Origin of the sequence: Paenibacillus sp. y28 (assembly GCF_037137075.1) — a bacterium.
In the GTDB taxonomy this organism is placed as follows: Bacteria; Bacillota; Bacilli; order Paenibacillales; family NBRC-103111; genus JBBBNV01.
The window spans coordinates 1-57,671 of the sequence record NZ_JBBBNV010000012.1; the positions used below are offsets into that span (position 1 = coordinate 1).

General features: G+C 55.8%; 45 protein-coding genes (1 of these 45 running past the window's edge). 30 read left to right on the plus strand and 15 right to left on the minus strand.

Annotated features, from left to right (window positions below; genetic code table 11):
* The first annotated feature begins 215 nt into the window (after positions 1 to 215).
* Positions 216 to 677 (plus strand): hypothetical protein, encoded by a 462-nt coding sequence (locus tag WBG83_RS11510; RefSeq protein ID WP_336745168.1) that lies wholly within the window; start codon positions 216 to 218, stop codon positions 675 to 677.
* Positions 678 to 1,373: 696 nt separating this feature from the next.
* Here the strand turns inward: WBG83_RS11510 and nagA are convergent.
* From nagA to WBG83_RS11525, 3 genes are read right to left on the minus strand one after another with little or no spacing between them, the layout of a single operon-like run.
* On the minus strand, positions 1,374 to 2,585 hold the full coding sequence (gene nagA / locus WBG83_RS11515; RefSeq protein WP_336745169.1) for an N-acetylglucosamine-6-phosphate deacetylase: 1,212 nt from the start codon (positions 2,583 to 2,585) through the stop codon (positions 1,374 to 1,376).
* Positions 2,582 to 3,310: a glucosamine-6-phosphate deaminase gene (gene nagB / locus WBG83_RS11520; protein WP_336745170.1), complete on the minus strand. Its 729-nt coding sequence runs from the start codon at positions 3,308 to 3,310 to the stop codon at positions 2,582 to 2,584. Before nagB ends, nagA begins: the two co-directional genes overlap by 4 nt.
* Positions 3,307 to 4,167, minus strand: coding sequence for a MurR/RpiR family transcriptional regulator (locus WBG83_RS11525; protein WP_336745171.1), 861 nt, complete (start codon positions 4,165 to 4,167; stop codon positions 3,307 to 3,309). Before WBG83_RS11525 ends, nagB begins: the two co-directional genes overlap by 4 nt.
* Positions 4,168 to 4,846: 679 nt before the next feature.
* Here WBG83_RS11525 and WBG83_RS11530 point away from each other — a divergent pair.
* Positions 4,847 to 6,076 carry an MFS transporter gene (locus WBG83_RS11530; protein ID WP_336745172.1) on the plus strand — a complete coding sequence of 410 codons (1,230 nt, stop codon included), beginning with the start codon at positions 4,847 to 4,849 and terminating at the stop codon, positions 6,074 to 6,076.
* 235 nt (positions 6,077 to 6,311) lie between these two features.
* On the opposite strand, the gene WBG83_RS11535 is transcribed toward WBG83_RS11530, so the two are convergent.
* On the minus strand, positions 6,312 to 6,914 hold the full coding sequence (locus WBG83_RS11535; protein ID WP_336745309.1) for a PepSY-associated TM helix domain-containing protein: 603 nt from the start codon (positions 6,912 to 6,914) through the stop codon (positions 6,312 to 6,314).
* Positions 6,915 to 7,010: 96 nt separating this feature from the next.
* On the opposite strand from WBG83_RS11535, the gene WBG83_RS11540 reads away from it, so the two are divergent.
* Together WBG83_RS11540 and WBG83_RS11545 are read left to right on the plus strand one after the other, a co-directional pair.
* Positions 7,011 to 7,685, plus strand: coding sequence for a response regulator transcription factor (locus WBG83_RS11540; RefSeq protein WP_442955828.1), 675 nt, complete (start codon positions 7,011 to 7,013; stop codon positions 7,683 to 7,685).
* A 16-nt stretch (positions 7,686 to 7,701) separates the two neighbouring features.
* Positions 7,702 to 9,339 carry a sensor histidine kinase gene (locus WBG83_RS11545; RefSeq protein ID WP_336745174.1) on the plus strand — a complete coding sequence of 546 codons (1,638 nt, stop codon included), beginning with the start codon at positions 7,702 to 7,704 and terminating at the stop codon, positions 9,337 to 9,339.
* A 154-nt stretch (positions 9,340 to 9,493) separates the two neighbouring features.
* Here WBG83_RS11545 and WBG83_RS11550 read toward each other — a convergent pair whose 3' ends face one another.
* Entirely contained in the window at positions 9,494 to 11,317 is a 1,824-nt protein-coding gene (locus tag WBG83_RS11550; RefSeq protein WP_442955829.1) for an ABC transporter ATP-binding protein, read from the minus strand.
* A 58-nt stretch (positions 11,318 to 11,375) separates the two neighbouring features.
* Positions 11,376 to 13,118: an ABC transporter ATP-binding protein gene (locus WBG83_RS11555; RefSeq protein ID WP_336745175.1), complete on the minus strand. Its 1,743-nt coding sequence runs from the start codon at positions 13,116 to 13,118 to the stop codon at positions 11,376 to 11,378.
* 186 nt (positions 13,119 to 13,304) lie between these two features.
* Here WBG83_RS11555 and WBG83_RS11560 point away from each other — a divergent pair, with 186 nt between their 5' ends.
* The 13 genes from WBG83_RS11560 (at position 13,305) to WBG83_RS11620 (ending at position 32,549) form a co-directional block, all read left to right on the plus strand.
* Complete coding sequence (locus WBG83_RS11560; protein ID WP_336745176.1) at positions 13,305 to 14,969, plus strand: response regulator; 1,665 nt, start codon at positions 13,305 to 13,307, stop codon at positions 14,967 to 14,969.
* Position 14,970: 1 nt separating this feature from the next.
* The gene (locus tag WBG83_RS11565; protein ID WP_336745177.1) at positions 14,971 to 16,767 is read left to right on the plus strand and encodes a sensor histidine kinase; all 1,797 of its coding nucleotides are present in this window, start codon (positions 14,971 to 14,973) and stop codon (positions 16,765 to 16,767) included.
* A complete protein-coding gene (locus tag WBG83_RS11570; RefSeq protein ID WP_336745178.1) occupies positions 16,751 to 17,788 on the plus strand; it encodes a substrate-binding domain-containing protein in 1,038 nt (345 codons plus the stop codon). Before WBG83_RS11565 ends, WBG83_RS11570 begins: the two co-directional genes overlap by 17 nt.
* A 63-nt stretch (positions 17,789 to 17,851) precedes the next feature.
* Entirely contained in the window at positions 17,852 to 18,940 is a 1,089-nt protein-coding gene (locus tag WBG83_RS11575) for a low temperature requirement protein A (RefSeq protein WP_336745179.1), read from the plus strand.
* 186 nt (positions 18,941 to 19,126) lie between these two features.
* Positions 19,127 to 20,869 (plus strand): methyl-accepting chemotaxis protein, encoded by a 1,743-nt coding sequence (locus WBG83_RS11580; protein WP_336745180.1) that lies wholly within the window; start codon positions 19,127 to 19,129, stop codon positions 20,867 to 20,869.
* Between the two features lie 344 nt (positions 20,870 to 21,213).
* Positions 21,214 to 22,299: a galactose ABC transporter substrate-binding protein gene (locus WBG83_RS11585; RefSeq protein WP_336745181.1), complete on the plus strand. Its 1,086-nt coding sequence runs from the start codon at positions 21,214 to 21,216 to the stop codon at positions 22,297 to 22,299.
* A gap of 96 nt (positions 22,300 to 22,395) precedes the next feature.
* Positions 22,396 to 23,913 (plus strand): sugar ABC transporter ATP-binding protein, encoded by a 1,518-nt coding sequence (locus WBG83_RS11590; protein ID WP_336745182.1) that lies wholly within the window; start codon positions 22,396 to 22,398, stop codon positions 23,911 to 23,913.
* 18 nt (positions 23,914 to 23,931) lie between these two features.
* A complete protein-coding gene (gene mglC / locus WBG83_RS11595; protein WP_336745183.1) occupies positions 23,932 to 24,978 on the plus strand; it encodes a galactose/methyl galactoside ABC transporter permease MglC in 1,047 nt (348 codons plus the stop codon).
* A 340-nt stretch (positions 24,979 to 25,318) separates the two neighbouring features.
* The gene (locus WBG83_RS11600) at positions 25,319 to 26,890 is read left to right on the plus strand and encodes a methyl-accepting chemotaxis protein (RefSeq protein ID WP_336745184.1); all 1,572 of its coding nucleotides are present in this window, start codon (positions 25,319 to 25,321) and stop codon (positions 26,888 to 26,890) included.
* 5 nt (positions 26,891 to 26,895) lie between these two features.
* On the plus strand, positions 26,896 to 27,348 hold the full coding sequence (locus WBG83_RS11605) for a chemotaxis protein CheW (RefSeq protein ID WP_336745185.1): 453 nt from the start codon (positions 26,896 to 26,898) through the stop codon (positions 27,346 to 27,348).
* Positions 27,338 to 29,923 carry a chemotaxis protein CheW gene (locus WBG83_RS11610; RefSeq protein WP_336745186.1) on the plus strand — a complete coding sequence of 862 codons (2,586 nt, stop codon included), beginning with the start codon at positions 27,338 to 27,340 and terminating at the stop codon, positions 29,921 to 29,923. Before WBG83_RS11605 ends, WBG83_RS11610 begins: the two co-directional genes overlap by 11 nt.
* 373 nt (positions 29,924 to 30,296) lie before the next feature.
* A complete protein-coding gene (locus WBG83_RS11615; RefSeq protein ID WP_336745187.1) occupies positions 30,297 to 31,637 on the plus strand; it encodes an ABC transporter substrate-binding protein in 1,341 nt (446 codons plus the stop codon).
* Positions 31,638 to 32,015: 378 nt separating this feature from the next.
* Positions 32,016 to 32,549 (plus strand): glycosyltransferase, encoded by a 534-nt coding sequence (locus WBG83_RS11620; RefSeq protein ID WP_336745188.1) that lies wholly within the window; start codon positions 32,016 to 32,018, stop codon positions 32,547 to 32,549.
* Between the two features lie 416 nt (positions 32,550 to 32,965).
* Here the strand turns inward: WBG83_RS11620 and hmpA are convergent, their stop codons facing one another.
* A complete protein-coding gene (hmpA, locus tag WBG83_RS11625; protein ID WP_336745190.1) occupies positions 32,966 to 34,195 on the minus strand; it encodes an NO-inducible flavohemoprotein in 1,230 nt (409 codons plus the stop codon).
* A 240-nt stretch (positions 34,196 to 34,435) separates the two neighbouring features.
* Between hmpA and WBG83_RS11630 the strand changes: the two genes are divergently transcribed.
* From WBG83_RS11630 to WBG83_RS11650, 5 genes are all read left to right on the plus strand, one after another.
* Positions 34,436 to 34,879 (plus strand): RrF2 family transcriptional regulator, encoded by a 444-nt coding sequence (locus WBG83_RS11630; RefSeq protein WP_336745192.1) that lies wholly within the window; start codon positions 34,436 to 34,438, stop codon positions 34,877 to 34,879.
* Between the two features lie 85 nt (positions 34,880 to 34,964).
* Positions 34,965 to 35,273, plus strand: coding sequence for a hypothetical protein (locus tag WBG83_RS11635; protein ID WP_336745194.1), 309 nt, complete (start codon positions 34,965 to 34,967; stop codon positions 35,271 to 35,273).
* A gap of 244 nt (positions 35,274 to 35,517) precedes the next feature.
* Positions 35,518 to 36,966: a circularly permuted type 2 ATP-grasp protein gene (locus tag WBG83_RS11640; RefSeq protein ID WP_336745195.1), complete on the plus strand. Its 1,449-nt coding sequence runs from the start codon at positions 35,518 to 35,520 to the stop codon at positions 36,964 to 36,966.
* Between the two features lie 84 nt (positions 36,967 to 37,050).
* On the plus strand, positions 37,051 to 38,004 hold the full coding sequence (locus WBG83_RS11645) for an alpha-E domain-containing protein (protein WP_336745196.1): 954 nt from the start codon (positions 37,051 to 37,053) through the stop codon (positions 38,002 to 38,004).
* Positions 38,001 to 38,861: a transglutaminase family protein gene (locus WBG83_RS11650; RefSeq protein WP_336745197.1), complete on the plus strand. Its 861-nt coding sequence runs from the start codon at positions 38,001 to 38,003 to the stop codon at positions 38,859 to 38,861. Before WBG83_RS11645 ends, WBG83_RS11650 begins: the two co-directional genes overlap by 4 nt.
* A 305-nt stretch (positions 38,862 to 39,166) precedes the next feature.
* Here the strand turns inward: WBG83_RS11650 and WBG83_RS11655 are convergent, their stop codons facing one another.
* Genes WBG83_RS11655 through WBG83_RS11665 form a run of 3 tightly spaced genes read right to left on the minus strand, consistent with a single transcriptional unit; the run spans position 39,167 to position 40,708 of the window.
* The gene (locus WBG83_RS11655) at positions 39,167 to 39,598 is read right to left on the minus strand and encodes a hypothetical protein (RefSeq protein ID WP_336745198.1); all 432 of its coding nucleotides are present in this window, start codon (positions 39,596 to 39,598) and stop codon (positions 39,167 to 39,169) included.
* 25 nt (positions 39,599 to 39,623) lie between these two features.
* Entirely contained in the window at positions 39,624 to 40,412 is a 789-nt protein-coding gene (locus tag WBG83_RS11660) for a putative bifunctional diguanylate cyclase/phosphodiesterase (protein WP_336745199.1), read from the minus strand.
* A 29-nt stretch (positions 40,413 to 40,441) separates the two neighbouring features.
* Positions 40,442 to 40,708 carry an aspartyl-phosphate phosphatase Spo0E family protein gene (locus WBG83_RS11665; protein WP_336745200.1) on the minus strand — a complete coding sequence of 89 codons (267 nt, stop codon included), beginning with the start codon at positions 40,706 to 40,708 and terminating at the stop codon, positions 40,442 to 40,444.
* A gap of 111 nt (positions 40,709 to 40,819) precedes the next feature.
* Here WBG83_RS11665 and WBG83_RS11670 point away from each other — a divergent pair, with 111 nt between their 5' ends.
* Positions 40,820 to 41,782 carry a tyrosine-type recombinase/integrase gene (locus tag WBG83_RS11670; protein WP_336745201.1) on the plus strand — a complete coding sequence of 321 codons (963 nt, stop codon included), beginning with the start codon at positions 40,820 to 40,822 and terminating at the stop codon, positions 41,780 to 41,782.
* A 280-nt stretch (positions 41,783 to 42,062) separates the two neighbouring features.
* Here the strand turns inward: WBG83_RS11670 and WBG83_RS11675 are convergent, their stop codons facing one another.
* Together WBG83_RS11675 and WBG83_RS11680 are read right to left on the minus strand one after the other, a co-directional pair.
* Positions 42,063 to 42,842 (minus strand): hypothetical protein, encoded by a 780-nt coding sequence (locus WBG83_RS11675; RefSeq protein WP_336745202.1) that lies wholly within the window; start codon positions 42,840 to 42,842, stop codon positions 42,063 to 42,065.
* A 131-nt stretch (positions 42,843 to 42,973) separates the two neighbouring features.
* Positions 42,974 to 43,867, minus strand: coding sequence for a hypothetical protein (locus WBG83_RS11680; protein ID WP_336745204.1), 894 nt, complete (start codon positions 43,865 to 43,867; stop codon positions 42,974 to 42,976).
* Between the two features lie 189 nt (positions 43,868 to 44,056).
* Here WBG83_RS11680 and WBG83_RS11685 point away from each other — a divergent pair, with 189 nt between their 5' ends.
* Genes WBG83_RS11685 through WBG83_RS11700 form a run of 4 tightly spaced genes read left to right on the plus strand, consistent with a single transcriptional unit; the run spans position 44,057 to position 49,315 of the window.
* Complete coding sequence (locus WBG83_RS11685; protein WP_336745205.1) at positions 44,057 to 46,111, plus strand: alkaline phosphatase; 2,055 nt, start codon at positions 44,057 to 44,059, stop codon at positions 46,109 to 46,111.
* A 56-nt stretch (positions 46,112 to 46,167) separates the two neighbouring features.
* Positions 46,168 to 47,178, plus strand: coding sequence for a hypothetical protein (locus WBG83_RS11690; RefSeq protein ID WP_336745206.1), 1,011 nt, complete (start codon positions 46,168 to 46,170; stop codon positions 47,176 to 47,178).
* Complete coding sequence (locus WBG83_RS11695) at positions 47,178 to 47,996, plus strand: ABC transporter ATP-binding protein (RefSeq protein ID WP_336745207.1); 819 nt, start codon at positions 47,178 to 47,180, stop codon at positions 47,994 to 47,996. The genes WBG83_RS11690 and WBG83_RS11695 overlap by 1 nt, the downstream gene beginning before the upstream one ends.
* Positions 47,997 to 47,998: 2 nt before the next feature.
* Positions 47,999 to 49,315: an ABC transporter permease gene (locus WBG83_RS11700; protein WP_336745208.1), complete on the plus strand. Its 1,317-nt coding sequence runs from the start codon at positions 47,999 to 48,001 to the stop codon at positions 49,313 to 49,315.
* Positions 49,316 to 49,601: 286 nt separating this feature from the next.
* Here WBG83_RS11700 and WBG83_RS11705 read toward each other — a convergent pair whose 3' ends face one another.
* Positions 49,602 to 50,117 carry a TlpA family protein disulfide reductase gene (locus WBG83_RS11705; RefSeq protein ID WP_336745209.1) on the minus strand — a complete coding sequence of 172 codons (516 nt, stop codon included), beginning with the start codon at positions 50,115 to 50,117 and terminating at the stop codon, positions 49,602 to 49,604.
* A gap of 151 nt (positions 50,118 to 50,268) precedes the next feature.
* On the opposite strand from WBG83_RS11705, the gene WBG83_RS11710 reads away from it, so the two are divergent.
* Positions 50,269 to 50,556, plus strand: a complete 288-nt coding sequence (locus WBG83_RS11710; protein ID WP_336745210.1) for a hypothetical protein — start codon at positions 50,269 to 50,271, stop codon at positions 50,554 to 50,556.
* A gap of 607 nt (positions 50,557 to 51,163) precedes the next feature.
* Positions 51,164 to 52,147, plus strand: coding sequence for a 2-hydroxyacid dehydrogenase (locus WBG83_RS11715; protein ID WP_336745211.1), 984 nt, complete (start codon positions 51,164 to 51,166; stop codon positions 52,145 to 52,147).
* A gap of 141 nt (positions 52,148 to 52,288) precedes the next feature.
* On the opposite strand, the gene WBG83_RS11720 is transcribed toward WBG83_RS11715, so the two are convergent.
* On the minus strand, positions 52,289 to 54,817 hold the full coding sequence (locus WBG83_RS11720) for a beta-propeller domain-containing protein (protein WP_336745212.1): 2,529 nt from the start codon (positions 54,815 to 54,817) through the stop codon (positions 52,289 to 52,291).
* 370 nt (positions 54,818 to 55,187) lie between these two features.
* Here WBG83_RS11720 and WBG83_RS11725 point away from each other — a divergent pair, with 370 nt between their 5' ends.
* Positions 55,188 to 56,378 (plus strand): EAL domain-containing protein, encoded by a 1,191-nt coding sequence (locus WBG83_RS11725; RefSeq protein WP_336745213.1) that lies wholly within the window; start codon positions 55,188 to 55,190, stop codon positions 56,376 to 56,378.
* Between the two features lie 427 nt (positions 56,379 to 56,805).
* On the opposite strand, the gene WBG83_RS11730 is transcribed toward WBG83_RS11725, so the two are convergent.
* Positions 56,806 to 57,671 carry the final stretch of a DEAD/DEAH box helicase gene (locus tag WBG83_RS11730; RefSeq protein WP_336745214.1) on the minus strand. 1,987 nt of this gene lie beyond the right edge of the window, so only the last 866 of its 2,853 coding nucleotides appear in the window; its start codon lies beyond the right edge, outside the window — the gene reads right to left on this strand; the stop codon is at positions 56,806 to 56,808.

The window sequence follows — 57,671 nt, forward strand, 5'->3', positions numbered from 1 at the left end:
CCGTTCCAAACAGGATAACGCTGATTTTGACGCTACGTCTGTAGCTTCTTAAGCTTGAGAACTTTTAACTGTCCAGTAAATTAAAGAAATGATTGGATGAGAAAAAGGTTGTATGTGCATTTTTGAGCGGTATCCTTTTTACTTGCAGCACGGCTGTCTTGGGGGCCTCTGTCTGGAATTTTGAGTTGTTTCCTGTAAAGCTGCAATTCAACGGAATGGAGAGTGTTAAGGAAGGGACTGAGATATTTCGTTACAAAGAATCTGCGTATGCGCCGCTGCGTTTTATCGCGGAGGAAATGGGGGGACGGGTAGACTTTGACGATAATACCCAAACCATACACATTCGTCATGCAGAGCAGGTCGCGACCAAGAAGGACTGGGAATTTACTTCTTCGCTATATTCACTGCAGGAAACGTATAGAGCCGATGAGCCGATTACCATGTGGGTCGACCTACTTTATACCGGAGACGAAGCGCGTGTAAAGTTGGTTCATTTCGACAGCAACTTAGTCAGCTTCAAGGTGACGAATCAGGATGGGATTGCGACCAGCTTTGGGCACTTGGATATCTCTGAAACAACAATGCTGGAGCGGTATTCCAAATATAGGGCACCCTTCAGCCGTCTGTTTATGAGCCGGACAAAGCGGCAGATCTGTTTGTCAGGGAACCGGAGATAGGCTCCGCGGAGCAAGCCTATTACTTGCTTCCTGGAAAGTATAAGGTCGAAGCTTTGGTGGAGCTTCCGGGGCCCCGTCCACTCCAACTGTTGCTGGAAATGGATATCCAGGTGGAATCAACGGAAAAAACATCGGCCCCGAAGTGAAACGGGAATGAGCCGGACATTAACACGCGCGGCGGGAAGATGCATGCTGGCAGCAAGCCTCATTTAAGAAAATAGCCTGTAGAGAAACCTCAACAGGCTATTTTCTTGGTACGTCAAGCATGGGCTTCATCTATACGGTGAAAGTCCGAAATAGGGGCTGGAAAGAGTCTATCATTAGCCAAGAGCAAGGGTGTTGGCCGCGAGGTGGAAACTGGAGGCAAAGGCAAGACTTGAGGTACATGATTCCAATTTTGAGGCGCTTGCAGTCGGATGATTCACTAATCACGATAGAGCCCAAAGCTGCCAAAGGCTACAGTTTTAAACTTGGGAAGATTCGGGCGGAAGATGACAGGCCTGCGGACAAAGGGACCCTAGGGCTCCTATTGCAGTTTATTCGGTACCGCCGATATTCTTGGGCAGCTGCCGATAGACGCCTTGCTGCTGCATGCTGCAGGCAGATGGGGCTCCCACGGCATGGCTAACCCGGCCGCGGGACGGGCCACAGCAGTCTTTCCCTACTGCATCTACGGCACGGATAGTTGGATTGCATTTACTTTTTTGTTAGCTCCCGGCCCCCAATCCAAACGCGGGACACATTCAGCTGTGCGTCCATCAGCAGCACATCGGCGCGCTTCCCGGATTCCAGCGTTCCTGTCATAGCGCTGATGCCCAGACGCCGGGCCGGGTTGAGGCTTGCCATGCGGCTCGCTTGCTCAACGGGGACACCCACTTCCCGTACCATAAACCGGAAAGCCTGCGCCATCGTCAAGGTGCTGCCCGCCAGGCTGTCGGTTCCGCGCAGCCTGGCGATACCGTCTTGAACCACAACAGGCAGGCCGCCGAGCTCATAATCCCCGGGTCCGAGCCCGGCTGCGGCCATCGCGTCTGTAATGAGCAGCACCCGGTCCGGTCCTTTGCTGCGGACGAGCAGCTTGATGGCGGCAGGGTGAGCATGATGCCCGTCGGCAATCACCTCCGCGGTGATGCGGTCATCGGTAAGCACGGCCCCGGCTGCCCCCGGCTCGCGGTGGTGAAACGGGCGCATGGCATTGAAGGTGTGCACCGCATGGCACAGCCCCTGATCCGCCGCATGGGACACCTCGGCAAAGGAAGCATCGGAATGTCCAAGCGCCGGGATAATTCCGTGAGCAGCCAGCCGGGCAATATATGGCGGGGCTCCTGCTACCTCGGGAGCAAGCGTGTGAATCTTAATCAATCCGGGATAAGCCTCGGCCCATTCATCGAGCCATTCCGTCTGAGGCGTGATGATGTGCTCCGGGTTTTGGGCGCCTTTATGCCGGATATTGATAAAAGGCCCTTCGAGGTGGACGCCGAGCAGCCGTGCATAGGGCATGGGCCGCTGCATGTACCGGCTCACCTGCTTCAGCACGCCCGTTAATTCGGCGCGCGAGGCCGTCAGCGTCGTAGCCAGCATGGCGGTGGTGCCGTGTCCGGCATGAAAGCCGGTGATGGCATCGAGTCCCGCCTCATCGGCTTCCATAAAATCACGGCCGGCTCCCCCGTGGACATGGATGTCGATGAAGCCGGGCAGCACGAGGCCGCCTTGGCCCTCGATGCAGTGCCCGGCTTCAGGCAATGCATCCTCCGCCGTGCCGAGGGCCGCGATGCATCCGTCCTGCAGCAGCAGCCAGCCGCCGGGGATGATGCCCTGCGGACTCACGATATGCACATTGCAGAGCAGCGTGCCGGAGTCCGGCTGCGCCTGTGTCTGGTTGTTGTTGGGATAGGCGGCCCTGCTCATGCGAGCCGGCTCCCGGCTGCTTTGTCCAGCAGCACGACCAGATGCGGATGGGTTTGCAGCAGAGAGGCCGGGCATTCTGTCGCAATGGGCCCGGTCAGAGCGCGGTGAACGATGTCGGCTTTATCGGCGCCCCGCACGACCAGCACGATCATTTTGGCCTGAAGAATGGTCCCTACTCCCATCGTAATCGCCTGCTGAGGCACATCCTGAAGCGTAGGGAAGAAGCGGGCGTTGGCTTTGCGGGTTTCCTCGGCCAGCGTGACGACATGGGTCCCGCGCAGGAGGGCGTGTGAAGGCTCGTTAAACCCGATATGCCCGTTATGGCCGAGACCGAGCAGCTGCAAATCAAGCTGGCCCGCAGTATCGATCAGCTGCTCGTAACGGCGGCACTCCGCCTCCAAATCCGGGGCGTTGCCATCCGGAATATAGGTCCGATCGGCGGGAATATCCAGGTGTCCGAACAGGTGACGCTGCATATACGAGGAATAGCTTTCCGGATGGCTGGCGGGGAGCCCGACATATTCATCCAGATTAAAAGTCGTTACCTGCCGGAAGCTGACGAGTCCCCGTCTGTAGTCGCCGACAAGGTGGCTGTAAATACCGACCGGGGTTCCCCCGGTGGCCAGCCCGAGGACGGCCCGGGGATTGGTCTGTACCAGGCCGGAGATAATATTGGCTCCGGCCTCATTTAATTGTTCGCTGGAGTCAAACGTCAAGATGTTCATTTCCCTCGCTCCTCTTTTCCCGTATAGTGTCGAACCGCCTGGAACGATTGCTCCAGCAGCGGCACATAGCTGTCGAACCGTTCACTGACCAGGCCCGTGAATAAAATATCGATGACATGCAGCTGCGCGATACGTGAGGCCATGTCCCCGCGCCGCATCCCCGCCTCCGCCGAAGAAGCGAAGAGAGGAAGATCGGCCAGACCCGCCAAAGTATTGGCGCCGAACCTCGTGATAGAAATGGTCGTGGCCCCGTTTGCCGCCGCGCATTGCAGGGAACGTATGGTTTCAGGTGTTTCTCCCGAGTACGAAATACCGATGGCGGCATCTTCTTTGCCTAGAGAAGAAGCGGACGTCAGCTGAAGGTGCGGATCGGAGAAGGCGGTCGCGAACTTGCCGATGCGGACCAGCTTCTGGCCAAAGTCCTCTGCGACGATGCCGGAGGTAGCCACGCCGTACAAATCAATGCGCCTGGCCCCGTCCAGAACGCGGATCGCCTGCAGAAGCTGGCCGATATCCAGCAGACGGGTCGTGTCTGTAATGGAACGGATATGATTGGCTTCGATAGCGGCGACGATCTCCTGAAGCGGCCTGCCCGCCACGATATCCTGATACTGCGCGGGAGACGCGGGAGCGCCCAGCTCGGCGGCCAGCCTGATTTTGAAATCGGCAAAGCTTTGGAAATGAAGCATCCGGCAAAACCGTGACACGGTGGCCGTACTGCCTCCAGCCTCCCGGGCCAGCTCGGTAATACTCATCCCCACCGCCTGCTGTGGCTGGCGGAGGATGTAGGCGGCCAGCTCCCGTTCTTTGGGGTGCAGGCTGTCCAGTTGCTCTTCAATCGCATGCAAAATGCTCATAGCAGGCGTTCCCCTTTAATAAGTAAGGTGAAGGTGGTATACGTCAGACAGCGGGGTGCTTATTTCCGCACCGCGCGCAGCTCCCAGCGCGCGGTGTTTCGCTGCATGACGGCGGTCGGTCGACCACATTTTTTGCAGTTCACCGGCTTCTTAATCGGTGTGCTGACAGGGCCCTGGTGGTCCGCCAAGCTAAGCCGCCGCGGCGCGTTTACCTTGAGTCTGGTCTGCTTGGATGCTGGAGCATTACGAGCTTGGCTATGACCAGGGCGAGGCGGACCCGGAGGAGCGTCCTCCGGGCGCGGGTTGGTTCGGTTTTATCGTAGCCGTTCGGAATCCCTTGCGGAATGGATGAGCTGCTGCCTGAGTTGTCATGAAAACAATTTACGTATTTTTAATATAAAAAAAGAAAATTATTTTTATAATGTAACCATAGCTGAATTTTGCGAAAAATTCAATGGGAAAATGGGGGAAGGACTTGAAGCAGAACGGCGCGCCGTTAGCGAGCTCCTGCAGCGGTACTTTGAAGAAAAAAGGAAATGGAGTACAATGGGCAGAAGGAAGCGCCGGATTTCAGGCTTTGCCCTGGGAGCAGCCGGCGGGGGCTATCCCTGTACAGCCTTGCTGGGGTCGGGTTCGAAGAAATGTGGCCCTGCTGTGTGTAAAAGGAGTATGAGTGAGCATGAAACGAATGATGTGGCTGGGCTGCTTGTCTTATTTTTTAATCGGGTGTGCGCATGTCGCTTCCGGGGCTGTGCTGCGGGTGATGCTGGAGCATTACGAGCTTGGCTATGACCAGGGCGGGGTGCTTATTTTTTTGCAGTTCACCGGCTTCTTAATCGGTGTGCTGACAGGGCCCTGGTGGTCCGCCAAGCTAAGCCGCCGCGGCGCGCTTACCTTGAGTCTGGTCTGCTTGACGGTGGCGGAGGGAGCCTACAGCCTGCTGCCGCCCTGGCCGCTTATGTTGACGGCGGCTCCGGTTGCGGGCTTCGGCTTCGGCATGATCGAGGCCGTCATCGGCGCGCTGGTTATTGATGCGTCGTCGGAGGCTCAGAAGGCGACCCTGTTCAGCCGCCTGGAGGTGCTGTTCGGAGCGGGCGCGCTGGCGATGCCGCTGCTCGCAGGCATGTTCATCGAGCTGGAAAGCTGGCGGCTCAGCTTTGCCGCGGTCGCGGGCTTTGCGCTGGCCATGACGGGCTTGTGGCTAGTGATGCCGATGGGCCGCCTGGAGCCGATTATGCGGCATCGCGAAGGGCAGTCCGGGGGCGAAGCTCCGGCGGGGGCAGGATGCCCGGCTGCTTCTCCGCCCGGCGGGCTGCAGAAGCAGGGGACTGTCCTGCTGGTGTTGTTTCTCGCCATTTTTGCCCTGTATGTAGGCATTGAGATGAGTCTGGTCAACTTCCTGCCTTCCATGCTGGTGGAATCTCTGTCGACAGATGACGCGACGGCATCCATGAGCGTAACCTTCTTCTGGGTCGCGATGACCGTGGGCCGGTTGTATGCGGGCGCCCTGGCCAAGCGGTTGACTTACGGAGGGTATTTGCTCTCGCATGTGCTTGCTGCGGTCGTCCTGCTGGGGCTGCTGCTGGCCGCCGACAGGCTGTGGAGCCTGCTGGCCTTGATCTCGCTCTTGGGGATCTTCATGTCGGGCATGTTCGCCATCGCCTTGATTTATGCCAATCAGGTGCTGCCGGGCCGGACGGAAAGGCTCACAAGCCTGCTGATTGCGGCCGGGGGATTGGGTGGCGCGCTGCTGCCGCTTTTTACCGGCTGGAGCCTCAAGGTCTCCTCGGTGTTCGGCACGCTGGGCGTGCTGACGGGGCTGATGGCGCTCCTGCTGGTCCTGTTGGCTGCAATCCGGTGGCTGGAAGGCCAAAAGCAAAAGCGGCGCACGGAAGGCGCTGTGCTGTAGCTCCTGCAAGCGTGTCCTGCGTTGTATATGGAAGGACGGGGGAGAACCGGCCCTGACCGGGCCCGGATTGTTCCCTAATGCCTGGAAGCGTCCGGACATGGGGTCAAAAACGAACGCCGGGAGCAGATGAACCTGACGCTATGCGGTCAAGTTCGCCTGCTCCCGGCGTTTCCCATTGTTTATGACACCCCTCCGAAGCAGGGGGATACCAAAACGTAGCCGTCTGCCGCGCCGGTTAGCGGGCCAGTTCAGCCCGTTTCCGTCTGCCTTTAGCTTGGGCGCGCAGTGCTTTGATGGACAGGCTAATTCCCGTTACGGTCAAAATCATCATCCCCACGGCAGTTAAATCAATCAGCCATTTGATGTTCGTTCCGCCGATTTTCCCTTCATGCAGGCCTTTAATAATTCTCATGGCTGAGGAAGAACCGCCTTGGTCCGGCCCTTGGCCCGGCTGCTGCATCACCGTTCTTCCTCCCGCCGTTCCTTGGGCATCTGTGCTTGTGTTTGCCGTCGCGGCAGAAGGCTGAGCGGCGCTCGTATCCGCGCTTTGTGCGCCGGAAGCCGACCCGGCCGGCTGCTGGCCGAACCCCTGCGCTGCGCCCGCGTTCGTTCCCGCAGTCATTGCCGGACGGCCGCCTTCGCCTCCGCTCATGCCAATGAGCCAAGGCTCCGACATCAGCAGGCCGGTCACGGCCTGCATCAAAATAAATATCGACGTCACTAATCCGATCCATAAGTGAAGCTGACGTGTCTTTTTCATTGTTTTCCTGCTCCCTTGTCTATTCCAATTTGGCGGCCTCCCGCCGGAATATGAACGAGCTTCATTATGACGGGGCAGGCTTAAATAAAAATGAAGGGTGACTTAATGTTTGCTGAAAACGGACCGGAACGGGCAAAATTGTTGTAAACTGGTAGCGGGGTGATTCGATTGAATATGGCGAGGAACATTCATATTTTGGTTGTGGATGATGAACCGAACATTATAAAATTTTTGGAATTGGGCTTGAAAAATGAAGGCTTCCAGGTGAGCAGCGCTCAAGACGGGTTGACGGCAATTAATATGGTGCAGGATTTGCACCCGCAGCTGGTCATTCTGGATGTCATGATGCCGGGCATGGACGGCTTCGAGGTGTGCCGCCTGATTAAGGAAACGGAGAATGTCTCCGTCATCATGCTTACCGCCAAGGAAGAGGTGGAGGATCGGGTTAAGGGGCTGAATCTGGGCGCGGATGATTATTTAGTGAAGCCGTTCAGCTTTCAGGAGCTGCTGGCGCGAATCCAGGCCCGCATTCGAAACCAGTTTCCTCATTTGGTCAGCGAGGTTGTCGTCGGGCTGTTCCGGATTGACGACCGCCGCAAGGAAATTCATTATGATGAGCGCCTGCTTACGCTCTCCGCTACAGAGTACGAGCTGCTGAAGTACATGGTTGTGAATCACGGACTGGTGCTGAGCAAGACGAAAATTTTGGACGCGGTATGGGGTTATGATTTCGGCGGGCAGGACAACATCGTGGAGGTGTACGTCCGTTCGATACGGGATAAGCTGGGCGACAAGGACCACCGGATTATCCGTACGATCCGTGGAGCGGGTTACCGGATAGACGCTTGAGAGGAGGTGGATTCCGATGAAAAAAAAGCAGCCGCCCTCTTCGCTTCGTTTTCAAATATTGGCGCGAACGCTGATCGTGCTATCGATTTTGCTGCTGCTTATCGGAACATTCCAATATGTCTTGATGCAGCAATTTCTATATAACAACCGGGCAGAATCCATTCAGGCGCAAATCCGATCTCTTCCGGGCCAGTTGTTCCGTAATCTGGAGGAAGGGCCTTCGGGGCAGCCGGGACCGGGACACTCCGGGCCGAAGCCGTATTTCCGGCCGGGCGGGGACTCGCCGCAAGCAGGCTCCAAGGGGAGCGGGGACGCCGGAAATGATTCGGGCACCGTGCAGCAGGGGGACAGTCCCGAACCCTCCAAACGTCCGGGCGGGGAGCATGATCCGCTCAGCTCGCTGCGAATTCCGCAGTCGACAGTGGCTTTGGTGAACGACAAAGGCGAAATTACCGACGTGTATGGCGAACCGGATTCCGGTTCCGTGCCCCAGCTCTCGGCAGAACGCTACGCCCAGGTGCTGAGCGCAGATCCGAAGAAACAGCGGCCGGAATACGACCTGGTCAAGGATGCGGACGGGCATGAACAGCTTGTGGTGCTCCAGATGGTAGGCTTAAACCGTGATCAGCCGCCGAACATGGTTATTCAGGTTAGTGTACTGACTAGCCAACTGCATGAAGTGCTTGTGAGGCAGCTTACTACCTTCATCGGACTAAGCGTTCTGGCCATGCTGGCGGCGCTGCTCGCCTTCCTGCCCGTGCTGCGGCGGACCTTAATCCCGTTATCCCGCATGGTGGATAAAGTAGAACGAATTAATGCGGGCAACCTGGACGAGCGGCTGCCGCTGGGCAGGGGGCAGCTCGAAACGGAACGGCTTTCCGTGGCGTTTAACGGGATGCTGGAGCGGCTGGAGACCGCCTTCATCGCAGAGCAGGAGGCGAAGGAGCGGATGCGGCGTTTCGTGGCGGACGCTTCTCATGAGCTGCGGACGCCGTTGACCTCGATACGCGGCTTTCTTGAGGTTCTGCTGCGCGGTGCGGCGAACAATCCGGAGGTGCTTCGGGAATCCTTACAGAGCATGCATACCGAATCGGAACGGCTGACCCAGCTGGTGCAGGACCTGCTTCAATTGGCCAAATTCGATAATCAGCCGGAGCTCAAGCTGATATCGGGGCAGCTGGAGGATGTGCTGCGGGAGATGGAGCCCCAGCTGCGGGTGCTGGCCGGGGGCCGCCGGGTTGACATCGAAACGGAGAACAGCCCTCCGCTTCAGTTCAACCGGGATCAGATGAAGCAGGTCGTGTTGAATTTGTTTCAAAATGCAGTACAGCATACGGACTCGGCTTCCGGGCAGATTTCCGTCCGGTTAGAGCCGGAGGCGGCAGGAGCGCGCCTCACGATTCGTGATAATGGACCGGGGATTGCCGAGAAGCATGTGTCCAAGCTGTTCGACCGGTTTTACCGGGCTGACATGTCCAGGGCCCGCAAGGAAGGCGGGGCGGGACTCGGTCTGGCGATAACCAAAGCGATTGTCGATTTCCACGGCGGCACCATCGCCTGCAAGAGCAAGCTTGGCGAAGGAACAGCGTTCCACGTCTGGCTCCCGGCCGCGCGGACGTTACCGGAGGGCGGCATGAACAGCCGGCAGGAATGACAACAAGAGAATAACAGGATAACCGCCCGGTCATGGCGCTTGTAATCAGCAAGCGTTTCATGACCGGGCGGTTGTTTGGCTTTACAAGAACCGGCGGTGCAGAGAAATTCGAAGGCTGCCTGTGCTTCCTCCTGCACGTCGGGAGGCGTCAGGCTTACCCTGTCCGTTGGAACTGGCTGGTGTACAAGCCGTGATAACATCCGCCCTGATTGAGCAGTTCTTCATGGGTGCCGCGCTCGATAATGCGCCCCCCGTCAATGACCAGAATCAGATCGGCCTCGCGAATGGTGCTTAACCGGTGCGCAATGACGAAGCTGGTGCGGCCCTGCATTAACGTTCTCATCGCTGCTTGAATGTGCATTTCCGTGCGGGTGTCGATGCTGCTGGTCGCTTCGTCCAGAATGAGCACCGCAGGGTCTGCCAGAACGGCCCGCGCAATCGTCAGCAGCTGGCGCTGGCCTTGGCTTAAATTGCCGCCCTCCGCCGTAAGCGGAGTGTCATAGCCCTGAGGCAGCTTGCGGATGAAGCTGTCCGCATTGGCAAGCTTGGCCGCCCGCTCGATTTCCGCGTCGGTCGCTTCCAGCCGTCCGTAACGGATGTTCTCCCTGATCGTGTCAGAGAACAGGTAGGCGTCCTGAAGCACGATGCCGAGCTGGGATCGCAGGCTATTCTTGTCCAGGCTCTGAATATTCGCGCCGTCCAGCGTAATGGTCCCCTTCTGGATATCATAAAACCGGGTCAACAGATTGATGATGGTCGTTTTGCCGGCCCCGGTCGGCCCGACGAGCGCGATCATGTCCCCCGGCCTGGCCGTGAAGGACACATCCTGCAAAATCGGCACGTCGGGCTTATAGCTGAAGGAGACGTCCCGGAAAATGACCTCGCCTCGCACGCCGGTGAGCTGCTGTGCAAGCTGCCGGTCGTCCTGCTCAGGGTCGGCATCCATCATTTCAAATACCCGCTCGGCGCCAGCAATGGCGGACTGAATCATATTGAACTGGTTGGCCAAATCGTTCATCGGCCGGCCGAACTGCTTGGAATAGTTCAGGAAGCTGACCACGATTCCGATCGTTGTCCATCCGGCCAGCGCCATCCCGCCGCCCGCCGCCGCGAGCAGCGCGAAGCTGAGATTGTTGATCAGGTTCATAACCGGACCGGTTGTGCCGGATAAAATCTGGGCTTTCACGCTGACCTCGCGAAGCTCAAGGTTCATGGCTTGAAACTCGGCGATTGCCTGTTCCTCGCGGCGAAACGTTTTGACCACCTTTTGCCCGGAGATGGTTTCTTCCATATATCCGTTCAAATCGCCAAGCCGCTGCTGCTGTCCTTTGAAGAAGCTGCGGGTATAGCGGGCGATACGTCCGGTAGCGAACGTGACGAGAGGAATGGTCGCCAGGCTGAGCAGGGTTAGCCATACGTTCAGCCCAATCATCATCACGAGCGCGCCGATAACGGTAATGATGCCCGACAGCAGCTGCGGCAGGCCTTGATTCATGGATACCGACACGTTCTCGATATCGTTCGTGGTACGGCTCATCAAATCCCCATGCGGCCGGGTATCGAAATAAGACAGCGGCAGCCGCTGCATCTTGCCGAACAAGTCCCGGCGCATGACGGCAACCGTGCGCTGGCTCACGCCGGCCATGACGTAGCCCTGCAGCCAGGTCAGCAGCGCGCTTGCCGCGTATACGGCGAGCAGCAGCACACACAGGCTTAGCAGCCCATCGTAATGGCCCGGAATAATGTAATCATCGAATGATTTGCCCAGCAGGTAAGGCCCGATTAGGGCGGTCAGCGAGCTGAGAATGGTGAGAACAACGACTGTGACCAGACCCCCGCGCTGCTGGCCGAGATAGCCCCATAGCCGCTTCAGCGTTGTTTTGGTATTCTTGGGCCTGACCTTCTCCGTGAACCGGCCGGGACCTCCGCCCGGCCCGCCTGGGCCGAGTCCCATCGGGCGTCCGCCGGGACCGCCCATGCCGGGGGTCATCCCGCCGGGCGCGCCGGCATGACCCGCCGTTCCTGCCTGTGTCCGTTCAGCCATGGATAGCTTCCCCCTTTCCCAGCTGCGATTTGTAAATATCGCGGTATACCTCGCTCGACTCCAGCAGCTCTGTGTGCGTTCCGCGCGCCGCGATTCGCCCGTCCTCCAGCACCATAATCTGGTCGGCCTCCATGACCGAGGAGATACGCTGGGCAATCAGAAGGCATGTGCTGCTGTGCATCAGCTGCTTCAGCGCGGCCTGAATGCGAGCCTCGGTGCCCAGATCGACCGCGCTGGTGCTGTCATCCAGAATGAGAATGGCCGGGCGGATGAGAATGGCGCGGGCAATGGAGATGCGCTGCTTCTGGCCGCCGGACAGGTTGACGCCGCGCTGGCCGACCAGCGTATCGTAGCCTTCCGGCATCTGCATGATGAAGTCGTGCGCCTGCGCGGCCTTGGCCGCCGCCTCCACCTCCTCCTGCGAGGCGTCCGGCCGGCCATAGCGGATATTGTCTCGAAGGGTGCCGCTGAACAAAATGGCCTGCTGCAGTACCGTACCGATCCGGCTGCGAAGATGATCCAGCGCAATCGTCCGCACATCGGCGCCATCAATCCGGATCGTGCCTGCGCTGGCCTCGTACAGCCGCGGAATAAGGCTGACGAGGCTTGATTTGCCCGCTCCGGTCGCGCCGAGGAAGGCCACGGTTTGACCCGGATACGCCTCGAAGCTGATATTCTCCAGCACAGGATCTTGCTCTTTGCCGGCGTAGGCGAAGCTGACGCTGTCGAATGAGAGGCGACCTTCGCGGATGACATCCCGGCGGGCATCTTCCTGATCGGCAATGTCCGGCTCGGTAGCCAGCACCTCATTGATCCGGTCAGCAGACGCTTTTGCACGGGAAGCCGCCATCATGAACATGGCAACGGTCATCAGGGAAAAGAGCATTTGTGTAACATAGTTAATAAAAGCAATCAGGTCGCCGATTTGGATTTGATGATCCCGGGCCTGCACGCCGCCGAACCAGAGCACGGCAACGATACCGGCATTGAGCAGCAGCGTCATAATCGGCATGTTAAGGGCTACCACACGCGCCGCCTTCAGCGCGGTATCCGTATAATCGCCGTTGGCCGCGCCGAACCGCCGGTTCTCAAACGCAGCCCGAACGAACGCTTTGACGACCCGGATGCCGCTCAAATTTTCCTGAAGCACGGTATTGACCCGGTCCAGCTTATTTTGCACTGAGGCGAACAAAGGAAACGCTCTGCGGTTCAGCAGCACCAGGGCAACGAGCAGGATGGGCACCACGATAAACATAATGAGGCTGAGGGAAGGGCTGATGATGACGGCCATTGCCAGGCTGCCGATGACGAGAAACGGGGCGCGGACCAAAATTCTCAGCATCATCTGCACGAGATTCTGCACCTGGACCACATCATGGGTCAGCCGGGTGACCAGAGAGCCGGTGCTGAAGGTATCCAGATTCCGGAAGGCGAACGTCTGCACCTTGGCGAACAAATCCCGCCGGACGTCTGTGGCGAAATAGGCTGCCGCAATACTGGAAAATACCGTACAGCCCACACCGCCGACGAGGCCGATGAAGGCGTATACAACCATCATCACGCCTGTACGCCAAATGTGGTCGAGATCTCCCTTCAGAACGCCGTCATTCACAATGCTGGCCATAAGCTTCGGCTGAAGCAGATCCATGCCGACCTCAAGCAGCATCAGCAGCGGAGCCAGTGTCACGGACTTCCAATATGGTCTTAAATACGAGGACAGCTTGCGATGGCGCAATTTCAGGTCACCTCATCTTGTCAGAAAATCAGGGCTTTGGGCAAAGCGCATATGCATGTTATTACATATCAAGCTTCATCGTACTCCCGGCGAAGCGGGTACGTCAACTTCAAGCGCGCTGAAGCCCGTTTCCCCCTCTATTCACGCGGATGCCTTCCCGGTACAATACAGGGAGGAGGGGTGTCCATGTACAAGTTGCTGCTCATTGATGATGAAGCCGATGTGCGTGACGGGGTAGCTCTGGAGGTGGATTGGGCGGAGTGCGGCTTTGAGATGGCCGGTACGGCGGAGAACGGCAGGGAAGCGCTGGAGCTTATTGAACGGATACAGCCGGACGTCGTTGTAACCGATATTCAGATGCCGTTCATGGACGGGCTGCAGCTGTCCGAGTGGATTCGGGAGCGATACCCCACTATTAAAATTATTGTGCTGACCGGATTTGATGAATTTGAATATGCGCAAAAAGCGGTCAAGCTGCAAATCGATGAATACCTTTTGAAACCGTTTTCTTCACAGGAGTTTGTGGAGGTACTGTTGAAGGCCCGAAGCCGAATTGAGGAAGAAACGGAACAGAAGAGAAATATGGAAATGCTGCAGGAGCATTACCGCCAAAGCCTTCCGGTGCTGCGGGAGGTGTTTCTCGCTTCACTGGTGACTCGCAAGCAGAGTGCGGCGGAAATTGCTGCGAAGGCGCGCAATTATAACGTAGATTTGGCAGGCAAGGGTTATCTTGTGTCGGTAATCAGCATGGATTATCCTGGCGGGGCGGCACAGCCGGAGGAGGCGGGGCTGGTGTCCGAAGGCTCCCTGCGATATGCCAAGGATACCGAGCTGAAGCTGTTTGCGCTGGTGAACATCGCGGAAGAGATCGCCCGCAGATACGGAGCAGGTCTTGTGTATCTGCACAACGATGCCGTCATTGTGCTGACGATTTCTCCTCACCCTGCCCGTCATGATGTCATGAAGCCGGCGCTGGCCGCGCTGGAGGAAATCCGGCAGAGCGTAGAGCGGTATCTGAAGTTTACCGTGACGATTGGTGTTGGAACCGTCGGCGACGGGCCGGAGGAGATCAAGGATGGTTACCGGGATGCGGTACTCGCCCTGGATTACCGGCTTATACTTGGCGGCAACCGGATTATTTGCATTGATGATGTGGAGAAACGTTCGGTGGAGAAGCTGCGGTTTGATGAGCTGCAGGAGCAGGCGCTAATCCGCTGCATGAAGGTCGGTACGCTGCAGGAGCTCAAAGCTTTGACCGGGGAGCTGTTTGGCGGGATTACAGCGGCGGCGGTTTCGGTGCAGGATTGCCAGCTGTTCCTGATGGAAATCGTGACGGCTGTGCTCAAAGCGGCCAAGGATGCCGATTTGGATTTGGAGCAGCTGCTCGGTCCCGGCCACAATCCGTATGCGGATATCGGCAAGTATACCGATCTGGAGGAGGCCAAGGAACGGCTTACCCGGCTGTGCATACGCGTGATGGATCGGATTGCCGCCGACCGGCAGCACAGCCACAGCAGCCTGGTGGAGAAGGCCAAGGAATACACGCGCGCGCATTTTCACGAAAGCGAAATTTCCATTACCCGGGTATGCGGCCATTTGCATATCAGCGCCGGGTATTTCAGCAGCATCTTCAAAAAAGAAACGAAGCTGACGTTTGTTCAATATTTGATGCAGGTACGAATGGAGGCGGCGAAGAGCTTGCTGCGGACCACGGATTTAAAAGCGTTTGAAATCTCCGAGCGGGTCGGGTTCTCGGAGCCGAATTATTTTAGCTTCTGCTTCCGCAAGCATACGGGCATGACGCCGAAGGACTATCGCAGCGGCGCCCGTGACCCGGAGACGGAAAGCTGATATGCGCCGCAAACTGCGCGGGCTGCTCCGGAAGCCGGTGAACCGGTTCCGATTTCGCAGCATACAATTGCTGATTACGGTGTATTTTGCAGTCATAACGATTTCGGTTGTGCTTGTCGTCAGTGCTATCCTGTACAGCAAATTCTCACAAACGGCGGAGCGCAACGCTTATTTGGGCAACCAGCAAATTATCGGGCAGGTCAATTTCAATCTGGAGATGTATCTGAAAGGCATGTCCGACGTATTCGGGCTGGTTGATGACAAAATCCGCCGTTACGGCGGCGGGGATGACGAGAAGCTGCGGGAGCAGCTGGAAACGATTTTTGCGACGCGGGAGGATATCGTATCGATGGGGCTGTTCAGCAGCGAAGGCGAGCCGCTGTTCGGCCTGCCGAATGCTCCGATGCGGGACAACACCCGCTTGACCCGGCAGAGCTGGTTCACCTCCGCTCTGGAAAACCCGAATCATCTCTCCTTCTCCCTTCCCCACATTCAAAATTTGTACAAGGGCGAGTACAAATGGGTCGTGTCGCTCAGTAAAGGAATTACGATGACCCGCAGGGGGGAAACGATTCGGGCTGTTCTGCTTGTCGACGTCAATTTCAAGACGATTGATGAGCTGTGCCGCCGGGTGAGCCTCGGCAAGAAAGGCTACGTGTACATTATTGACGAAGGAGCCGGCAACATTGTGTATCATCCGCAGCAGCAGCTCATTTATGCGGGGCTGAAATACGAGAATGTCGAGCGGGCGCTCAAATATTCCTACGGCAGCTATGTGGATGATTCCACCGGAGACAAACGCCTGATTACGATTCAGACGGTGAACAACATCGGCTGGAAGACGGTCGGTGTCTCATATATGGATGAGATTGTAACGACTCGTAAGGAAATTAGCGGTTTTCTGATTTGGCTGCTGGTCATTGTTATGGTTCTGGTGCTTCTGATTGCGGCGACGATGTCCTCGAGAATTTCGCTTCCGATTAAACGGCTGGAGAAATCGATGCGCAAGGTGGAGCAGGGAGATTTCGATATTCATCTTCCGGTGCGGGGAGATGACGAGGTGGGCCGGCTTTCACGTCGGTTTAATTTGATGGTGTCCCGGATGAAGCAGCTGATGGAGCAAATCATTCATGAGCAGGAGGCCAAGCGCAGGAGCGAGCTGGAGGTGCTGCAGGCTCAGATTAATCCGCATTTTTTGTACAATACGCTTAACTCGGTTGTCCGGATGGCGGGGACGGGCAAGACCGATGAGGTCGTCACGATGATTACCTCCTTGTCCAAGCTGTTTCGGATTAGCCTCAGCCGGGGAAAATATATTATTAGTGTACAGGAGGAGCTGGAGCACGTCCGCAACTACCTGGTCATCCAAAAAATACGGTTCAAAAATAAATTTGAATATCGAATCGAAGCCGAGGAGGCGGTCCTGGGGTGTCAAACGCTGAAGCTTATCGTGCAGCCGATAGTGGAAAACGCCATTCAGCACGGGATCGAGTATATGCCGGATGCGGGCTTGATCCGAATTACGGCGGGCAGGCGGGATGACAAGCTGCTGCTCCAGGTTGAGGACAACGGGCTCGGCATGACGCAGGAAACCGTGCAGCGGCTGCTGACGGGCCAGTCCCGAAGTAAGGAGGGCTCCGGAGTCGGCATCCGCAACGTGCACGAGCGTATCCGGCTGCAGTTTGGGGAGCCATACGGCCTGGAGGTGGACAGCGAGCCCGAGGAAGGAACGACCGTGCGGCTGTGGCTGCCGTTAAGCAGAGATGAAGGAGGGCGGGGCGATGAAGATGACGAGTGAAGTCGCGGCGTCCTTCCGGTGGTCACGGCAGCTTGGGCGGATGGCGTTCGTGCTGCTGTTCATGGCGGTGATGGGAGTCTCCTGCTCAACGGACGCCGGAACCGGCCCGGGCGCGCAGCCGAGTATTGGTTTGCACGAAGCGGAGAAGAAAAAGGTGGCCCTGGTGGTCCGAGCCAAGCAGGACGATTACTGGCAGACGGTGAGGATGGGGGCGGAGGCCGCAGGCAAGGAGTTCAACGTCCAGGTGACATTCGGCGGCCCTGCTTCCGAAGCCGATCCGAACGGGCAGATCGGGTTCATCAATGAGGCGGTTATCTACGGAGCAGGTGCAGTTGTTGTCGCCCCGAGCGACCATGAGACCTTCCTTCAGGCAGCCGACATCACCGGCTCTCGCAGCTTGCCGCTTATCGTCATCGATTCTCCGGAAAAAGGGGCCAAGGTGCGGAGCTCCATTCTGATTAATCACTATGAGGCGGGGCAGCTGGCGCTGCGAAAGCTGGTCGAGCTTATCGGCAATCACGCCCGGATCGCTGTTATCCGTGCAGCCGGGCCATCCTCGAATGCGTCTCAGCGGGAGGAAGGCCTGCGCGCCGAGCTGGCGCATTATGCTTCCGTGCAGCTTGTGGAGCGGATTACATGCGCCGCAGGGGATCCCGATTGCGGCGCTGCCGCCCGGGATTTATTGAACGCGCCGGGCCGGGTGGACGGCGTGGTGGTGCTTAGCGCCGCCGCCTCAATCGGGGTAGCGGGCGCCATGAAGGACGCCGGACTGGCCGGAGAGCTGAAGGTCGTCACCTTCGATAGCACGCCGGAGGAGCTGGAGCTGCTGCAGGAAGGCAGCATTCAGGCCACCATCATTCATAATCCGTTCAGCATGGGGTATCTGGGGGTGAAGTACGCGGTGGACGCCATGAATGGCATTGCTGTGCCGGAACAGGACAATCTGGGCGTGAAGGTGATTGATCAGGACAATATGTTCTGGTCAGATAATCAGAAGCTGCTATTCCCGTTTGTGAACTGAACAGGACTTGCGAATGGAGCGGGATAGCATGTAATCTAATCGAACTAAAGGGGATTTAACGGCATGGCTGAGAAAAAAGTAACGTGGCTGGAGCTGTTTTATGATTTGCTTTTTGTAGCCGCGGTGTCAAAAGCAAGCCATGTTCTGCTGCATGTTGAGCATGGCTCCTTCTCCATCGAATATTTGGCCAAATTTGTGCTGATATTCGTCCCGGTCTGGTGGGCCTGGGTCGGTGAAACGCTTTTTGTTAACCGGTTTGGACAAGATATTTTGTCACACCGGATATTCCTGAGCCTTCAATTGTTTTTCGCGTTGATTATGACGGCCAGCCTATCGGTCCATTTCGATGCCAACTATATGCCCTTCCTTTGCGGCTATCTCGGCTTAAGAGCCATGACGGCCATTCAATATTTATCATTATACAAAAAGGAAACCGGCGACAAGCGGAGGACAGCCCGGTATTTTGGGACCAGCTTCTGGATTGGGCTTGTGATTTCCGCCTGCTCCTTATTTTTCGATTCGTGGGTTCGTTATGCAGTGTTATATGCGGGCATTGTTGTAGATATTTTGCTGCCCTTAATCAGCAGGCGCATTCTAGTGAAGACCCCGATCAATACGCATCATCTATTGGAGCGGTTTTCCTTGTTCGCGCTCATTCTTCTCGGCGAATCGGTCGTCAGTATTCTCGCCGTGCTGCAGTCCGACTCATGGACGTGGCAGTCCGTTCTGTTTGCGGCCATCACGTTTATACTTATTATCGCCATGTGGTGGCAATATTTCGATAACCTGGAGAAGAAGGTCGACAAGTCGATTCGCACAGCCGGTCAGACCATTATATACGGCCATTTGTTCATTTATTTATCCATGTCCATGCTTGCCGCTTCCATTCAGCTGTTATTTCTGGAGCAATTGGATTATTTCGCCGGGATTTATTTTATGTTTGGCACGCTGCTGCTTTACTTTCTGTCTACTTCATTGGTGTTTAACATGTATAAGCACCGGCAGCATCGGCTGGGCTTTTCTCATTTTGCGCTGCTCCTGGGGACTGTGGGATGCTTCTTCGCGCTGGATCTCCTCTTCGTGGTTCCCAATTATCTTGTTATCGGCGAGGTCATGGCGTTCTTTATTCTGTATGCCCGCACGACAGCTTGAATGTGAATTCAGGGCCGGAATGACAACAGGAGGAGTTATCTTTCATGAAATGTTAACAATTTCGAATGAAAGTGCTGTCAAACAGACAGACAGGAAATCTATGGTTCAGGTAAAATGAATGGTAATCCGAAGGAAAGCTCGGAAGCATGGAGATTCTCATCCTGAAGAGAGGGGCAATTGAACTGCATGTCGAATCGGCTCCAACTATCTATTCAAACCAAGCTGCTTAGTACGTCCCTGCTCATTCTGCTTATCCCGATTATTATTTTAGGCAGCGTTAGCTACGATGTTTCATCCACTGTGTCGGACTCGTTAATCGAAAAGGATTTGAGAAATGCCGTCCAATTGTCGATTGAATTGATTCAATCGCTGGACGATTCGGTGAAGGCGGGCAGCATTACCCTGGAGGAAGCGCAGGAAAAGGTAAAAGCCTTAATGCTGGGAGCCAAGCAGGACGGCAAGCGGCCGATTAACAGCAATATTGATTTAGGGGTAAACGGCTATTTTTATGTGATGGATACACAGGGAAAGCTGCTGGCGCATCCTTTATTGGAAGGCGAAACCATTTGGGACAAGCAGACGAGTGACGGTTTCTTTTACATACAGGATTTAGTCGGCAAGGCCAAGCAGGGCGGCGGATTTACAACCTATATGTGGCCGCTGCCGGATTCGACAGCCGAGGCGAAGAAAATTGTGTACGCTGATCTGGATTCCCGCTGGAACTGGGTTGTGGCGGCAGGCTCTTACATGCAGGATTACAACGAAGGCCAGCGGCAGATTTTTAAAACCATTCTGGTTACGCTTGCTTCATGCGTTGTAATCGGCGGTGCGCTGCTTATCTTATTTGCAAGGCATATCTCCAAGCCGCTCGTTCGGTTGGAGCATCAGGCGGAACGCATCTCCGGCGGGGATTTGACGATGGAGGATTTGCGCGTACCGAACCGGGATGAGATTGGCCGGCTGGCTGCTTCCTTTAATGAGATGAAGCGGCACCTGCGCGAGCTTGTTTCGCAGGCCTCCGATAGCTCCGATGTGGTGAGCGCTGCTTCCGGCCAGCTGTCTCAGTCTTTGGCGGACATGACGCAGGCGGCGGATAGCATTACGCTAGCCGTACAGGATGTTGCCAAAGGAACGGATACCCACGCTCAAAGCGTGCTGGAAAGCGCACGGGCCATGGAGGAGCTGTCCGCCGGTATCCAGCACGTGGCTACCAGCTCCTCGGACGCCTTCGATTTGTCGGAGGACGCCGTCCGCCATTCCGAGCAGGGCAACGAGCACATTCAGCAAACGACAGCGCAAATGAATGCGGTACGGCTCACCATGAACGATTTGTCCGGAACCGTCAAGCTGCTGGAGGAGCGCTCCCGGGAAATCGGGGATATCATTTCCATGATTCATGAGATTTCAAACCAGACCAATCTGCTTGCCCTGAATGCGTCTATTGAAGCAGCGCGGGCCGGAGAGCAGGGGAAAGGCTTCGCCGTAGTTGCGAGTGAAGTGAAGAAGCTGGCGGAGCGCTCGAAGCATTCGGCGGAGCAGGTCACTGGGCTGATTGGCGCGATTCAGGCGGACATTACGCGAGCCGTCGCAGCCATGGAGCAGGGAGACCGGGAAGTGGAGCAGGGGATGGATACCCTTCAGGTAACGGGGGAGGCGTTCCGCCAAATTCATACGTCGGTCAAGCAGGTGCTGAATCAAGTGCAGGAGGCTTCGGCGGTTGCCCAGCAGATGGCGGCGACATCCCAGCAAATTATGGCCTCTCTGAACGAAATGGAGCATTCCGCCCACATGTCCGCCTCCTCTGTCCAGACGGTATCCGCTTCTACGGAAGAACAGCTCGCGAGTATTTCGGGTATCGCAGGATCGGCCAGCCTGCTGGGCACGATGGCGGAGCGGCTGCGTCAGGTGATTCATAAGTTTAAGGTATAGCCATCCTGCGGTCGACTGACCGCCGTCCTGCAGCAAAGCGCCGCGCGCCGGGAGCTGCGTGCGGTGCGGAAGAGGCGCGGGAGCTTCCTTTGATGCTTTACGCGTTGCACTCCAGCACGAGAGCGCAGAGGGAATCGCGATGAAACCCTAAGCCCGTACACACAAAACAGTCATAGCGATGTTTTGTGTGTACCGGGCTTTTTACTGTGCGCAGGTGGGGGACGATTCGGAAAGTGGTGAGAATTTTTATAGAAAACAGGAGAATATTGAATTCGCTTTCATTGGAGAACCCGGCATAATAACAGTGTAAGCAGGACCAATGATAAAAAAATGGAGGTCGAAGCATGAAAAAGAAAATTGCTCTTCTGACGCTTGCTGCGGTAATGCTGACAGCGGCAGGTTGCGCCAATTCCGGTGGAAGCACAACACAAAAGGAAGGCGCAAGCGGTACCGCTACACCAGCTCCGAGCGCTCAAGCGCCCGCCTCGGCTGCGAAGAAGGACGTCAGCATCGGTGTCGCCATTTATAAATTCGATGATACGTTTATGACGGGCGTACGCAACGCCATCTCGGCCGCGGCGGAAGGCAAAGCCAAGGTTGATATCGTCGACAGCCAAAACTCCCAGCCGACCCAAAACGATAAAGTCGATTTGTTCATCACCAAAAAAGTGAACGCCCTGGCGATTAATGCGGTCGATCGGACAGCCGCGGGCGTCATTATCGACAAAGCGAAAAAGGCCGATATTCCGGTCGTATTCTTTAACCGGGAGCCGATGGCGGACGACATGAAGAAATGGGATAAGGTGTACTATGTCGGCGCCAAGGCCGAGCAATCCGGCACGATGGAGGGCCAGCTCATCGTCGATTATTTCAAGGCACATCCCGAAGCGGATAAAAACAAGGATGGCGTCATTCAGTACGTGATGCTGAAGGGCGAGCCGGGCCACCAGGATGCCGAGCTGCGCACGAAGTTTTCCGTAGAGGCGATGCAGGCGGGAGGCTTCAAGGTGGAGAAGGTAGCGGAAGATACGGCTATGTGGGATCGGGTTAAGGGCCAGGAGAAAATGGCGGCGTTCCTCGCGGCCAACGAAGCCAAAATCGAGGCCGTTCTCGCGAACAACGACGACATGGCGCTGGGCGCGATCGAGGCGCTCAAAGCCAAGGGCTATTTCAAGGACGGCAAGTATATGCCGGTTGTCGGCGTTGATGCCACAGCTCCGGCGCTGAAAGCGCTGGAGGAGGGGACCTTGCTCGGCACCGTGCTCAATGATGCCAAGAACCAAGGGAAAGCCACGCTGAACCTGTCGGCTGCGCTGGCCCAAGGTCAAGCTCCGGGCAAGGATACGGTCGGCTATGACATTACCGACGGCAAATACATTTGGGTTCCTTACAAAAAAATCACAAAAGAAAACATGAATGACGCCAAGTAAACGGTCCTTGGGATGGAGGGGCGGCGCAGGCGGCCCCTTGCTCCCAAAACGCAAGACAGGAGCTTGATTAGAAGCACAGCTGCAGGGGGAATGGGCATGAAGGAGAACGGCTATGTACTGGAGATGAACCATATATCCAAGTCGTTTCCCGGCGTCAAGGCACTGGACGATGCGAATCTGAAGGTGCGTCCGGGTACTGTACACGCATTAATGGGGGAAAACGGCGCGGGAAAATCTACACTCATGAAATGCTTGTTCGGCATGTATAAGCCGGACGAAGGCGACATCGTGCTGGACGGCCGGAAGGTCGATATTCCCGATTCCAAGGCGGCGCTGGACCTGGGGGTCTCCATGATTCATCAGGAGCTGCACCCCGTTCCTTTCCGGAACGTCATGGAGAACATTTGGCTCGGGCGCTTTCCCGAGAAAGGCTTCGGTCCGTTCCGGTTCATCGATCACAAACGGATGCTTCGCGATACGAAAGCACTGCTGCACGATTTGGAGCTTGATATTGATCCGCATACCATTGTAGGCACGTTGTCCGTTTCCAAGGTACAGTCATTAGAAATCGCCAAAGCGGTTTCGTTTCATTCCAAGGTCATCGTTATGGATGAGCCGACCTCCTCCTTAACCGGCAATGAGGTGGAGCAGCTGTTCAAAATTATACACGGCTTGAAAAGCCGGGGTGTCGCCATTATTTACATTTCCCACAAAATGGAGGAGATTCTGCAAATCTCCGATGACGTGACGATTATGCGGGATGGGAAATATATCGGCACTTGGGCCGCTTCCGGCCTTACTACCGATATGATTATTTCCCGGATGGTCGGCCGCGATTTGACTCAGAGATTCCCGCAGCGCACGAATGTGCCCGGCGATGTCATATTGAAGGTGGAGGGCTTGACCTCCCCGTTCCCCCGTTCGTTCCAGAATGTATCCTTCGAGCTGCGAAAGGGTGAGATTCTGGGTCTGGGCGGTCTGGTCGGGGCGCAGCGTACGGAGCTGATCGAGGCGCTGTTCGGCCTGCGCTCGGTTCAAGCGGGAAGCATCCGGCTGCACGGCAAGCCCGTGCGGATTAAATCTCCTCTTGATGCCAAAAAGCATAAGCTGGCGCTGCTGACGGAGGAACGCCGGGTCACCGGAATATTCCCGGTGCTGTCCGTGCAGGAGAACACCCTCATCGCCAGTCTGGATAAGTATTTGAATCCGCTGCGCCTGCTGGATGAGGTGAAGGGACGCGCCGACGTGGAGCGGAGCATCGAAACCCTCCGCGTGAAGACACCTTCCGCAAAAGCGCTGATCAAGAACTTGTCCGGCGGCAATCAGCAGAAGGTGCTGCTGGCCAGATGGCTGCTGACCGATCCGGATATTTTGCTGCTGGACGAACCTACACGCGGAATTGATGTCGGCGCCAAATTCGAGATTTATACGCTCATTGCCGATTTGGCCAAGCAGGGCAAAAGCATTATCATGATTTCCTCGGAGATGCCGGAGCTGCTCGGCATGTCCGATCGGGTGATGGTCATGTGTGAAGGCCGGCTTTCCGGAATTTTGGAGGGCACTGAGGCGACCGAGCAGGAGGTTATGCGGCTTGCAACCAAGTTTTTGGCATGATGAGGGAGGAACTCAAGGATGAACAGCCCAGTAGTCGAAAGAACAAATAAGCCTGGCCTCGATAAAATAAAGCACTTTTTGACACAGAACGCCATTTACATCGTCCTGGTCGTGCTTATCGCGGGCATTGCCATGTCCGATCCGAACTTCTTATCCATCACCGCACTTCGGGATATTCTGCTTCAAAATTCAACACGGGCCATTATCGCACTGGGGGCCGCCTTTATCCTGATTACCGGCGGCACGGACTTGTCCTCTGGCCGTGTCGTCGGACTGACGGCCGTGATATCGGCCTCCATGCTGCAAATCGAAGAGTACCCCCGCCGGTTTTTCCCGGACCTCGGGCAGCTGCCGCTGTGGGTTCCCGTCGTGCTGGCTGTTCTGGCCGGATTGCTGGTCGGCCTCATTAACGGCATTATCGTGGCGCGCTTTCACGTTCCGCCGTTTATCGCCACGCTGGGGACCATGGTCATCGTTTATGGAGCGAACTCGCTCTACTTCGATATGAAGCCGAACGAGTCACAGCCGATTGGCGGCTTGCGCGAGGACTTCACCACTTGGTTCGGTACCGGATTTATCGGCCCGAACGGCCCGTACTCGGTGCCATACATCGTCATTATCGCTATCGTGATCTCATGTCTGGTATGGGTGATCTTCAACAAAACCCGCCTGGGCAAAAATATGTACGCCATCGGCGGGAATATGCAGGCCGCCAAGGTGTCCGGCATCAATGTGGGCCGCAATCTGATTTACATTTATTCTATCGCCGGAGCGCTGTATGGTCTGGCGGGCGTACTGGAGGCCGGTCGTACCGGCGGTGCGACCAACAACTATGGGAACATGTATGAGCTGGACGCGATTGCCGCCTGTGTAGTCGGAGGCGTGTCCACAGCCGGCGGTGTCGGCACGGTGCCGGGTATTTTGGCCGGGGTGCTCATTTTCGGTGTCATCAACTATGGCTTGACCTTCATCGGTGTCAGCCCGTATTGGCAGCTTATCATTAAAGGGCTGATTATTGTGGCGGCCGTTGCCTTCGACATTCGGAAATATATTGCCAAGAAGTAAACATCCTTTTATTTGCAATAAGGAGATAACTTGTCAGTATGCTGCTTGACCGGATTGGCACGTCCGGCAAGCAGCTTTTTTCGTATATCTTATGTTTTGAAGGGGTTTGCCCAAAGTTCATGTATCTTCAAAATATACCAATCGATTCGACACTATCTTTGAAAAATCTACAAAAACCGCATTCCGATTCAGTAGACAAGGTGTTATATTGAACCTAAATACCTAGTTTTCAAGCAGATGGTTACGGAGGAAAATACTTATTTGTTAAATTCCTTATACAGGCATTTGGCAAATATCAACATAAATGTGCATTGATAACATTAAAGGGAGCGAGAGGAACATGAAATTGACCATCCGCATGAAGCTGTTAGGCAGTTTTTTATTAATTATCGCGCTGTTGATTACGGTAGGCGTACTGGCAATGACCCGCATGAACTCTCTGCAGTCCACCGCATCGGATATTCAGAACAATTGGCTGCCCAGTATCATTCTGATTCAAACGATGAAGGATGATATTGCTACCGTTCGTGTGACGGCGCTTACCATGCTGGTGGAACAGGAACAGGAGAAGCTCAGGGGATTACAAAAAACGTGGGACGAGGCCTCCTCCCGCTTGAAAAGTTCACTTCAGAAATACACAGCCCTGATCAGCTCGCCGGAGGAGCGGGGGATTTTTGAATCGGTTAATAAAAATGTGGAGCAGTATCTCGTGCTTTCTCAGCAGGTAGCCAAGGCTGCGGGAGAGAATAATGACGAGCTGAGCCGGGAGCTCGCAGGCCAGAGCCAAAGGCTGTATCAAAGCGGTCTGGACGATTTGAACCGACTGATCGAGCTGAACCAGAATAGCGGTAAAATCGCGGCGGATGAGGCAGTCAAAGGCAACAACTCCGGGCAACTGCTTATTCTTATTGTTGGCGTGCTGGCAACGATTATCGGTATTGGCCTGGCGCTGTATATTTCCCAAGGCATCTCGACATCGGTGGCCCGTGTAGTCTCCGTGGTCTCCAAAGCGTCCCAAGGCAATTTCCGCGACTCCGTAGAGGTTCGTACCCGAGATGAAATCGGCCTGCTGGCTGCATCGTTTAATGAAATGCTGTCCAATCTTCGCGCTTTAATCAGCCAAATTATTTCTTCCTCGCAAAATGTTGCAGCAGCGTCGCAGCAAATTTCAGCCACAACGGAGGAGATTGCAAGCGGAAGCTCCAGCCAGGCGAACTCCGCCCAAACCATCAATGAGCTGTTCCAGGAGCTCTCTCGTGTTATTGATTCCGTAGCCCGTAATGCCGAGTCTGCTGCAGAAATGTCCAAAGAAGCGAGAGTCGGCGCCGAGCGGGGCACAACCGCGGTACAGGCTTCCATTCAGGGGATGCAGCAGCTCACGCAGCAAATGTCTCTGCTGGATAACGACTCCAACAAGATCGGGGAAATTATCGAGGTGATTGATGATATTGCGGAGCAGACGAATCTGCTTGCGCTGAATGCAGCCATTGAGGCAGCACGCGCAGGCGATCAAGGCCGGGGCTTTGCGGTAGTTGCCGATGAGGTGCGCAAGCTGGCGGAGCGTAGCGGAGAGGCCACGAAGCAAATCGCCAATATTATTAAAGGCATGCAGCATAACATTCAGCATAGCGTCAGCGCGGTCTCTGAAGCGACGACGTTGTCCGAGCGCACAGGCCACGCGTTCCAGGATATCGTGACCCGCGTCAACGATACGGCAATACAGGTTTCTGAAATTGCAGCGGCCAGCGAAGAGCAGGCCGCCCAGTCCGGCGAAGTTCTACGTTCGGTGGAGGCGATTGCCTCCGTCAGCCAGGAATCCGCAGCCGCGGCCGAGGAGACAGCCAGCGCATCGCAGTCCCTTGCCAGGCTGGCGGACGGGCTGAACCAGTCCGTAGCCTCCTTTAAGGTGTAGACGCGATGGGGAATGCGGCAGGCGCTATCAGCGAGCAATATATTGAGATCGGGCTGGAGGAGGAGCGATATGCCCTCCGCATCGAGCAAATTCAGGAAATCATCAAAATGCAGCCCGTAACGGAAATTCACTGCAATCGGCCCTTTATTAAAGGCGTTGTGAATTTACGGGGCAAAATCGTTCCGATTATTAGCCTTCGGCTGCGCTTCGGCTTGGCGGAAGGGGAGAACACCAAGCAGACCAGCATTCTTATTGTGAACAGCAGCGATGATATCGTTGGTATTGTGGTGGACCGGGTATACCGGGTGACGACCTTTGAAGGCATTCAGCCGCCGCCGCCGCAGTTTGGCGGTATAGACAGCTCGTTTTTGGCGGGAGTCGGGCAGACGGAGGATCGTTTGGTCCATATATTGAATCTGGAGGCCATTTTTGCGAAGGGAGGGGCTTATGGTGAATGATCATCCTGCTTTTGCATATATGGGCGTGTTTCTGGATGAATTAAATGAGCAGCTGCTGATACTGGATCATCTGCTGCTGGAGCTGGAGCTGGCAGGCAATAACCCTGAGATGCTGCAGACCATTTTCCGCGCAGCGCATACGCTGAAGGGCTCCTCGGCGGCAATGGGCTTTGAGCGGATGAAGGATTTGACGCATAAGCTGGAAAGCGTATTTGATCAGCTTCGCAGGGAGGAGCTTCAGCTTACGCCGCCGCTGGCCAATAGTGTGTTCCGGTGTGTAGATTACCTGAAGGAGCAGCGGGAGAAATTCATGCAGGGCAACTATGCGGAGGATGCGATTGACGAGCTGCTGGCGGAGCTGGAGTCGTTTCTGAACGGTACGGCGCCGGGAGCCGTCCTGTCCGCGGCTGCAGGCTCGCCTCTACCGATGCGGCAGGTGATTTGCGATCATACCCTGTTTAGCGCGCTGGGCCTGTCTGGGGCCGACCAGGATCATCTGCTGGGTCTTCTTGGGGAAGGTAGGGACGTGCTAGCGATCAATGTGACGCTGCAGCGCGATATCGATATGCCGGGAGCCAGAATTCTTCTGATTTACCGCAGTCTGCAGGAGCTGGGAGCTATGCTGGCTGTCTCGCCTCCTATGGTTCTGCTGGAAAGCGATGAATGGCGGACCGGTCATGCGTTTATTATTTTGGCCCCTGCCGAAGGGAAAAGCGAAGAGAACGTGCGGCAGGAGCTGGAGGGCCTGTCGCAAGTTGAAGCGGTTGAGCTGACCCGGCTGACGAAGGCGCAGCTGCAGCCGGGTCATCCGGCAGCGTGCGCCGAGGAAGCGGGCGCTGCGCTGCGGACGGCAGCAGCACCGGCGGCGGATACGAAGCCCGCCGTACAGACAACAGTCCGGGTGGATGTGGCCCGGCTGGAACGGCTGCTCGATTTGGTTGGGGAGCTTATTATTGACCAAACCCGTCTGCAGGAGGTCAAGGAACGGCTGAATGACCGGTTCAAAAATGAGAGCGAAGTTATTCTCATGAACGATATCTCCAACCATCTCGGCCGCGTAGTCTCCGACCTGCAGGACGGGATTATGAAAACCCGGATGCTGCCTATCGAGCAGCTGTTCAACCGGTTCCCGCGGCTTGTCCGGGATTTGGCCCAGCAGGCGAATAAAGAAATATCCTTTACGATGGAAGGCAAGGAGACGGAGCTCGACCGGACATTAATTGAGGAAATCAGCGATCCGATTATACATATTTTGCGTAATGCCGCCGACCACGGGCTGGAGCCCCCGGAGGAGCGCGAGAAGCTGGGCAAGCCGCGAAAAGGGAGGCTGCACCTGAAGGCTAGCCACCAGGAGAACGCCATCCTGATTTCTATCGCTGATGACGGCCGGGGCATCGATGCGCAGAAAATCAAGCAATCCTCGGTGCGCAAAGGCTTCGTCACGCAGGAGGAAGCCGACCGGATGTCGGAGCGGGAGCTGATTCATCTTATTTTCCGTTCTGGCCTCTCTACCGCTGATCGGGTGACCGAGCTGTCCGGGCGCGGTGTCGGTATGGATATTGTTCGCGCTCATATCGAGAAGCTGAACGGCATTATCGAAATTGATACCACACCGGGAGAAGGTACGGTATTTACCGTGAAGCTCCCGCTGACGCTGGCCATTATCCGATCGCTGCTGGTCAAGCTGGGAGAACGGACCTTTGCCATTCCGCTTGTGAATGTGACCGAGATTATCCGTCTCACAACGGAAGATATTCAAACGATTCACGGTCAGGAGGTATGTCTGGTGCGCGGGGAGATTCTCCCGCTGGTCCGTATGCACCAGAAGCTTCATGTTCAAGCCCGGGCCGGGGAGGAATCCGATGACGCGAGACGATTGTTTGTTGTCATTATCGGGATTGCGGAAAAACGGGTTTGCCTGCTGGTGGACAGGCCGCTGGCTGACCGGGAAATTGTCATCAAATCTATGGGTTCCTATGTCGGACAGGTCCCCTATGTAGCGGGATCGACTATTCTCGGCGATGGTCATGTCGCCCTGATTCTTGATGTGGCGGCCATTATCCGCGAAGCCGGAACAAGCCTGTCGTCCTCCAGGCAGGAGCATGTGCATGCGATGACGGCACGGGCAGCTGAGCGCAAGCTGGTTACCTTCATGCTGGATTCGGAGAAATACGCACTCGATATCCATCAAGTGAAGGAAATTATCCGGGTCCCGGCCATCGCCAAAATGGTTACTTCCTCTCCGGCCGTGCTCGGCATTATTAATTTGCGCGGATCGCTTTTGCCGGTATTTGACCTGCGGAACTGGTTCGGGATGGGGGATAAAGCGTTCACACAGCATACCCGGATCATTGTGATGGAGGCTGGCGGCAAAACAATAGGGGTGCTGGTCGATCAGGTGACTGAGGTGCAGGCGGTACGGGAGGACGAAATGGAATCGGCTCCTGAGCGGACGCGCCGTCCGGAAGGCGAAGCAATTCGCGGCGTTTGCAATATTGGCGGCAGGCTTGTCATGCTGCTGCAGTTGAACCATTTGCTGGACCGGGAGGAATGGATGAAGGCCGGTCAGGCCTAACCCGGTGTAGTATACAGCCCCATCAGCCGGGGCTTATCCAACAACACTTGGCTCCGGCGGCCTGTATAAACAGGCTACACCCGTCTTCATGGCTTCCAATGTGCGCTTTGCTGCAATCCGTTTTTTGAACGGCCTTTCCGGCCGGGCGAAAACGGATTTTTTGCTGTGCAGGCCGCATCTGGCGTTGTTGCCCCAGCTTGTGAAGGTTGAAATCGTCCTCTGCCATACGATAATCGTTACTTGCGAAGGCTTCTCATTTCTTTGAACCAGCCTGCCTATTGCTGATATACGGATTTATTTATAAATTGGAGCCGCAATGCGTAGGAATGGTAGTAGGGAGAATAACCCGATTTCTGGGAAGGGGGAAGCGAATATGAAAAGGATGGCTTTCAAGGTGATTGGCTTATCTCTGCTGCTTTGTCTGGCAGGCTGTGAGAAGGGGGATTCGGAACGGGCCGGTGTGCCGGACCCCGGCGGCCCGCCTGCCGCCGAGACACCCGTCGAGATTGCTGTGTATTCGGCTCCGGGTGATTCGGAGGAGGCGTGGAATGCCCGCTACGGGAATGCGATCAAGCAGAAATTCCCTCATGTTTCGATTAAGTTCATTAACCCCCGCGGGAACGACTCGTTAAGGATGGACGCGCTGCTGGCCGCTGGCGAAACGGTGGACTTGTATTATGAGTCGATCGGGGGCTTTTTCAGCAGCCTGCCGCAGTACAAATTGCAGCTTGATCACTCCGATCTGGTCAAAAAATATAATGTAGACCTCGGCCTGTTCGAGCCGTCCTTAATCGATGCGCTGCGAGCGGGAGGAGATGGGCAGCTGTGGGGTCTGCCGGTAAACAATAACAATCTGGTGCTGTACTACAACAAAGATATTTTCGACCGTCACGGTGTTCCTTACCCGCAGGACGATATGAGCTGGAACGATATCCTGGAGACAGCGAAGCGTTTCAACCGAACGGATGGAGGCAAGCAGTACGCAGGCCTGGCGGTCTCCCCGAACCATCTGTTGAATATGAATCCGTACTCCATGCCTTATGTGAACCCGGAGACCAACGAGCCAACCTTCATGGAGAGCGCCTGGAATGAAACGTGGAAGAAGGTGCTTCAGACAGCATTTATTGCGCCCGCTAATGAAAGCGTATACAAAGAGAAGATTCAGCAATTGGGCAACAAGCTTCCTTACGCCAACGAGTGGCAAAAAAGCTACGAGCTGGCCATGTATGTGCATCAGTCCAATTTGCCGTTCATTAACGAGTCCGACTTTATGGCGATGAATTTCAATATGGTTTCGCTGCCGGTGTTTGACGATTTGCCCGGCGTGGGCAGCCAAATGTATCCGACCTTCTTCTCCGTCACCTCCATGAGCAGGCATCCGGACACCGTATTCCAGCTCATTCGTTATTTGACCTCGGAGGAATATCAGCTGGAGGCCTCCAAGCAGGGGCTAATGCCTGTGCTGAGGGGCGACAGCTACAAGCGGGCTTTTGCCACCGAGACGAAATATAAGGACAGGGGCATCCGCTTCGGGGCGGTGTTTCATCACAAGGCGGCTCCGATTTCGCCCAAAACAAAGTACGACCCGATTGCCCGAGGAGCTATTACGGCAAAGCTCATTGATTTGTCCCTGGGCAAAATCGATGTGAATACAGCGCTGCGTACTGCGGGCGAAGAGTCCGTCAAGCAAATCCGGGAGCAGATGAACCGATAGGCACTTTTATCAGGTTTTTAATATTGATGCCCTATGCGACAGCGATCTCATCCACTGGAATCGATATCAGGTTGTTCCAAGTGGGCGGCTGCGCTCTGACGCCATAGTGATGCTGCTGCGTTAGGCAGGGGGAAACAGATAAACAGCCTGAGATAGATGAACATAGATGAATGGCGATGAAGATACGGTCGGCCCCTGTGGGGGAGGCCGTTTTTTGTTTTGAGCCTGGATGTACACTGCCAATAGCGAGAACTACGATGTGCTACGCTTCCAATTCCAAGCGGCCAAGGAACGTTAACGGACGTTTTGACATATGAGTACATGGATCGCGTTTTATTTATGCTTCTGATGAACGTTCAGTTTGCGGAGGGATGGCTGGTGAATGCAAAATTGCTGGGCGTTCATGTACTGGTCCGCGAAAACTCCTATTTGCTGCCGCGGTGTCTGGCATCAGTGCAGGCCGTTGCGGATGAGATTATCGTCATGGATACGGGGCTGCTGAAGGAGACAGGCCGCATTGCGACGGGCTTTGGAGCCCGTGTTCACTTGTTCCCGTGGCCTGATGATTCGGCCGCGATCCGCAATGCCGGCTTATCCTTGTCCGGGACGGCGTGGGCCTTGGTGCTGGATGCGGATGAAATGCTTCTGCATACCGGCGCAAAACGGCGGCTGGACTGGCTTGCGGACACTTCGGATACCGCATTTCGGGTACAGATTGAGCATGTGATGGGGGCGGGCAGAGGGCATCGGATTTATAGCTCAGGCGTCCGGCTGTTTCGCGCGGCGTCCGGCTTCCGGTACGAAGGCATCATGTACGAGCGGCTGACTGCGCCCCCTGGCGACCGTCAGGCGGCCGAGGCGCTGGAACAGGCCCGGCTGTGCCCGCTTACTCTGGTAAGCGGCGGGAGATAACCCCAGCTTCGGGAGCGTCCCATGCAGCACATTCAGTGTGTTTCGGGGGCCGTGCCGAGTAGAGGCTTCCCCCGGCGCATACGTGAGGCTGCATCAGCGTGTAGTGGCTCCCTCCAACCAGCGGGAGATGCTCCAGGCCAACTGCTGCTGGCTACAGGCTGTGCATGAGCGAGCATACGCCAAGCATTTCAATGTCATGTGCAGCAGACCTCGCCGGCAGCCTGTGAACGGTTGATCGCCGTCATGCCGCCGCAAATACGTTGCCGCTTGAGGCTGCACGCTATGCACAGGAGCTTGCCTGTAAAATAAAAACAGGCCCCTCTATGAAAGAAGGGCTTGCTTGTGCAGGTATCGCCGCCCACAGCCGGTCCGGCTGAATAAGGGCGAGTACGCTGTCGATTGATGCTTGGCCGGAATTATGCTTGTTCCGCAGGCTCCGGGCTCAGGCTTGCGGCCGGTCCGAAAAACTCATAATGAATTTGTTCCGCCGGGACACCAAGCTGCAGGAGCATCTCGTGCAGGACGGACATGAATGGAACCGGGCCGCAGAAGTACACCTCGGGATCGGCCGGAAGCCATTTCTGGAGCAGATCCTTCTGGATACGGCCGCTGTGGTCGAATCCGCCGCTTTGATCAGTATCCGCCGGGTTGGAGAGGCATACATAAGAGCGCACGTGAGGGTGGCGATCTGCCAGATCACGGACCTCTTGTGCAAAAGCCTGCGTCTCCCCGTTAACTGCCCCGTGAATGAACGTTACGCTGCGTTCGGGCTGCCGGGAGGTAACGGTTCGCAGCATGCTGAGCATAGGCGTGATGCCGACACCGCCGCTAATCAGCACAAGCGGGCGGGAAACAGCGGTATCCAGCACGAAATCGCCGGCAGGGGCGCTCAGCCATACGCGGTCGCCTTCCTGAACGGAATCGTGAAGGAAGCTGGACACCTTGCCGTCCGGAACACCGTCTCCAGCGGCACGCTTCACGCTAATGCGGTAATAAGGCTGTCCCGAAGCATCGGACAGGCTGTACTGGCGCAGGTGTGTGTGCTGGTCGCCGGGAATGTCTGTTTTTACGGTAATGTATTGACCGGCTTCGTAAGGAGCCAGTGCTCCGCCATCCTCAGGCGCCAGGTAAAACGAAGTAATGACCCGGCTTTCCGGCTGCTTGCGCTGGACGCGGAACGGCCGGAAGCCGTCCCACCCGCCCGGCTGCTGCGCGGCTTGCTCGTACATTTCATTCTCGACGCTGATGAACACGTCCGCAATAACACCATAGGCTTCTCTCCAGGCTGCCAAAATCTCCGGCGTCGCAGCGTCGCCAAGCACGTCTTGGATGGCCTGAAGCAGGTTCTGGCCGACGATAGGATAATGCTCGGCTTTTACACCCAGGCTCCGGTGCTTGTGGGCGATCTGACGGACGGCGGGCAGCAGCGCAGGGAGATTCTCGATATTGTTGGCCGCGGCATATACAACATTAGCCAGAGCCGTTTGCTGGCGGCCTTGCTTTTGATTGGCATGGTTGAACAGGTTCAGCAGCTCCGGGTGACAGGAAAATAACAGCTCATAAAACCGCTTCGTAATGGTTGTGCCATGAACCTCCAGAACGGGAACGGTGGACTGAATAATCGCAATAGTAGAAGGGGTTAGCATTTGGATTCCTCCAATATCGATTAAAGATGTATTGTTAATGCATGTTTAAAATAACATAATCGCCGCGTAAAAGATATATATTATGTACATGTTTAAAAAACGTTCACAACTTTCATCGGTTTCGCTGGAAGAAGGATCGTGCGGGGACGTGAAACGTATTTTTTTGTCCCTTGCCAAGGTGGGGTATGATACAATGTCATAGAGGCGACAAGCCTGCACACAGAAAGAGGAGCGGCAAATATGCGGTTGACCTATTATACAGATTACTCCTTGCGGGTGCTGATTTACTTGGCGACCGCCGGAACAGGCCGACTGGTGCAGATGAAAGAAATTGCGGATGCCTACGGTATTTCCAAAAATCATCTGATGAAGGTTATCTACGAGCTGGGCAAAACCGGCTGGATTGAAACCATTCGCGGCCGAGGCGGCGGCATCCGGCTTGGCATGAAGGCGGAAGAGATTAATATCGGGACAGTGGTGCGGCGGACCGAGGAGGATTTCTACATGGTGGAATGCTTCCACGACGGGAAAAACGCTTGTATCCTCAGTCCGGTATGCCAGCTTAAGCATACGCTGCAGGAAGCGCTGGAGGCCTATTTCCGCGTGCTGGACGGCTACACGCTGGCCGATTTGACACACAATCAGCGACAACTGAGCCTGCTGCTTGGTCATCCCGTAACGTAAGTAAATAGAGGCAGGATAGCCGGTTCCCGGGAGGGAAGCCGGTTTTTTTATTTTTAGATTGCTCGATCCGGGGGGCCGATTGTGTATGTGGTCGACCGACCGCCGTCATGCAGCCAAACACCGCGAGCTGGGAGCTGCGCGCGCTGCCGAATACGGCCAGCAAAGTGCCTGGCCCAGTCAGCTTGCCAGGAGCGGCTTGCTGCTTTTTGACGCAATATGGGTAAAAACAGCGAATCGTCCGTGCGAAAAATTACAAAAATATGCTAAACATGTCGATTTTGTGCATCTCGAAAAAATCTGTTATACTAGCGGCAAATTCGTGTATTTTTCTAATAAGAGGCGCCTAACAATATTTATTTCAATGTATACGTTATCTTTATGTAAGTATTATTGACAAAATTATCTGAAAATTTTATTATTATAGGCATAGGAAGGGAATTCTTGTAAGAAAAGATGACACAACTAGATGCCCGCACAAAGGTCGGCAGGGACGCTTAACGTCGGCGATACCCAGTGAACGGATTTACCGACAACTGCCCGGAAGATTGGCGGGCGTCGTGACAACCAGACATCCGCTTTTCCTGATTATTCCCCGCTCTAACACCCCGCCCGCCCTGGATGAAGGAGGCTGATGACGTATGGAACAGCTGCACAAAGCCTCTGCGCTCGCGCCGGTATTATACGACGAGATGACTGACGGCACCGGAACAATTCGTTCCCACTACGAGAAAATCTACCAGCAATTCGCCCGTATGAGCGAAGCCGAATTGAACCGCAAGCAAACGGCAATTATCAAACGGATGATGGAGGAAGGCATCACGTTCACGCTTTACAGTGAAAGCCAAAATGAACCGCTGGAGCGAACCATTCCGTTCGACCCTGTCCCCCGAGTCATTACCCGTGCCGAATGGGAAATGCTGCAGAAGGGCCTGCGTCAGCGTATAAAGGCGCTGAACTTGTTTCTGTGGGACATTTATCATGATCAGCTGATTGTCAAAGAGGGGATTGTCCCCCGCCGCATGATTGTCGGCAACCGTTACTTCCGCCCGGAAATGATGCGTCTGGACGTGCCCGGCGGCAGCTATGTCACTACAGCCGGCATCGATATTATCCGTGACGAGGCGGGACGCTTCATGGTGCTGGAGGACAATTTGCGTTCCCCGTCGGGCTTCTCCTACCTGTACAAAAGCCGCTCCATAATGGCGCAGCTGTTCCCGGAGCTGTATTTCTCTTATTCCGTCGAGGATGTGGATCAGGGGCTGCATCAATTCCGATCCGTTCTGAAAAGCCTGGACCCCTCCGGCAAAAAAAAGCCGGTCATTGCGCTGCTCACGCCGGGCTCGCACAATTCGGCCTATTATGAGCACACCTTTCTGGCCCAGCAGATGGGCATTGAGCTGGTGGAGGGCCGTGACCTCGTTTGTATTGACCACAATGTATATATCCGGGGCATGAAGCAGTTGCGGCCTGTCGATGTAATTTACCGCCGGATCGATGACGATTTTCTCGACCCGCTGGCCTTCCGGCCGGATTCCTTGCTCGGTGTGCCCGGACTGATGAATGTATATCGTGCAGGCAACGTGGCGATTGCCAACGCGCCCGGAACCGGAGTGGCCGACGACAAGGCGATGTATGCCTACGTGCCGGAAATGATTCGTTATTATCTCGGCGAGGAGCCGATGCTGGCCAGCGTGCCGACCTATCTGCTGTCAAGGCCGGAGGAGCGGGAGTATGCCCTTGCCCATCTGGATCAGCTGGTAGTGAAGGAAACCTCATTGTCCGGCGGCTACGGCATGTTGATTGGACCCGAATCGACAGAAGCGGAACGGCATTTGTTTGAAGAGAAAATCTGCGCCAATCCGGACAACTACATCGCCCAGCCGACAATCTCCTTATCAACCGCTCCTGTATTGTCCGGCGGAAGGCTGGCTTCGCGGCATATCGACCTGCGCGCGTTCGTACTGAGCGGCGAGGACATTCATATTATTCCCGGCGGACTCACCCGTGTTGCGATGAAAGAAGGCTCGCTGGTTGTCAATTCCTCCCAAGGCGGAGGCTGTAAGGATACATGGATTCTCAGAGACTAATTGCTGACGGCCAAACGTATAGTAGAGTGTACTGCTTTACCGTAGATTTATATTCAATGCATGAAGAACAGGAGGGACAAAGCTATGCTGAACCGTATTGCGGAAGCATTGTTTTGGACGGGACGGTATGCGGAACGGGCCGAGAATCATGCCCGGCTGATTGATGTGCATTACCATATCCGGGAACGCAGTGAGCTGGAGGACGATCACCGGGTTTGGATGCGGATTATCGGAGCTGTGAGTGATCCCGACAAATTTTTGGAGCTGTACCCCGTCTATTCGGAACGGGATGTGCTGCATTACATTACCTTGGATATAAACAATACGAATTCGCTGCTGTCGTGTGTCAGCCAGGCCCGGCTTAACCTGCGTTCTGTGCGGGAAAAGGTGCCGTGCGAGCTGTGGGAGAGCTTGAACGGCTTCTATTTATGGCTGAAGGAGAAGCAGGTCGAGCATATTTTGATTGATTCCCCGTTTTTGTTTTACCGCAAAATCAAAGAGCAGCTGGCGATGTTTCACGGCATCGCCGGATCGACCATGCTTCGTGACGAGCTGTGGAGCATTATGGAGAGCGGCAAGTACCTGGAGCGGGCCGAGAATTCGCTTCGGATTCTGAAGTCGGTGGCGGCTGGCATGAACGATTCAAGCCACGCATCGTACGGATACATGCAGACGGTTCTGAAATCGGTGGGCGGCTATGAGCAGTATCGCCGGATGTCGACGGAGGAGCTGAAGCTGGAGACGATTGTCGGATTTCTGATTTTGGCTGAATCGTTCCCAAGGTCCATTCATTTTGCCTACAGCTCCCTGGAGGAGAATCTGCAGCTGATACGCCGCGAGGGGCGGGGCGAGCAGCTGCATGATAAGGCGCTGCGGCTGGCGACCAAGCAGCGTATTGAATTGGCCTACCTGGAGCGGGATGCCATGAGCGGGGAAGGGCTGGAGGCGCTGCTCGCCCAGCTGCTGGATTCGACAAACGGGCTGGGCGAGGCGATGGCGAGCACATTTTTTCAATACGGGGAAGGGGCCAGTGCATGAAACTCGAAATCTGCCATGTGACGCACTACAACTACGCGGATATGGTCTCGGACAGTGTCAATGAGGTGCGGCTGTCGCCGCGGACGAACTACCGCCAAGCCTGCTATCATCAGCATGTGGTCACCGAGCCGGCGGCCTCCTTATTTACGTATGAGGATTTCTTCGGCAATCGGGTCCACTCGTTTACGGTAAATAAAATGCATAAGCAGCTGAAAATTACGACGACCTCCACCGTCGTTACGCATGAGAACGATAATTTGCGGCGCGAGGTGCTGTCCCCGGAGGAAGAATGGCGGTGGGTGCGATCGGAGAAGTTCCAGGATCAGGTGGCGGAATTTCTGCTGCCGACCCGGTACGTCCGGATTACGGAGGAGGTCATGAGCTTTGCGGATCGGCTTGGAACCGATGAGCAGGGGGTATTCGGCATTGTCAACCGGATGATGGAGGAGATCCGTTCCGAGTTTGCCTACCAGCCCAAATCCACCAATGTGCACTCCACCGTGGAGGAGCTGTTCCGGCTAAAGCAGGGGGTATGTCAGGATTTTACCCATCTTATGCTGGCGCTGTGCCGGTTTAAAGGCATTCCGGCGCGCTATGTGAGCGGATATCACTTTGTCGGCGATTTGAACTCCCGGATGGCCCATTTCGAGCAGGCCTCGCATGCCTGGGTGGAGGCGTACATTCCAGGAACAGGCTGGCTCGGCTTCGATCCGACCAACAATTGCCAGGTCGGCGGACGGCATGTGAAGCTGGGACATGGCCGGGATTATCACGATATTGTGCCGGTGAAGGGGGTATACCGGGGGACGCCCGAGCAGAGCTTACATGTGCTCGTCGACGTCCGCAAAATCGGCTGAAGCTGATGAGCTTCGCAGGTGATAAGGGCTGCTTAAGCCGCAGGAAGCTTTTCAGCAGAACGGCAAAACGGCTCTTCCCGCTTGGGAGGGGCCGTTTTGCCGTTTTGCCGCGTGGTCGAGTGAACGAGACTGGCAGCTTAATTACACGATTATGAACGGATGTCTGCCGGCAATAGATGGCGGCTTGTTTCTTCGGAAAGCCAGCGATATTTGTTGCCGTATTTGCTGCGCTTGTATGCGGCTTAGGGCTCCGTCCGGCATCATGTATCGAATAAGTAGCCGGCTGGATCATGGATGCTAGCCTGTCAGGAGGGCGAACCCGAGGTCGCCGCCCCTACGGGCCGGGGGGCCGTAGGGATCTGCAATACCCCGCCGGATTGGGGCGCAGGGTTTGCTTTGACCGAAGCGGCTGGCCCCGGCTGGGGGATCGGTTCTTTTTTTCGACGTTGAATAAACAGGAAAATGAACGGAATGCATAGAAACAGCGGCAGCGACGAGATCATGAACGTATCGGCGATGGCCCGGACGCAGGCTTCCTTCTGGACGAGGCCGGAAATGGGCGATAAGGCCAGGCCTTGCGCGGACGCCCTGTCGATCCCGGATTGCAGGAATCCGGCGGTGAGTGTGCTTGCCGTCGATGTTGCCGCGACGGAGGTGTTGGTCACATTCTCCGAGATTTCCGAGCCTGCCCTGACCTGCAGGTTGGTCATGACGGCGGTTAAGACGGCAATCGCCATTGAACCGGCCACCTGTCCGATGCAGTCAGGCCTCCAGCAGTGTTTCCAGCAGCATTGCGGTTTTGGGCTTGGGCAGCGGGGGAGAGAAGTAGTAGCCCTGCACGACATCACAGTTATGCTGTTCATAGAATGCATATTGCATCTCCGTTTCGACCCCCTCGGCAATAACCTCCAGCTCCAAACGGTGGGCCAAATCCAGCATGCAGGTTAGAACAACCTCCGTTTTGCTGTTGGAGGATAGCGATTGGGTGAAGGTTCGGTCGATTTTTAACGTGTCGATCGGGTAGTTGATTAAATAATTCAGGGAGGAGTACCCGCTCCCGAAATCATCCAGGGATAATCGCACCCCGATGGATTTCAGTTCATGCAGCTTCTGAATAAGGGTATCTTCCTGCAGCATGGCTACACTTTCGGTCAGCTCCAGGTCCAGATAAGACGGCGGCAGTCCGGAGCGATCGAGGGCTTGCTTGACGACGTCCACGAAGCCGTCCTCCTGAAGCTGTACCGCCGAGACGTTGACTGCGATACGAAAAGGGACACCAAACAAGCTATGCCACATTAGACAGGTGCGGCAGGCTTCGTTTAGCACCCAGCTCCCAATAGGAATTATAGCTCCGGTTTGTTCGGCGACGGAAATGTAGGCAAGCGGGGAAACATCGCGGTATTCCGGGCGTTTCCACCGAAGCAGCGCCTCCAGGCCTACGAGCTTGCCGCTTTTAATGTCGATTTGAGGCTGATAATAAAGTTCAAATTGGTTTTGTTCGATGGCTTCCTGTAGAGCCTGCTCCAGATTGCGCCGCTCCTGTTGATCCAACGTATTCTCCCTCCACCATGCTGCGATTGTCAGCTTCCTCTGCTGCGGCTGTCACGGACGGTTGCGTTTTCCACCTTGAAACCACGGTGGGCCGGCGCACCGTCCTTTCCGATCCGGCCAATGCGGGTTTGCTCCATATCATTGTAGAATTGAATCCAGTAGTCCAGTTGAACGCTAAGCTCATACACTCGCGGATGGGTGAGTGATTGAAACACCTTGTAGGTCATATGCAGTTCATGACGCAAGCGCTCAATCATGCTGGCGATGTACTTTGGGTCTTCCGGAGGAGTCATCATCAGTAATACCCCTGTTTCTTTCGCCTGGATTCGATTATTGGCGCTCTGTTTATTACAATGGTGTTCGTACAATGCATGTTGTTCGAATTGGATATAAGGAGGCACAGGACCTTGGATAACCATTTTGAACAAATCGATGTCCGGGCTGAGGCCGCTCTGCTTATGGAGATTGGCCGTTCAGCCCCTTCAAGCGATGATCAAATCGTGCAAATGTTTTTGACCACCTGCACACAATCGCCCTACACGCTTCGCAATTACAAAAATGCGATCCAGCTGTTCCGCACGTTCACAGCTTACCGCCCGCTGAAGGATATTACATGGAAAGACATGGAGGCTTTCAAGCTGGCGTTAGCGCGGGGAATACTGGCAAAATCAACCACAGCGTACGCCCCGGCTACGGTGGCAAGCATGCTGTCCCCTCTGCGTTCATTTTACAAATGGTGCAGTGATCCGAACATCGGGATATTTAAGCATAACCCGACGACAAGCTTGAAATCGCCCAAAGTTCAAATTACCAGCGGCCTCAATTATTTAACCAAACGGGAGCTGGCGCTGCTGCTGAACGAACTAAAACAGCGCGGCCGGCGGGACTATATCCTCGGTCTCATGCTGATTATGCTGGGATTGCGGGTGTCGGAGCTGGCTGGACTGCAGTGGGAGGATTTCCATCCCGATCCGCTTGAAACCTCGGTATGGCTTACTGTGAAGAAGGGCAAAGGTGGGAAGGTCCGGGAGGTCAAAGTGCCCGCCACGCTATGGAAGCAGCTGATCGTCTATGCTGAAGAGAACGGAGGGATGCAACCGGGGCGCGTCTTCCCCATTACAGTTCGGCGAATTGAGCGTATTATTGAGGCCGCCCGCAATTCCAGCGCTTTGACCAAGCAAGTCACGCCGCACTGGTTTCGCCACACGAATGCGACACTGGCCTTACTGCACGGAGCATCCCTGCAGCAGGTTCAGGAAACATTAGGCCATTCTTTTATGAATACAACTCAGAGATACTTACATACCGTTGAGCAATTAAAAAAAGCGGCTCCCGACTTCGTCGAGGAAAGTATAAAGGACATCCTCTAGTTCCGAGGAACTATAAAAGGGGTGGTCAGATCAGCGTATTTTATGCTAGTATGGAAATATCTTCTTCTCAAAAAAATTGCTAGATTCCACGGTTATTGTCGAACAACATGCATTGTACGAATCCTATTATAGTCTATTATTTCCTTCCAAATACGTAAAAAACCGCCGCGGGCATTTCATTTTGCCACGGCGGGTTCATTTTATCTAGACCGCTCATTGATGATAAGGCACCTACACGCTGGCCGCCGGTGATTCGAGAGGGAAGGAAGCTCCCGGATGGCTAAGCAACCGGCTTATCCCTTCCAGCGGGCTCTTTCGTTACCACCGTAATTTCCTTGGCCCCTTCCCAATTGTAGCCGCCGGGGATGATGGTGATGGATACGTTCGTCCTGCAGGGGACGCGAAAGAGACTGATGCCCATATATTCAATGCATGCAGGGTCGCTTGAAGTTAAAACCCGCTCGCTCACCGGCTTTTGATCCTCTCGCACCAGTTGAACGACGCCGCCTATAGGCACGGTATAGCGGGTTTTGGCGATACGAACGGTGTTTTCATTCGGTATCGAGTACCGGATGACCGTTGCGCCGGGATAGATTGGGAGCTGGTAGGGAGCCAGTACAAATTCGCCGCCGAGCTTCTCCCAAACCTTGAACTGATTGCCCGAGCCTTGAATGAGGCGAGTTCCCTCGAAAAACACGGACCCCTGAAAAATATCGTTCTCCTTCACATACGTTCGGATAGCTCCTCTTTCCTCGCCAAGCACCTCATAGGTCAAGAAAGCGCCGGAGCCGATGCCCATGCTGTACAGCACCAGAACCGGAGTGCCCGTCAAATTCCACCGCCGATTGTAAAATTGCACACCGACCGCATTGTCCATTTGATGTGTATACACGATGTGCCATTGCCCGGTCAGCGGATGCTGCTGCATTATGCGCACATAGGTGGTATAAGTGTTGCGGTCTTCGTCCAGAATCAGCACGTAAGGGGCGTGCGTACGGCCCAGCGTGATGGAATATACCCGATGTGCTTGCGGATCGGCGCGAAACCATGGTTCATACATGCTTAAAAACCTCCCGCTCATGGTTGAATCGTACGGATTCACGATATGCGGCAGGCCTGGTCATGGTTACACGCCTACATTCAACTCGTCGGAGTTATCCGTGCGTCGCAAGGCCAAATCGGCTGCGGCTGTCAAAAAGGCGTAAAGCGCGTTCCGTCAAAGGCAAAGCGTTCCAGCTTCGTATCCGGATCGCCTGTAAGCTCGCCGTCCTCAGACAAGCCGTAGCGGGATACCCAGTGGAACAGCTGCGGACCGTCCAGATCATCGGTAATCCGGCAGCTGCCAACGGCGAACGTAGCCCGCTGCGGCAGCATAGCCTGCCTGTCGGTCATAATTCCGTTCCAGGCCTCAATATATTGGCCGTTCTCAACATACCACAGCCGGACCCTTTCCTCATGGCCCCCTGTCCCGCCATCTGCAGTAACCGTTTCAAACATACGCTTGCCGCCGATATCGCGGCCGGTTAAATCCCAGGTATCCACTTTAAAAGCTTGCTCATGGACCAGTGTAAACCCGCCGTCAGGCTGATGAAGGAGCAGAAAGAAATGTCCCAGATGCACAGCGCCGTCAATACGGGCTACCAGATCGGGGGCGCCATCGCCGTTCACATCGGCGAGCTCGAAGGACAATCCGTCCGTATAATAGTCCGTGTCCTTACCCTGGGCTCGGAGGAGGTGAATCACCTCGTCCCGGGTGAGCTTGCCCTGCGGGGCAGATAATGGGGCCGCCGCTTGGGCTTCCTCCCGGGTATATGCGGCTTGGGCCCAATTTCCTGCCGTGTATGGCGCTTGCAGGCCCATGCCGCTAGGGGCTGATCCCGCTGTCGGAATCGAAGGGCCCGCGCTGTTCTGAGCGGCAGCGGCTCCAGTTTGTGAGGCTGCGCCGGAAGCTGCACTGGAGCTGTCCAGGCCATGGCTGCCGGCAGACATGACATAATTGGCAGATAATCCGAGCAGCAGCGCCAGGGGGATACCCACAAGCCAGTGACGGAAACGAGGTTTGCGGGGGGCCGGGGTGGGAGACATTATTAGCTTCATCCTTTGTAAAATAATGGTTTATTTTAATAAAGACGGATTAGAACCCCAAAAAGTTTCTGTTTGCCAAGCCTTAAAAAAATCTTCATATAATGTGCCAGTACAGTTTACAAACCACCTCTATACTTAACCTATTCATATGTTGATATGTTCATATTTGTCGGAGGTGTGTTTACACGCATGATTAAAAAAATCGGTAAAGTATTGACCAGCATCGCTGTTACAAGCACTCTGCTCGCAAGCAATGCAGGTCTGCCGTCTCAAGCGGTTCCTGTCGTACACGGTGCGGAACAGACGGCAGGGGCATCTGTGTATATTGCGCCAATCGACAAGGCGAAGCTTCTGGCAGGGGCCAAATTCGATTTCCGCGTAGAGCTGAACGGGCTGGACACGCTGCCTGGATCAGTCAGCATCACGGTTAACGGCGAGAATGCGGAGCAATTTTTCAGCAAAGCCTTCGATAAAACGAACACGGAAACGAGTCAGGAATTTACGATTCGCGAGGTAACGATTCAAAAGCCGGGAACCTATGAGGTCGCTGTCAAGGCAGACAACGGGCTGAGCAAATCCGTAACATACGAAGTGGTAGCGGTGGATAACGGCGGAGCCAAAGCGAAGAACGTGATTTTGTTTGTCGGGGACGGCATGGCGTTTTCCGATATCACTATGACCCGGATTATGTCCAAGGGTCTGACGGAGGGCAAGTACAACGGGCTGCTGGAAATGGATACCTTCGACCAGCGTGCAGTGGTGACAACCTCCGGGATGGACTCGGTCGTAACCGATTCGGCTAACAGCGCGAGCGCGTACAGCACGGGACATAAATCGGTCGTCAACGCCCTCGGCGTTTATCCGGACAACACTTCGGACTCGCTCGACAATCCGAAGGTGGAAACCTTGGCCGAAATGGTAAAGCGCACCCGCGGTATGTCCGTAGGTGTAGTATCCACAGCGGAAATTGAGGACGCTACGCCGGCATCGTTCGTGTCGCATACCCGCAAACGCGACGACAAGGCGGAAATTGCCGAGATGCTTTATGATTTGCAGCCGGAGGTTATTTTGGGCGGGGGCTCGGCGTACTTCCTGCCGAAGTCCACACCGGGGTCCAAACGCAAGGACGAGAAGGACTTGTTCAGCATGTTTGAGCAAAAGGGCTACACCATCGCGGAAAATGCGACCCAACTGCAAGCGGCCGATCCGGGCAAGAAGCTGCTGGGCCTATTCCATACCGGGAACATGAGCGTTTATTACGATAAAGCCACCAACAACACGGCTGAGCTGAAGTCCTTCACGGATCAGCCCAACCTGTGGGACATGACCCAAAAGGCGATTGATGTGCTCAGCCAAAACGACAACGGCTTCCTGCTGCTGGTAGAAGGCGCGAGCATCGACAAACAGCTGCACACGCTGGATTGGGAGCGGGCTGCCTACGATACGATTGAAATGGACAAGGCGATTGGCGTAGCCAAGCGTTTTGCCGAAAAAAATGGCGATACCACGATCGTGGTTACCGCTGACCATGCCCATTCTCTAAGCATTGCCGGAACGTATTGGGAAGGCGACGGCAAGTCCGGCCGCGATGCGATTCGCGTCTATGCCGACTCGTTGTTCCCGACCTACGTGGACAGTGACGGGGACGGCTTCCCGGACAGCCCGGATGTAGATCGCAAGCTGGCCATGACGTTCGGCTCTACCCCGGACTACTACGAAGATTACAAATTCAATCAAGTGCCGACCGCGCCTGCCGTGCAAAATCAAGACAAACAGTATGTAGCCAACCCGGCTTCTCTGGCTAACCCTGACGATTCGGACCGCGATCGCTTCCTGCGCAAAGGCACAGTAAGCCCGACGGGCGAAAGCCAAGGCGTGCACTCCGCGGATGATGTGCCGTTAATGGCGTACGGGCCGGGAGCCAGCTATTTCAAGGGGACGATGGATAACACGGAGGTCTTCTTCGGAATGGCGCATGCGCTCGGACTGAATTTGAACGGCGAGCAATCCGACGGGAAAAATTGGATTCCACTGGCCAGCTTTATTAACCTGATGGGCGGTACAGTGAAATATGATGCGGATACCCGTGAAATTACGATGCTGCTGCATGAGGATACGGTTGTGCTGAACCTGTCCAGCGGCAAAGCGACCAAGAACGGCAAGGAAGCTTCGCTGGAATTCAAATTCGATAACGGAACGACTTCTTTGAACAGCAGCTCGATTCTGAGCGTACTAGGCAAATAAATAATCCAAGCGGCCGTCTATGGCCGGGCAAAATAGCATAAATGGAGGGACAGCTCATGCTGACGATGAACAAGCGTTTCATAACAGCGTGTTTAACAGCGGCACTGCTGACTGTCTCCGGCTGCGGACAACCGGCTTCCCCGATTAGCGGGGGGTCGGTTGCTTTGTCCGCTGCGGCTCCTTCGGAGCCGCAAGCGGGAGGGAAGCCGGAGCGAGCGGAGAAGGGGCGGACGGAATCTGGCGGCGGCCAGGGTGCAAGCAGCAGCGGTGCCGGAAACGGCACATTGGGAGCCGACGCTGCCACAACGGCGCCGGACGCTGCAGCAGGTCCCGCAGGGAACGCGGGGACCGCCTCCGGAACGTCCGGCGGCGGAGAACGTGCTGCGGCGCAGGGGAGCGCGACGCCGCCCGGAGAAGCGGCGGCTTCAGCTTCTGCGGCAGAACCGGCGGCTTCTGCCGGGCAAACGTCTCCGGCTGCACAAGCGGCTGGCGGTGCTCAGCCGGCGGCGGTCCAGGAGCCTGCCGGACCCGGGGCGGCCGTTCCGGAGAGCAAGCCGGCACAGCCGGAGCCTGCGGTATCCGGGCAGTCAGTCAGCGGGGCCTCTGCCGCTGCGGGCAGCAGTGCGTCGGGGCCTGTGGCAGCCGCTTCGGGGTCAAGTGCCAAGGAGACCATGCCGTGGAAAAATGCGGGGAACACCCCGACACTGACATTTGCAGAGCTGTACTCGGATATTACCGTCCGCGGCGTAAAGCTGTCGGATAAGGTCGCTGGCCTGGCGGATAAGAAGGTGGAAATGGTCGGGTATATGGCGCCGCCTTTAACCGCTCAAGCCAGCTTCTTCGTCCTGACGCGGGTGGCGCTGACGGTTTGCCCGTTCTGCTCCAGCGATGCGGATTGGCCGACGGATATCGTAGTCGTATTGATGCCGAAGGGCAAGGAGATATTGCCTACCGAGCACCAGGTTAAGGTGACCGGTACGCTCAGCATCGGCTCCCAGACGGACGAGGAGACCGGCTTTGTCAGCCTGATTCGGATGATGGCGGACAAAGTGGAGGTGCTGAAATAATGCTTCTGCTGGAACAGGTGACGAAGTCGTACTCCCTTCCCGGGAAGCAGCAGGTGGAGGTGCTGAACATTCGCCGTTTCGCCATGGCCGCCGGGGAGCGAACCGCGCTGATTGGCCCCAGCGGATCGGGGAAGAGCACGCTGCTTCATATCATCGCCGGTATTCTCCGGCCGACGAGCGGCACGATCCGGTTTGCGGAGCAGCCGCTTGAGCAGCTAAGTGAGGCAGGGCTGGACCGCATCCGCGCGCAAAATATCGGTTATGTATTCCAAACCTTCAATCTGCTGCCGGGCTTCACGGCGCAGGAGAATGTGCTGGCTGCCATGCGCTTTGGCCGTGTCATTCCGGTTCGGCAGCAGAAGCAGCGGGCGAAGGAGCTGCTGGAGCAGGTCGGTCTGGGACACCGCTTGTCCCATCGCCCTGGACAGCTCAGCAGCGGCGAGCAGCAGCGCGTGGCTATCGCCCGTGCGCTGGCGAACCGGCCTGCGCTGCTGCTTGCCGATGAGCCTACCGCCAGTCTGGATTCGGGACATGCCGAGCAGGTGTTCACCCTGCTGACGGAGGCCTGCGCCGCTGCAGGCGCCGGCCTGCTGCTATGCACACATGACCTGGAGCTTGCCAGGCGGTTGGAACGGGTGGTCAGCATACGGGATTTGTCGTCTTCTGCCATCCGTACGGGGGCGGATCGTGCCGGTCAGAGCGGGCACGGAACCGGCTTCAACGTGGAGACGGCCGCGGCTCGTATGGACGCGGAAGGATCGCGAGGGAAAACCAGGACGGCGGGTCTTCAGGACACCGGCGGCAAGGAGGTGGTATAGCGGTGTCGCTTTTACAGATGGCTTGGCGCAATTTGTTTAACCGCCGTGTGCAGACACTTATCACGGTTGTCGTGGTCGCCATTGGGGTAGCGATGGCGCTCAGTATTTTACTTATCTCCGGCGGGATGAAGCAGGGAATTGTTAAGGCCAGCGAGCCGTTCGGGATGCTCGTTGGGGCCAAGGGCAGCGCCAATCAGCTCGTATTCAATACGATTTTTTTAATGGACAATCCGCTGGCGAACCTGCCGCCGGATTATTATCATACGCTTGAGCGCGATCCGCGGGTGGCCGCGATCGTCCCGTTTGCGCTGGGAGATAACTATCAGGGCTTCCGGCTGGTGGGCACAAGCACCGATTTTTTTGATTTGCGCGGCAAGCCGGGGGACCCGCCTTACTTCCAGCTTGCGCAGGGAAGGCTGTTTGACGGGCCCTTTCAAGCGGTGATCGGAGCCAGGACTGCCAAGGAAACCGGGCTGAAGCTGGGTGATACGTTTGTATCCGGGCACGGAACAGCGCATTCGCAGCAGGAGGATCAGCACGCCGAGCATCCCTACACGGTTGTCGGCATTTTGCGAGGTGTCGCAGCCCCGTCGGATCAGGGCCTCTATGTCAGCATGGACAGCTATTGGGTGAGCCATGAGCACGAGCATGGACATGCAGAGACCTCCGAACCGGCTCCGGCGGACGCTGCCGGGAATTCGGCCTCGAAGCCGGATAACGACTTGTCCAAGGAGGCTGGGCATGCGGATCATGACCAGGAGGAAGGGCGCGAGGATGAGCAGGGTGTCACCGCAGCGCTTGTCAAAACCAAAAGCTACACCGATCTGTTCAGGCTGTACCAGGAAATCAATCAAGGCAGGGATGCACAGGCTGTGCTCCCGGGTCAGGTCATTTCCAAAATTTTCGACATGCTGGGCAGCGGTGAAGAAGTGCTCCGCTACATCAGCTATGTGGTGCTGGGGATGGCCGGAATGACCATTGTGGCGGCTTTGTACGGCTCGACGGTGGAACGGAGACGGACGGTGGCCATTCTGCGCGCAATTGGGGCCGGACGAGGAGCGGTTCTGCGTATTGTGCTTCTGGAATCGATTCTGGTCGTTGGGCTGGGCTGCCTGCTCGGCTGCGCGGCAGGCCAGCTGCTATCCTGGGGGCTGGCGTCGTATATCGGGTCCCATATGTCCGTTGCAGTGGCCTATGTATATACCTGGCAGATGCTGTGGCTGCTTGGCGGCGTAGCTGCGCTAGGCGGTATAGCGGGCTTGATTCCTGCTGTCGGCGCATACCGGACCGAGACAGCGCGTTATTTAAATGCGGTATAAACGGTTAGGGGCGCATTCGGCCTAACGATCAAATAAGCTTCCGATAACCCCGTCATCGATGGAGATGTGGAAGCTTCTTTGGTTTGGCTGCGGGCCGTGTGTGAACGGCTGCCTGATGCCACGAAGCGAAATCCTGCGCCGGAAGCCGGCGCGCGATGTAGAAGCGGTAAGAAGTGTTTGAGCAGCTAAGAAGAGCCTCATTCTGTGTGATGAGGGGGAAATTTTTGGATAGCCTGTATGTCCTGTATGTCCACCTCTTCCTTCAAGCATACAGCAGGAGGCGGCCCTATTTCAGCAGCTTCCTTATTTTCTCTTCGAGGGCTTCGTCGGTCGTCGTTCCGACCATTCTTTCGACAATCATCCCATCCCGGTTCATGAAAAAGGTCGTTGGCAGCGGCGCGATATGATAAGCCTCCGCCACGCGCATGTCTTTATCGAGCAGTACGGGAAAGGGGAGGCTGTACTTGCGGACAAACGCTTCCACATCAGCTTCATGATCCCTCCCTGTCAAATTGATCGCGTACAAGCGGATGTCATTCTTATACTGGCTGTACAGTTTAGCCCACTGGGGCATTTCGGTGGTGCAGGGCTCGCACCAGGAGGCCCAGAACAGAATGACGGCCGGCCCTGCGGGAGGCTGCTGCAGTCCGAGATTTGCGCCATCCAGAGCGGAGAGCTGGAAGGACGGGGCGGGATAACCGATTTTGGCTTCTGTGCGACTGGCGGGTGAACGGTTAATCGCAGTTAGCATAATAACGCCCGTGCAAGCCAGAAGCAGAAGCGGAAGCAGGTGTTTGGTCATGAGGTGTGGCCCTTTCGTCAGGAAAATGCTTGCTCTCCTTATTGTAAGCCGGATATGTTATCGGAGTTTAAAGAGACCCGAAGGGTGCATAAATCCGGCGGGTGTGCTCCATACTACCGGGTGAAGTTATCCAATCAAGGAGGGAAATCCCATGGTCTCCCATGACGAAAGCAGATATGACAGCAGTCTTCAGTCCCAAAATCCGATTTCTCAAGCCCAGCAATCGGTAGAAACCGCGCATAATGCTGTTTCACAGGCCCTGACGCATCCGAGCGAGCAGCTTGTGCAGCAGGCTGAGCAGGCGGTGAGCAAGGCGGAGCGAGCGGCGGATCAGGCCGCGCAGAGCCGCAATCAGCCTGCGGTGGAGCTTGTGCAGTCGATGCTGAATGAGGAGGAGGAGCGGCTGGCCAAGGCGGAGCGGCAGCGGCGGCAGGATTAACGCGTTTCGGCGTCCCGCCGGGGCCTGGTCTATTGTCCGGTCATCAACGAAAACAGGGTTCGACGCCACTTGCAGCTTCCTTGCTGTTCTCCTTGCGGTCAGGATACGGACGTTACTTCAGGTTCCTTCTACTAGTTGCAGAGCGGTTTCATTTCCCCGGCAACGGGAGCAAGGGGGCCTGTCGCAGCGCTTCGATGGCTCATCCAGGCTTGTGCCCGGAGCCGCCTAAGAAGCCAGCCATTTTGCCGTATCCGGCGCGCAGCCGGGCGTCTGAATCGCATACGCGCAAATAAACCGAGAGCACGAACCGTTGACGGCGGATAAGCCCGGCGGTTCGTATTTTTTGTTAAACGGCCGGGTAATCGCATTTATGCAAGGGGATGGTTTTTCTACTGGGCGGAACGGTTCCATACCACCGTCATGACCTTCTGTCGCCTTCCCGGTATGAAAGCAGCTATTTCACAGAAAAGGCATTTGTAGAAGCTGGAAGCCGCTATGCCGTTGCAGCAGCCGAGAAAGCGTCCTGTTTGCGGGAGGGTGCCCGGACCAGACTTTTCCCATATGCTATAATTTAGTGGCAGGACAATCACGGAGGGAGAGGGACCAGATGAAGCCAAAAGTATATATCGCACGGGATGTGCTCCCGGAGGTGGAAGCTTACATTGCGGAGCACTGTGAGGTACGGCGCTGGCGCGGGGAAGGAACGCTGGGCTATGACCGCATGCTGGAAGAGCTGCAGGACGCGGAAGGACTTCTGACCACGGGCGGGCGCATTGACGCTAAGCTGCTGGAGCATGGGCCTAACCTGAAGGTAGTCAGTAACATTTCCGTCGGGTACGACAATTTCGATGTGCAGGCGATGCTGGAGCGCGGGGTGCTTGGCACGCATACACCCGAGGTGCTGGATGATTCGGTGGCCGACCTGATTCTGGGACTTATGCTTTCCTCGGCGCGGCGCTTGACGGAGCTTGATGCTTATGTGAAGCGGGGCGATTGGCAAAAAGGAGCCAACACCGAGCTGTTCGGGCTGGATGTGCATCATGCGACACTCGGTATTCTCGGCATGGGCCGCATTGGCGAGGCTGTAGCGAAGCGGTGCAGGCTCGGCCTGGACATGGAGGTGGTTTATCACAACCGGACACGCAAGCCGGATGTGGAGGAACGGCTCGGCGTAAGCTACGCTTCCAAGCAGGAGGTGCTGCGGCAGGCCGATTTCCTTGTCGTCATGGTCCCGCTTACCCCCGAGACGGAGAAATATATTGGGGAAGAGGATTTCAAGCTGATGAAGCCGACCGCCTTCTTTATTAATGCCGCCCGTGGCAAGGTCGTTGATGAGGCTGCCCTGATATCGGCCTTGCAGCAGGGGCGCATCTGCGGAGCGGGTCTGGATGTATTCGAGAAGGAGCCGGTTGACCCGGCCAATCCGCTGCTGACGATGTCCAATGTGGTGACTCTTCCGCATATCGGCTCCGCCACCGCCAAGACAAGGCTGGACATGGCGATGCTTGCAGCGCGCAATCTTGTGCTGGCCGTGAAGGGCGAGCGCCCGGTTCATGTGGTCAAAGAGCTCCAGCCGCTGCTGGATCGCTAGCAGGCGCCGGCTGCAGGTAAACTGCCATTATACATAACGACGGCATAACGAGTCCGGTACAAGGACAGTTATGCCGTCGTTTCGTTTATTTTATTGTGCTTTTGTCGTAGGGAGCTTTCCAGTGGAGGCTGTGATTGATCGCTACGGCAGCACCAGCTCGCCCTGTTCGGCAAGCGTGTTCAGGCTGGAGGCCTTAATTCGTCCGGGGGATAGTGTGTACAGGGTATCCCCGATGTATACGATTCGCTCCAGCGTCTCGTTCTGGCTTACCCAGCGGTCACCGGTTTTTAATTGGTCCTCGTTCGAGAGGTGGGTAATGGTTCCCTTTTGTCTGAAGCCGTTGGCCAAATCAACCTGGTACACATACGCACCCTGAAACCGGAAGGTGCCGTAAGCCGGGCTTCCGTCTGCATTCGTACGGCCGTCATTGTCCATGACGGTAACCGGGAAGGCCAGAAGGTTGTTCTCTTTTGAGAACAGGAGGGCCTTGTGGTTGTAGAGCAGCTCCGAATAAGTACCCGGCCCGCCGATAATTTCCTTGAACTGCTCCACCGGCTTTGTGACGTCGCTCACATCAAACAAAGACAGCTTCATGCCAAGCTGTACCGCTCTGGTGACCGGTTCCCCCGGGGCGCCGGAGCTGTTTTTCACGGGGATCTCCATGGTTTCTTTGCCAAAGCCGATCAAATGGTTTTCATCGTAGGGATGCAGGTAATCGCTGAAGCCTGGAATTTTGAGCTGACCCAGCACAGCCGGCTGCTGCGGATTGGTCAGGTCAATGGCAAACAGCGGGTCCGTATTGCGGAATGTCACCATATATCCCCTTCCTCCCATAAAGCGCACGGAATAAATTCGTTCGCCGGGAGCGAGATTTTCCACCTTGCCCGCCAGCTGCAGCTTGTCGTCCAGCACATACATGCCGTTCGAGGAATGGTCGTCGCCGGACCAGTCGAAACGCTCCAGGGTCGTTGCTGCCCGCAAGTACCCGTTATATTCATCCAAAGCAAACTGATTGATGAGACGGCCGGGAATTTCGCCTTTTTGCATATAATGAACTTCGCCGTTGTGCAGCTTAAACTGATAAATCACACTTGTCCCCGCCGCTTGGCTCGCATTCTCCGCTTCGGTTACGGCAAGCTCGCTTCCGGCCTTCACCATGGGCTGAGCCAGCCGTTCGTACGGATACTTATACACTGTCACATACAAGTGATTTTGCGTCGCGTATACGTTTTGTCCAGAGCCGATATAAGCGGAGATGCTGGCGGCTTGCTGCGGCTTATTGAGATCGATTCCGGCGATCACCATATAATTGGTGTCGGGAGAGCCCGGGAAATACCGGATTCGATCATAATCGAGCTGCTGGTCCGCTGTCCCTGACGCCGAATCCCGGTAAGCCGGAACGGCGAATTCCTCGGACCCGTTCATGATTTGGTACATGGGGATGCTTTTGTTGGAGATGAAGTAGAACGCAGAGCCGATTTTTCGGGAGGACACATAATGTCCCTCAAGCTCGACTTCCTTCTCCAGGCTGGGCTGCTCCCGATTGCTGATATCAAACAACAGTGCTTTGGTGCGCGGTTCGTAGCGGACCAGGTCGGGCGATATGAACCGCTTGGAGATAGGAGGAACGGTGAGGCTGTCTGCTTCTGCGCTGGTTTGGCTCGCTGCTGCAGGCTGGTCCGCATCCGCTGCACCGGACGCCGCGGATGCGGAAGCCGGGGCGGCGCTGTCCAGCATCGGAACCGGCTCAACCGGATTCAAAGCCCGAAGCGGCGCAGGGGATGAGCCGATGACGAGAAGGCGGTTTCCATCTACATACAGCTCCTGCGGATATAGCGGCAGCTTTTCCCCGAAATGAATCATAGAGGCCACCTTCATTTGATTGGCTGGAACTGCCGACGTGATGATAAGCCGTTCCCGGTTTAATTGATACAGGAATTGGCCGTCCGTTTTGACCACATCGCCTTCATCGACGCCTTCAACCTGTGTATTGGTACGGGAGTAATCGGTCTTTCCCGCCGCAGAGTCCGTGTCTTGGGAAGCCGCTGGTTTGGCTTCAGCCTGCGGAGCTGCATTGACGGCGCTTCCTTCCGAGGCTACATTGGATTTGCTGACCAGAGACGGGGATATCAAATGTTCGCCTTCTCCGGTGCGCGCGGCTTCGGCAAGAATGCTTTTTAGGGTGTCCGCGGAGCCCACTACAGGCACGTCGTTCCTATCCTCCAGTATGACCGATTGTGACGCCGCATCCCAGCGGACAGCCACAGAAAGTGCTTCGCTAAGCGCTCTGGCCGGCACCATCAGGTGTCCGTTTACCAGCCGGGGAGGCTGCTCGATTGGAATCGCGGAACCGTTTTTGAGCAGCTCGGCTTGACTGACGCGCAGCGTGACGCGAGAGCCGTTTTTCTCCACCACTGCAGCTTGCTCCGCTTCATTCCAGTCTACGGTGGCCCCGAGCGCTTCTGCCAGACCGCGCAGCGGCACAAATGTAATATTGTGCTCTAGCCGGGGCGGCGCCTCCAGTGCCAGCCGCTGCCCGAAGGCAATGACGGAGATCGAGCTGCTCGCCAGGCTTGCCGGTGTCAGGACAGCTGACGCAGAAGAGAACAGAAGCAGAGGAAGTGCAGCGGAGACAAGCCATTTTTTTATCCGGCGTCTCGAATAGGCCATAAACAGGGTCCTCCTTTGTTTTTGATTTGTATTTTTTATACAGAGCTGTTTATAGATTGGGTCTTATTTCGGATAAACGGGCAGGAAGACGCCTGCCTTGAGGAGAAGGGGAAACCATGGATTCGGAAGGAACAGCAGCTGCTGTTACAGACGAACATGAATTGGTAAATGTTGCATCGTTTTAAGTTGTATTTATTTATGCAGAAAAAGAACAGGCCCTAAGGCTAAATTTAGCTAAAAAAGCGAACGTTTGTCGAAAAATGTCTTTGCATATTTCGTTACTTTCTCGTAAAATACAAAATAAGACATTTAGGGCATATTTGATTACTTTAGAAGTCAGAATAACTAACTTAAGAGGGAGAATGGGGTTATGGCAGGTGCTTTAAGTTCCGTGCCGATGGCGGCAGAGGTTGTGCCGTACTTTCAGCCGATACTGTCGCTGCAAACGCAGACGGTGACGGGGTATGAGTCACTCGGACGAAGGCTGCAGGGAGGACAGGCGGGCAGCCTGGGCCCTTTTTTTCAAAATCCGGAGATTTCCGATGAAATTCACTTGGCCATCGACCGTATTCTCCGTGAGAAAGCGCTTCAGCGCATTGCGACAGCGCCGCATACGCCGCAGCTTTTTATAAACCTCAAGCCTTCCTGGATGATGCGCTATTATGAAAGTGAAGCCAAGCTGCCGACGCTGCAGCTGATGGCGAAGCACGGTGTGGACCCGCGCCAAATTGTAATTGAGATTACCGAGCAGGAGTTCAGCGGACGGCTGGAGCAGCTTTCACAGGTTGTGGAGCAGTACCGTGAGCTGGGCTGTCGTATCGCGATAGATGATGTCGGAAGCGGGTTTAGCAATTTCGACCGGATTGCGCTTTTGCGCCCGGATATATTAAAAATTGATTTGCGCCTGATTCGCAAAAGCACGCATCACGAGGGGTACCGGGCTTTGCTGCAGGCTTTTTCGATACTTGCTTCGCAAATGGGGGCTTCGCTGCTGGTAGAAGGGGTGGAGACAAGAGAGGAAATGCAGCTTGCTCTGCTTGTCGGGGCCCGGTTCGTACAGGGGTTTTTGTTCTCGCCGGCGGTGGCGGACTTTATGGAGCCGACCGTATTCCGCAGAATGCTGCGGGAGGAGCTGGACTGGTTCAGCCAGGGCCAGTTCAAGCGTTATGAGGAATACGCCGCCGTGGAACGGCACTTGAACGAATGGTTCGCCTCCAGGGTTACGATTGCAACCGCTGATGAGGCGGATCGGGTAATTGAAGGGCTGTTGCCCCGTATGACGGACAATTGCGTGAGGATGTATATTTGCCGGGAAGACGGGTGTCAGGTCTCGTCCAACTTCGTACGCAAGGAGGGGGAGGCCTGGGAAAGGGATGTTCAATTTCAAGGCTCGAACTGGGTATGGCGGCCGTATTTCATTCCGAATATTCTAGCCATGAATCAGTCTGGCCGGGGAAATCTGTCACAGACGTATTTTGATCTGGACAGCTCCCGAACCCTTCAGACGTATTCTTGTCCCATCGGCTCAGGCTTTTATATTTTTTGTGATTTGGCGACGTAATCGCCCGGTGTATGCTGTTTTGCGGACTGGATCAGAGAAAGTGGCCCTGGTCCGCAAGGCGATAGTATGATCTTCCCATGTGGTCGACCGACCGCCGTCATGCAGCGAAACACCGCGCGCGGGGAGCTGCGCGCGTGCGGCGAGGGAAGCCTGGGAGGCGGGAAATGAGGCGTCATATCGCGTAAACAACCGTAAGTCCGAGGTTAACCATGACAACGCGCGCCGGAAACGGCGCGCGTTGTGCTTGCTGCATGTCAGCTGTGTTGTGCTTGGCAGGGTCAAGCGTCTGTAGGGGTTCAAGCCTGATGCACGCTCCCGCATGTGGTCAACTGCTCGCCGTCATGCCGCGAAACAAGGCGCGCCGGGAGCTGCGGGCGGTGCGGAGGAGCCGCGGTTGTCGGGGAAATCCGCTTACAGGGGCATGGCCCTATGTGTTCACCCATTCCCGCCGCAGCTTGAACAGCTCGCGCAAATCGGAGGCCGAGAGCTCGGTGATCCACTGCTCTCCGCCGCCGACAATATGCTGGCTGAGGCCCTGCTTCCGCTCAATCATCTCATCAATCCGCTCTTCCAGTGTGCCCAAGGTGACGAACTTATGCACCTGCACGTGCTTGGTCTGTCCGATACGGAAGGCCCGATCCGTGGCCTGGTTCTCTACAGCGGGATTCCACCAGCGGTCGAAGTGGAACACATGATTGGCTGCGGTGAGATTCAGCCCGACCCCGCCTGCCTTCAAGGACAGGATAAGCACGCCGCAAGTCTCTTTCCCCTCGGCAGCAGGCGCCTGGAACCGCTCGATGATAGCATCCCGTTCCTGCTTGGGGCATCCCCCGTGCAGGAACAAGATCGGTTCTCCGAGCTCCTTGGACAGCCACGCTTGCAGCTGGTGTCCCATTTCAACGAACTGTGTGAACACAAGGCAGCGATCCCCTTCGGTGCGGAGCTCGGCAATCATTTCCAGAAGCCGCTGCATTTTGACCGAGCGCTCCTCAGTGAAGCCCTCGGTTTGCTCTTTACTGTAAAGGGCGGGGTGATCGCACAGCTGCTTGAGCTTGGTCAGCACAGCCAGAATTTGCCCCCGGCGTTCCATAGGGGAGAGCTGCTCCAGCTTGGCGAACAAGTCTTGAATAACCTGCTCATACATGGCGGCCTGCTCCGGGGTAAGCGATACATAGGCTTTGGATTCCTGCTTCTCAGGCAGATCCAGCTCAATCGCCGGATCATGCTTGACCCGCCGCAGCAGGAACGGGCGAATGAATCTTTGAAGCCCTTCGATCAGGGAACGGTCGCCCC

Bases quoted from the DNA above. Each gene is read 5' to 3' on its own strand.
- WBG83_RS11510 (WP_336745168.1), top strand. From the start codon at position 216: ATGGAGAGTGTTAAGGAAGGGACTGAGATATTTCGTTACAAAGAATCT.
- nagA (WP_336745169.1), bottom strand. From the start codon at position 2,585: ATGAGCAGGGCCGCCTATCCCAACAACAACCAGACACAGGCGCAGCCG.
- nagB (WP_336745170.1), bottom strand. From the start codon at position 3,310: ATGAACATCTTGACGTTTGACTCCAGCGAACAATTAAATGAGGCCGGA.
- WBG83_RS11525 (WP_336745171.1), bottom strand. From the start codon at position 4,167: ATGAGCATTTTGCATGCGATTGAAGAGCAACTGGACAGCCTGCACCCC.
- WBG83_RS11530 (WP_336745172.1), top strand. From the start codon at position 4,847: ATGAAACGAATGATGTGGCTGGGCTGCTTGTCTTATTTTTTAATCGGG.
- WBG83_RS11540 (WP_442955828.1), top strand. From the start codon at position 7,011: ATGGCGAGGAACATTCATATTTTGGTTGTGGATGATGAACCGAACATT.
- WBG83_RS11545 (WP_336745174.1), top strand. From the start codon at position 7,702: ATGAAAAAAAAGCAGCCGCCCTCTTCGCTTCGTTTTCAAATATTGGCG.
- WBG83_RS11550 (WP_442955829.1), bottom strand. From the start codon at position 11,317: ATGGGCGGTCCCGGCGGACGCCCGATGGGACTCGGCCCAGGCGGGCCG.
- WBG83_RS11560 (WP_336745176.1), top strand. From the start codon at position 13,305: ATGTACAAGTTGCTGCTCATTGATGATGAAGCCGATGTGCGTGACGGG.
- WBG83_RS11565 (WP_336745177.1), top strand. From the start codon at position 14,971: ATGCGCCGCAAACTGCGCGGGCTGCTCCGGAAGCCGGTGAACCGGTTC.
- WBG83_RS11570 (WP_336745178.1), top strand. From the start codon at position 16,751: ATGAAGATGACGAGTGAAGTCGCGGCGTCCTTCCGGTGGTCACGGCAG.
- WBG83_RS11575 (WP_336745179.1), top strand. From the start codon at position 17,852: ATGGCTGAGAAAAAAGTAACGTGGCTGGAGCTGTTTTATGATTTGCTT.
- WBG83_RS11580 (WP_336745180.1), top strand. From the start codon at position 19,127: ATGTCGAATCGGCTCCAACTATCTATTCAAACCAAGCTGCTTAGTACG.
- WBG83_RS11585 (WP_336745181.1), top strand. From the start codon at position 21,214: ATGAAAAAGAAAATTGCTCTTCTGACGCTTGCTGCGGTAATGCTGACA.
- WBG83_RS11590 (WP_336745182.1), top strand. From the start codon at position 22,396: ATGAAGGAGAACGGCTATGTACTGGAGATGAACCATATATCCAAGTCG.
- mglC (WP_336745183.1), top strand. From the start codon at position 23,932: ATGAACAGCCCAGTAGTCGAAAGAACAAATAAGCCTGGCCTCGATAAA.
- WBG83_RS11600 (WP_336745184.1), top strand. From the start codon at position 25,319: ATGAAATTGACCATCCGCATGAAGCTGTTAGGCAGTTTTTTATTAATT.
- WBG83_RS11605 (WP_336745185.1), top strand. From the start codon at position 26,896: ATGGGGAATGCGGCAGGCGCTATCAGCGAGCAATATATTGAGATCGGG.
- WBG83_RS11610 (WP_336745186.1), top strand. From the start codon at position 27,338: ATGGTGAATGATCATCCTGCTTTTGCATATATGGGCGTGTTTCTGGAT.
- WBG83_RS11615 (WP_336745187.1), top strand. From the start codon at position 30,297: ATGAAAAGGATGGCTTTCAAGGTGATTGGCTTATCTCTGCTGCTTTGT.
- hmpA (WP_336745190.1), bottom strand. From the start codon at position 34,195: ATGCTAACCCCTTCTACTATTGCGATTATTCAGTCCACCGTTCCCGTT.
- WBG83_RS11630 (WP_336745192.1), top strand. From the start codon at position 34,436: ATGCGGTTGACCTATTATACAGATTACTCCTTGCGGGTGCTGATTTAC.
- WBG83_RS11635 (WP_336745194.1), top strand. From the start codon at position 34,965: ATGTGGTCGACCGACCGCCGTCATGCAGCCAAACACCGCGAGCTGGGA.
- WBG83_RS11640 (WP_336745195.1), top strand. From the start codon at position 35,518: ATGGAACAGCTGCACAAAGCCTCTGCGCTCGCGCCGGTATTATACGAC.
- WBG83_RS11645 (WP_336745196.1), top strand. From the start codon at position 37,051: ATGCTGAACCGTATTGCGGAAGCATTGTTTTGGACGGGACGGTATGCG.
- WBG83_RS11650 (WP_336745197.1), top strand. From the start codon at position 38,001: ATGAAACTCGAAATCTGCCATGTGACGCACTACAACTACGCGGATATG.
- WBG83_RS11655 (WP_336745198.1), bottom strand. From the start codon at position 39,598: ATGGCGATTGCCGTCTTAACCGCCGTCATGACCAACCTGCAGGTCAGG.
- WBG83_RS11665 (WP_336745200.1), bottom strand. From the start codon at position 40,708: ATGATGACTCCTCCGGAAGACCCAAAGTACATCGCCAGCATGATTGAG.
- WBG83_RS11675 (WP_336745202.1), bottom strand. From the start codon at position 42,842: ATGTATGAACCATGGTTTCGCGCCGATCCGCAAGCACATCGGGTATAT.
- WBG83_RS11680 (WP_336745204.1), bottom strand. From the start codon at position 43,867: ATGTCTCCCACCCCGGCCCCCCGCAAACCTCGTTTCCGTCACTGGCTT.
- WBG83_RS11685 (WP_336745205.1), top strand. From the start codon at position 44,057: ATGATTAAAAAAATCGGTAAAGTATTGACCAGCATCGCTGTTACAAGC.
- WBG83_RS11690 (WP_336745206.1), top strand. From the start codon at position 46,168: ATGCTGACGATGAACAAGCGTTTCATAACAGCGTGTTTAACAGCGGCA.
- WBG83_RS11695 (WP_336745207.1), top strand. From the start codon at position 47,178: ATGCTTCTGCTGGAACAGGTGACGAAGTCGTACTCCCTTCCCGGGAAG.
- WBG83_RS11705 (WP_336745209.1), bottom strand. From the start codon at position 50,117: ATGACCAAACACCTGCTTCCGCTTCTGCTTCTGGCTTGCACGGGCGTT.
- WBG83_RS11710 (WP_336745210.1), top strand. From the start codon at position 50,269: ATGGTCTCCCATGACGAAAGCAGATATGACAGCAGTCTTCAGTCCCAA.
- WBG83_RS11715 (WP_336745211.1), top strand. From the start codon at position 51,164: ATGAAGCCAAAAGTATATATCGCACGGGATGTGCTCCCGGAGGTGGAA.
- WBG83_RS11720 (WP_336745212.1), bottom strand. From the start codon at position 54,817: ATGGCCTATTCGAGACGCCGGATAAAAAAATGGCTTGTCTCCGCTGCA.
- WBG83_RS11725 (WP_336745213.1), top strand. From the start codon at position 55,188: ATGGCAGGTGCTTTAAGTTCCGTGCCGATGGCGGCAGAGGTTGTGCCG.